Here is a 57671-nt window from a genome sequence, read left to right as displayed (position 1 = left end):
CGACATTCCGTATCGGGACTCTACCTTCAGGTATGCAATCAGATCGGAACTTCGATAACTACACAATTAGTGAACTGCGGCTGAAGAGTGAGATAGGAAAGAATGATAAGTGCATTAGCAAGTTGCTACTCGCATATTAACGGACGGCTACATTGAGGATTAGCTATTTGATGCCGCGTGGCTTGCCCTCGGAAAAACCTGAGCATCGAGCGCGGAAATGTGGGGCGACGGACTTCGCCGGCATGGTCGTAGATGTCGAAGCGGCGCCGCCATTTACGCAAACCAGCTTTACTGCGATATAATTGCGCATAGCCTGGGATTAACGCGCGCCAACTGGCGCGGCGCTGACGATTACCAATACCGGGATTTGGGCATCCGTACAGACTTGGAGATGAGTGATTAATGCCGAACAAGCCGCAAATGCTGGAAGGCTACCGGGTTCTGGACTTCACGCAGTTCGTCGCGGGGCCGACCTGCACGCGAATCCTCGCCGAGATGGGCGCTGAAGTGATCAAGGTCGAACTCGCGCCGGCTGGAGATCGCGTCCGCGCCGACGGGCTCAAGTCGCGCGCGCCGGAATTCAAAAACTCGAGCCATGGCACCTACTATCTGCAGCACAACCACTCAAAGCTAAGTTTTGCGATCGATCTGAAGAAACCCGGAGCGCGCGAGATCGTGATGTCGATGATTCCGCAGATCGACGTGGTAGTCGAAAATTTCGCGCCGCGAGTGATCGACCGGCTCGGATTTGCATACAAGGACATCAAGGCGGTCAATCCGAAAATCATCATGTGCTCGATTTCGATGGCGGGGCAGACCGGACCGCTGTCGGTCAAGGCCGGTTACGATTTTATCGGCCAGGCCTATGCCGGGATTACTGACGGAATCGGGCAGACCGATGGGCCGCCGGCGCTGACGACGATGGCGATCGGCGACGTTTCAACCGGGGTCGCCGCGGCGATGGCGGTCGGCTTCGCGCTGTTGCATCGCGAGCGCACGGGAGAAGGCCAGTATCTCGACGCGTCGCTGCTGGATACCTACTTCCACATGCACGAGAAGAGCGTGCCTATCGTGTCGCTGCGCGGCGACAAGTTTCGTCCGACGCGAACCGGCTCATTGCATCCCGACGGCGGCGCCACCGGCATTTTTCATTTCCGGGGCGATCAATACATTCTGATTGTATCGACACCGCATCAATGGCCGCAGGTGGTGCGGGCGCTTAAGATGCCTGAATTGGCAACCGACCCGCGCTTCAAGGATGCGCGCGGACGACGCGACAACAAGGAGCAACTGAGAGACGTGATCGAGAAGTGGCTCACGCGCTTTTCGACCCGCGACGACGCGATCGCCGCGCTGGATGCTGAACGCGTGCCGTGCGCTCCGGTGCTGACGGTCAACGAAGCCGTAAAGCATCCGCATCTCAACGAGCGCAAGACGGTTCGCTGGGTCAAGGATCCAATTTTGGGCACGGTCGCGATTCCGGGTGTGCCGGTGAAGTTTTCGGCATGGCCAGACAGGACGGAAGTGCGTTCGTCGAGACTGGGCGAGGACAACGAGCGCATACTGCGCGAGCTGCTTAAGATGCCGGCGGAGCGGATTGCCAAGCTCTACGCCGATGGAATCCTGGTGCGAGATCCGACGCTCGAAAGGCAGAGGTGACCGCAGGGGTGACCCCTGCACGCAGTATTAAGGCCGCGCTCCGTTGTCGCGCGCAGCATGAAGGAAGAATCACCTGCGCGGTGGGCGGCAGGGGTGACCCCTGCACCCAATGTTAAGGCCGCGCCCGCCGTTGGCGGGCGCGGCCCGTGCATCTTAGCGTGCAGGCATGTCGGTCAGCAGCCCGCATTCGAGCGGCGGCGTAAGGATAGTTGCGGCGCGCTGGAAAGCCCCTTGCACTCAAAACCGGGCTCGCACTTCGTATTTGCAGAACGCCCGGTGCCGGTGCTAATCCGATTCAAGGTTGAAAATGGAAATTCCGGATGAATCAAGGTCAGAGACTTATCCGGGCGAACTGCGGGTAGCTGTTAGCGCGTCAAGCAGCGCCGCTGGACCGACGCGGCGTTGAGTAGAACGATACTCGTGAAAGGACCATACGCGCCGTGATTGAAACGCAAGGCCTCACGCATATCAACCTGTTGGTCGCCGATATCCACCGGGCAAAGGCCTTTTACGAGAAGGTGTTCGGCTTGCAGGAAATATTCTGGGACGGTCCCGGCCTGGTCTTTCTGAGGCCGCCCGGCACCCATGACACGATCACCCTTCAGCAAAGCCCGGACGCGGCTCGCGGCGCCGGCAATATCGACCATTTCGGCTTCCGCCTGGCTGACCGAGGCCAACTGGACCGCGCGATTGAGGAAGTGATCGCCGCCGGCGGCGCGCTGGTTGAGCGCGGAGAGCATCAGCCCGGAAGCCCCTACGCCTATGTCACCGACCCTGACGGGCACGTGATCGAACTGTAGCCATGTTTGTCATCGATACAATTCCCCATAAAATGATTCATCCAACCCCGCCACATTGGGTCAGCGAAGTAGGTTAATGCCCGCGAAGGATCGCGTCGGGACCGATGCGGCGTTGAGCAGGACGACATTGGTGAAAGGACCGTACTCGCCATGACAGCGATCGCGAGCGCATACACACCGTCGCCAGAGTGGAGCGCGTTTCGCGACTACCCCGGCAATCCGCTCATCGAACCGCACTGGCCCGAGTGGATCATCGCGGACCCCACGGTGCTTGCCCCGGAGTTGGCGCCGGACGGGCGCTGGCACCTCTTCGCGAACGGGCTTAGGGGGATCTACCACTTCACGAGCGCGGACGGCTTGGCCTGGACGCGCGGGAGTCACGTTCTGTTCGGGGGGATGCGGCCATGCGTACGGCGCATCGGCGACCGCTTTCTGCTCTTCTACGAGCACTACTTGAGCTTGCGCCGTTCGGTCGTGGAGCTGCGCACGTCGAGCGACCTCGTCTCCTGGAGCGCGCCCCGCATCGTTCTCGAGCCCTCGATGGCGTGGGAGGGCCGATTGCCGGCGGTGACCGGCAACCCGTGCCTCGTCGAGGGGCGATCGGGCTTCCTCCTCTACTACAGCGCCGCTTCAGTCTTCCTCAGGGATTGCCTGTTCATCGAACCGCGTTACATCGGCGTGGCCGAGGGGGACTCGCCGGAGGGCCCGTTCCGCAAGCGCGCGCAGCCGATCCTGTCGCCCTCGCGCGACGATCCGTATCGCAACCTCGGGGCGGGCGCGATCAAGGTTTTCCGCGACGGCGACGGCTTCGTCGGCCTGCAGAACGGGATCTACCGGGACGCGGCGGGCGCGACCGGCTCGGCGATCCTGATGCTGGCGTCGACGGACGGCTTCGCATGGACGCAGGTGGATCCTGGGCCGATCATCAGGCCGGAAGGGAGCGGGTGGAAGCGCGCGTTCGTCTATCAGCTCGACGTCGCGCGCAGCGGCCGAGAGCTACGCATCTACTACAACGCCCGGAGCGGCTGGTTCCTCGGCGCCGAGAGGATCGGCGTGGCGATCGCGTCGACGTAGTGCCGCTGCCCGGTCGCAGTCCGAAGCCGCGATCGGACCGCATCGCGCAGGTAGGAGCTATGCGCAACGAGTCCTGGTCCGGGATCCGACGCGCGCAAGCAACGGGGCGTAGCTCAGAAGAATCGTGGGCGTAGGCGGTGCTATAAACGGACTTCGAGGAGGCCGCGGACGGAATTGCCGAGAAAAATCCGATCGGCCGAGCTTAAGTCCGCCACCGTCAACACGCATTCACGCGTGGGAATCACTTGGCTATCGAGCATCCATCTCCGCAGCGTGCCGTCCAGCAGCCCGCATTCGAGCGGCGGCGTAAGGATAGCCGCGCCACGCTGGATGAACACGTTGGTGCGCGCGCCTTCGGTAACTTCGGCGCGTTCGTTGACGAAGATGACGTCGAAGCATCCCGTTCGAGCCGACCAGATCCTAAGCTCGGCGTCGTACAAGGCGCGCCGGGTCGTCTTATGGCGGATGATAGGGTCCGCACTGGAAACCGCGATGGTGGAAATCACCGCGCGTGGGATAGGTTCCTTGTGAGTAGGTAGTTCGATTGGGGCGGCGGATACCGATAGCGTGCCGTCCCGCGCCAGCATCAATCGAATTTTCCAGAACGGCTCGGCGGACAGGTTAGCAGCAGAGCCTTGCAGGATGCGGGCGACCTCGCCCAAGTCGCAGACAAAGCCCAAGCATTCCGCCGACGACGCCAGGCGCCGCAGATGGTATTGCAGGAGCACATAGCCGGACGACCGCGTCCAGAGGATGCTTTCAATCAGGCTGAATTCCGGTTCAGCAGCCACAAGTTGATTATATGCGGAACCCACCGTGGGTTCCGCACCTCCTTGGGCAGGGGCTGCGGCCCCTGCCCCCGCAGCGGGAAGACGCGAAAATCTGCGCAGCGCATCTTTTCGCGACTACGCGATGGCCGGGGTGAGCCTGAGACCCAGAGTTAAGGCCGCGCTCCGTTGTCGCGCGCCAGAGGTGAGCCCTGCACCCAGGGTTAAGAAGGAATGGAAGATCTCTTTCACTCGGAGGTCAGCGCGATTGCGCGCAGCGGCGCCTCGGCTTTCAGCATCGCCTCCTCGAGCTCGCGCGCGGGTTGCGAGCCGATCACGACGGCGCCGCCGACGCCGATCGAAATCGCGCCGTCGGCGACAACGATGGTGCGTATGACGATTGAAAAATCCGCCGCGCCGGAAATCGAAAGGAACCCCAGGGCGCCGGAATAAATTCCCCGCGCATTGTTCTCGAGGCGATCGATGATCTCCATGGTGCGAAGTTTCGGCGCGCCGGTCATGGAACCACCCGGGAACGCGGCCCTCAAGCAATCGATCGCGGTCACTCCCGGCCGCAGGCATCCGCGCACCGTGCTCACCAACTGATGAACGGTGGCGTAGCTCTCGAGTTCCATCAGGCGGGGCACCTCGACCGTGCCGATCTTGCAGACGCGGCCGAGATCGTTGCGGATCAAGTCCAAGATCATGAGGTTCTCGGCGCGCTCCTTTTCGCTGGATTGCAGGGCGTGGCGCAGGTGCTCGTCGTCGGCGGGGGTGCGCCCGCGCGGCGCGGTGCCCTTTATCGGCCGCGACTCGACATTACCGGCGCAATCGATTTTGATAAAGCGCTCGGGCGACGCGCTCAGGATCGACAGGCCCGGAAAAGTGAGCAAGGCCGCGTACGGCGCGGGGTTGATCGCGCGCAGAACGTTGTAAGTGGCCAGTGGCTCGACTCGCGCCTGCGGAAATATCTTATTGGTCAGGCAGATTTCGTAGGATTCGCCGCAGCGCAACTCGTGCAGGCATCGTTCGATCAGCTGGAGGTATTCCGGTGGCGAATGCTGATAGCGCGTCGGGATCGCGATCTCCGGGCGGGCGGGCGCGGGCGCGGCAGGACTGGCCGGGAGGCGGCGCAGATGCGCCTCGATCGCGTCGAACCATCGCTCGCTTTCATCGGCACTATCTCCGGCGGGCGCCAGGCAGACCAGATAGGTGACGGCGGCCAGGTGGTCGATTGCGATCAGCCGGTCGGCGAATAGGAAGTAAGCATCCGGCGTAGCCGACTTGTAGGCAAAGCCGGCGCCGCATTCACGCTTCAGTTCATAGCCAAGGTAACCTACAAAACCGCAGGTAAAATCAAAGGGCAAATCGGCAGGAGCAATGCGCACCTGCTCGATAAATTCCCGCAGGTACTCAAACACACTCTGCTCGATCGGGCGGGCGCCTGATGAATCGGCGATGGTAAGTGTACCACTGTGAGTATCGTATAGGACTCTGAAACTGTAAGGACCAGAACCATCGCCCATGAAGGAGAAGCGCGACAGGCCGGGAACTACCAGGCTGCTATCGAGCCAGAATGCGCTTGGCGAACGGCCATAGGATGCGCGGTACACGGCTTGCGCGTCGGGGCAGATGTCGAGACGTCGCGATCGCAGCTGAAACTTCGGATGGCGATCGGCAGTCGGCTCGGCGGCTGGTTGGAGGGAGGGCGTTGCCGGCGGAAGAGACGGCTGGGGACGGCGTTGGTGGGTCTGTATGAAGGAATGGGACAGGTCGCGAAAATTCGCCAATATCCGATGGCCATAGTCGCTGCAGATCGATTCGGGATGAAATTGAATGCCCCAGATCGGCCGATCCCCGTGGCGGAGGCCCATGACCACGCCGTCGGCGGTCCATGCGATTGCCGTCAAGGGGGCAGGGATAGGAGGCACGACGCATAGCGAATGATAGCGAACGGCGGAAAAGGGGGAAGGCACGCCCGCGAAAAGAGGATCGCCATGATGATAGACCTGGGCGACCCGGCCGTGCATCGGCACCGGCGCAAGCGCGACGGTGGCGCCGAAGGCATCGCCGATTCCCTGATGACCAATGCAGACGCCGAGGATCGGCACCGGGGCGAACAGGATCGCGTCGCGGGAGACGGCAAAGTCGCGGTGATTTTGAGGGTGTCCGGGCCCGGGCGAAATAACGATGTTGTCGAAGCGGTGATTTTTCAGATCATCCCAGGCAAGCTGATCATTTTTTATGACGATGGGTTCATTCCCGTTAACCTGCGCGATGAGCTGAAACAGGTTGAACGTGAAAGAGTCGTAATTGTCGATCAGAAGAGTTTGAATCATTTCGCGCCGCGCTGATCCAACCGTCATCGTCCCACCTTACAGGGACGCCTGCCAGCAATCCGCTCCCGCCGATAGTGAAAGCATCGATCGCGAAGCGGCGAGAGGCAAGGCATCGATCGGCGTTGTGGACGGCGGCTGGGGCTAATCAATGCGGACTGAACCGGTTTGCGGCTTGCCGAGGGAGGCCATTCGGTCTACAAGGATCAGAGAGGCGGGGGAATCGCAGGTTCTTGCTTTTTGGCTGACGTCGATCAGGAAACAATCTAGCACTTGTCCTTCAGGAGGAAGACATGAAACCAGGACTACGCATCGCGGTTGCTGTTGCCAGTATGCTCTTTTTGAGTTGTTGGTCATTGACGGCGCACGCCGAGGGCGGCAAGTACACCGTCAAGACAGGCTATCTGACTTGTCACGAAGCGTCGGGATGGGGATTTGTGTTCGGATCCTCGCGCGACCTCAAATGCTCATACGGTTCCAATGGCGGAAGAGTCGAATATTACAGTGGAAGCGTCTCGAAGTTCGGCGCAGATATCGGCTATCTCAAATCATCGGTGATTTTGTGGGCGGTCGCCGCGCCAACCAAGGATCTCAAGCCCGGGGCGCTGGAGGGGCACTACGGCGGTGTGACCGCGAGCGTCACGCTCGGTGCAGGTGCGGGCGCAAACGTCCTGGTCGGAGGCTTCGATCAATCGATCGCGCTTCAGCCGGTATCAATCGAAGGGCAGAACGGAGTGAACGTCGCGGCCGGGGTCGCGGAGCTCACGCTCAAGTACCGCGGCGAGAAACCACCGCGCTGAATAATTCCGCCAACGCATGCGACATCAATCGGGGCTCCGGCGAAATCCGGCGCCCCGATTATCGTCCGCTCGATACCGGGCCATGTCTGCAACTGCTATTGGGCCGTTCGCGTCGGCTGTGCTTAGCGTTTCTTAGCCGCGACTACGTGACCGCGTCCATCACGCGCTTCATTTCCTTTGAAGTTGGCAACCTTATCGGGACGCTTTGACGGCTCAGGTTTCTCACCAACCTTTGGGGCTGGGCCTTTATAGCCGCGCTGAGGATCGTAACTGTTATTTACGTAGCCCTGGAAGTGGTCAGGGCCGTGATACCACGGGCCAGCGCCAATGAACACACCACCCGTGAACCATTCCGGGCCGTAGTAGCCCCAAGGAGCACAAGTATAAGGCGAGTAGTCATAGTAACCGTAAGGGCATTCAGGGGGGACTCCAATGTTGATGGTGACCTGAGCCTCCATTTTGGGAGCAGTCACTGCGAAGCAGATTCCAACCACGGCAAATATTGCGAGATATTTGAATCTGTTCATAAGTTATCCTCAGTTATCGTAAGCGCCGTCGTCTACCTATCTGTACCTTATTCACTGTATGGAACCCATACGGTGTAAGCACGCGATCATCATACTGTATTCCGAGGCAGCAGGGCAAAGGCAACGATGGCTCCCGGCATCGACACTCGGCGCCAAGGCTACACGTCTTAGGGCCAGCCGGACCACGCATTTCGTTCTTTTGATTCGACCGCGGCTGGGGACGTGACGGGCGCGCGCCCATTGGACGCGCGCCCGTTTTCGATTGTTCCGAAGACCTAGAAAGAATGAAGCGGCTCTCCCGTGGAAGGATCCAGCAAGAGCGGGGGGGTCCACTGGGGATGCTCGAAGTCCAGCATCGAGTCGATCGAGTTGGTGATCGCGTCGAAGGAGCCCTGGATCCGTTGTCCGCCGAGCCAGTTATCCTCGATGAAGCGGATGGCAGAGACCTGGGCGGTCAGCGTGTGATCCACGAAGTTGGGCCGTGAGAACGGCGAGATCACCAGGAACGGCAGGCGCGGCCCGTAGCCGCAGCGGCCTTGCGCATGAGGGAGCGCGGGATTGACGCCCGGCAGGGCGGCGTCGCCGGTGCCGCAAGCACCCGGGCCGGTCAACGCGTCGGCGCTGCTCGCCGACTGGTTGAGGATCGGCGACATCACGTGATCGTACCATCCGTCCGAATCGTCCCACGAGATCACTACCGCGGTGGAACTCCATTGGGGCGACTGTTGGAGCGCGTTGAGCACCGTCACGAGAAAGGCCTGCTCGTCAAGCGGGTCGGAGTAGCCCGGATGACCCTCTTCGAAGCCGGGCGGCTTGATGAAGCTGACCGCAGGCAGGTTGTTCGCGGCAAGCGCGGCGAAGAAGTCGTCGGTGTCGTACTGATGATTGGACGTGGTGTCGGCGCTGGTACCGTAAAGTCTCGGCGGAACGTTGGGACGCGCGTGAGTCAGGTTCTGCGTGCTCGCGTAGTACTGGAACGCTGCATGATGCGGGATGTAGTCGACTTTCGTTTCGCCCGTAACCGCCGAGGTGGTGCTACGCTTGCATCCGGTGGTTCCGTTGGGATTGGTCAGAGACAGATTGAATCCACCGTGGAACCATCCCCAGCTGATGCCCGCGGCGTTGAGCAGATCACCGATGTTCTTCCCGGTCATAGCGACCGGGTTGCTCGACGTGGAGCACACATCGCCGGTCGGATCAGAGTCGCTGATCAGGGTGTACGAGCCGTCGGCGTTCGGCCCGACCAGCAGCTGGTCGGCGACCCCGCTGCCGGGGTTTTTGGCCACGGCGCCGTTGGTCTGTCCGGAAACGAGGTTGATCGCCCCGGGCGTCGATGGGCCGAACGTCGTATCGTAGGAATTGTCACTCATGGCAAAGTGTTGCGCGTAGTTCCACAGCGCGGTGACGGTGTTGCCGTCGTAATAGCCCATCGTGACGCCATCGGTCGTAACTGCCGCCGGCGGTGGACCGGCCACGCCGACATTGAGGGGGAACAGGTCCATCAGGCCCAGGTCGGCCGCAGCCTGTTCGGGGCCGTAGTCGTGGTTCTGGTCCGAGGTCGCGGCTTGGCTGCGATCGAGGCGAAACGGATTGAGCGCCGCGCCCGAGCCACCACCGGTGTTGGAGGTGGAGTTGTTGAGAGAGTTCAGGAAGTTCGGGTTGTTTGTCAGCAGCGCGCCGCTGAGCCCATTGACGTTCGGCGTCCAGGACTGCGCCTGGAACGGTGGCTCACCGGCTGGGTTGGCTGCGACCGGATAGGTGCCGAAGTAATGATCGAAGGAAATATTTTCCGGGAAGATCACTACCAGGTGCTTGATGGGCGTGGCGGTGGGCGGCCCTTCCGGCGGAGGGCCGAATGCAGCCCCCGAACCCTGCTGGATGAGCAGGCCCACGAGGCCCATTGCAACGGACCGCGCGATTTTTTTTCGCATTCTCTTGTTCCTCCTCGTTCGATTGATGCGGCCGATAGGAATTTCGGCAGCGTCGGGAGGATAGGGAATGTTGATTACCCGGTGATTAGAATGAAATTAATTCCCGCGAGTTTCACGTGAAGCCGCGATTAAGGTTTTGAGATCGGGAAATCGCGCAGTCATTAAGACTTGGCGATCCGAACCTTTCATCCGGCGCCGCTTCGTACCAGGCTTTTGCGCGGCTGCACACGCGAAGCGCCGCCGAGTCACCGGGCCGGCGTTTCCGTGTTTCGGGCTCACGCATCGCAAAGCAAGAATATAGTTCGCGAGATTGGCTGAGCCGCGGCCAATCGTCCCGTTTGGTTATGTCAGTAACTATGATCGACGACCCAAAGATACATTCGCTGGCTAGTACTGATATGGTAACCCTCGAAGAGTAGGTGCGGAAAATCACTATCGCACGAACATCAAGAAAGGCTTCGATGAGGAATCAGGAGTAATCACTATGAAGAGGCAGCTAGGCAGTGCGGCGGCGTTGATTGGAATCGCATTCCTGCTCGGTACCGCGGTCGTCGGATGCGAAAAAGAAACTACGACGACAGTCCCCGTAGCCGGCGAACAAGGACCACCAGGAGCACCGGGCGCTCCCGGCGCCGCTGCTCCGGCGCAGGGCTCCGAGAAAACCTCGCAGTCATCGACCACGACTACGAGCGATCAGAATCCGGGTGGCTCTACCACGACCACCGACAAAAGCTCGAGTCAAAAGACAAACTAATCGCTTCGGAACAATCGGGGGCGGCTCGGTATCGGGCCGCCCTCATCTTGCCCGCCTGTTCGAGTAATTCACGCTATCACTCATGCGCCGTTTGCGTGCGATACGACCGGCGTTGTAATGAATCAATTACATTTGCCCGCACGGATTGCGCATAATTGCGCATATAAGGAGATTTGTAATGCCCGGATACACCATGACCATCGACGGCCAGTCGGTGAAGGGATCGAAGTCCACCGGCGTGATCAATCCCGCCACCGGAAAAGTCTTCGCCGAGGTTCCCGATTGCACCAAGGCCGAACTCGATCAGGCGATGTCCGCCGCGCAGCGTGCGTTTCCCGCCTGGAGCCGCGACATCAACGCGCGGCGCAAAGTCCTCCAGGAATGCGCGGCCGCATTGCAACAACCGCCCGAAGGGCTGGCGCGGACTCTAACCAAGGAGCAGGGCAAGCCGCTGGACAAGGCGGGGCAGGAAATCATGGGCACCTCGATGTGGTGCGCATACACGTCGATGCTCGATTTGCCCAGCGAGGTACTTCAGGACACGCCGCAGGGCAAAATTGAAATAAAGCGCAAACCGCTCGGCGTCATCGCCGCGATCACGCCGTGGAATTACCCGCTGATGCTCGGGATGTGGAAGATCGCGCCGGCCCTGCTCGCCGGCAACACCGTCGTGCTGAAGCCCTCGCCGTTCACGCCGATCACCACGCTGATGCTTGGCGAGATTCTGCGCGACATTGTTCCGCCCGGAGTCCTCAACGTGGTATCGGGCGGCGACGAGCTCGGTGCGTGGATGACCAGTCATCCGGCGCCGAGAAAGATTTCATTCACCGGCTCGGTTGAGACCGGCAAGAAGGTTGCGGCGGCAGCCGCGCCGGATCTGAAGCGGGTTACGCTCGAGCTCGGCGGCAACGACGCCGCGATCATTTTGTCGGATGTGGATCCGGCGGCGGTGGCGCCGAAGATTTTCTGGGGCGCGTTCGAGAACTCCGGGCAGATCTGCAGCGCGATCAAGCGGGTCTACGTTCCGGAAAAGATGTACGCCGCGTTGCTCGAGAAGCTTGGCGAGCTCGCGCGCGGCGTCAAGGTGGGAGACGGGCTCGAGGCCGGAACCCAGCTCGGTCCAATCAACAACAAGCCCCAATTCGAGCGAGTGACCGAGCTGGTCGAGGACGCCAAGAAGCACGGCGCGAAGATTGTCTCCGGCGGTGCGCGCGTGGGCAAGGAAGGTTATTTCTTCGCCCCCACGATCGTCGGAAATATTTCCGATGGCGTGCGGCTCGTCGATGAAGAACAGTTCGGCCCCGCGCTTCCGGTCATTCCCTACAAGGATGTCGATGATGCGGTCCGCCGTGCGAACGCGACCCACTTCGGACTGAGCGGTTCCGTGTGGTCCAACGATTCGGCACGCGGTGCGGAGGTGGCATCGCAACTGGAATGCGGTTCGGCCTGGGTCAATCAGCATGTCGCGATCGCACCGAATCTTCCGTTCGGCGGAGCCAAGTGGTCCGGGATCGGCGTGGAGAACGGCCCTTGGGGTCTGCTCGGCTTTACGGAAATCCAGGTGGTCAACTCGGTCAAGCTGTGAGGCGTGCGAATCGAAGACATCCTATAATGTGGTAATAACTGTCACCTCCGCGGTATCGTGAAGTTCGAGCGATACCCCGGGGGGCGGCGTTTTTTTGAAATGGGACACTACGACGAATACAAGCGGCGAGTCCTGCGCATCACCCAGCGGCTTTCCGCCGACGGTTACTTCGGATCGAAGTCCGGCAGCGCGGGCAACGTCTCGATGCTCGTCGAGGACGAGGACGCCATCGTCATCACGCCGACGCACCTTCAATACAACCTGATGACGATCGAGGACATCTGCGTCGTGGACTTCGACCTCGCGCGAATCGAGGGCGAGCGCAAACCGTCGATCGAAACTCCGATGCACGTAGCGACGTACAAAATACGCGCCGACGTCAGCGCCGTCATTCATACCCATCAGATGGCTGCGAGCGCGCTCAGCGTGCTGAATCAGCCGATCCCGCCACTGTTCGACGAAGTCACGCTGGCGATAGGCAAGAGCGTCGAGGTCGTGCCCTACGCCCTGTCAGGCTCGCGCGAACTGCACGACAATGTCGCGCGCAAGCTCGCCAATCGATGCCATTGCTACATAATTCAGAACCACGGCGCGCTTTGCATCGGTACCGATCTCGACGAGGCTTTCACTCTTGTGGAGTTGCTGGAGAAGTCCGCCACGATCTACATGCAAGCGCTGGCGACCGGTAAGCCGGTGACCGTTCTTCCTGAAAAGACCGTCGCGCAGCTTCACTCGGCGGTGATCGCGCGCCAGGATCGCGAAATCGCGCGCAAGCAAGCACACCATATCGCGCGGATGAAAGTCGCCCCCGAAGCGGAATCGAGTCACTAATGAGCGGCCCGGCGGTTACGCTCGGTGCACACGTCCTCGACATCCTCGGCCGCTACGTTACTCATATCCCCGATGGGCAAGGCAGCGTGTTACTCGACGAGATTCGGCTCGCACCGGCTGGGTCTGCGGCGGGCACAGCAGTTGGCCTGGCGAAATTGGGACTGGCGGTTGCAACGGTGGGCGCCGTCGGCGACGATGCCCTGGGAGACGTACTTATCCGCGCGTTGAACAGCTTCGGCGTCGACACCAGCCAGGTTATTCGCAAGCCCGGCGTCCAGACCTCAGCCAGCATCCTGCCGATCAGGCCGAACGGAGACCGGCCTGCGCTTCATGTGATCGGAGCCAACGCCGTCTACTCGATCGACGACGTACCCTGGCCGTTGATCGAGCGCGCGGCGCATCTGCATCTCGGCGGCAGCGATTCGATGCGCGGACTGGGGCGCGATGGAGCCGCACAGATACTCCGGCGCGCACGCGACAGCGGCGCCACCACGAGCATGGACATCCTGAGCGAAGGCTCGCCCAAGCTCCTCGCGATCCTGAAGCCCTGTCTGCCGTTCGTTGATTGGTTCATGCCCAACGCCGATCAAGCTTGCAAGCTCACGCAATCACAGGCACCCGAAGACGCAGCCCGGCAGCTGCTCGACCTCGGCGTGCGCGGAGTTGTGCTCACGATGGGCGGCGATGGCAGCCTGCTAACGACTGCGCGCGAGATGGTGCATCTGGCGGCGCACGATATCGCGGTAGTTGACACGTCGGGATGCGGCGACGCGTATTGCGCCGGCTTCATTCGCGCGATCGGGCTGGGTTGGCCGCCGTCGGAATGCATGAAGCTCGGCAATGCCGCGGCAGCGATGGTGGCGCAAGGCCTGGGCTCAGACGCCGGCATCCGCGATTTGGACGATACCGTCCGCTTCATGCGCGAAACTCCCTTGCGTTCCAGCTGACGGTCTTGCTGAAATTGAGAAGCAGACGACCGGCCTGACTTTATCCGGGGAACAAGACGGGGAAGCAAAGATGGATCGAGCGGACGACGCAGGGGTCAAGCGGCCTGCATCGCAAACTCAACTCTCGCGCCGCGCATTCGTGGTGGGAAGTCTCGCGGCCGGCTTCGCGCTGGCGGTGATGCCGGTGTCGGCCGATACGATTACGACCGATAGCAACGGATTGGTTGCCGGTGAGGTCAAGATTCCGGTCGAAGGCGGCGAGATTCCTGCGTATCGCGCGATGCCGGCGAGCGGAGGGCCTTTTCCGACGGTGCTGGTGGTTCACGAGATTTTTGGCGTGCACGAACATATCAAGGACATCTGTCGGCGCCTGGCCAAACTGGGTTACTTTGCGGTGGCGCCGTTGCTCTATGCGCGCGAAGGCGACGTCACGAGCATGAGTGACGTTAAGCAGATCATCGCCAACGTCGTCGCCAAAGTGCCCGACCAACAGGTTGCCTCCGATCTCGACGCGACCGTGGCATGGGCGAAAAGCACGGGTAAGGCTGATACCGCGAAACTCGGCATCACCGGGTTCTGTTGGGGCGGCCGGCAGGTCTGGCTCTATGCCGCCCACAACCGCTCTGTGAAAGCCGGGGTCGCGTGGTACGGGCCGCTGCAGCCTGCGGCGGCTGCCATCAGGCCGAAGAATCCGATCGATTTGGTGGATCAGATCAACGCGCCGATTCTCGGCCTCTACGGCGGCGCCGACATGGGAATCCCGGTTGCGCAGATCGAGCAGATGCGCGCCGCGCTGAAGGCGGCGGGCAAGCCGTCAGAAATCGTGATCTATCCCGATACCCCGCACGGCTTTAACGCCGACTATCGTCCCAGCTACAGGCCGGAAGCCGCGAAGGATGGATGGAAGCGGATGCAGGCCTGGTTCAAGGCACACGGCGTAGCCTGAAATGTATATTTACGACTGACTATTGGAGTGGCTAATCAGTTCGGATATGGATAGCCATTCGCGAGCGTCCTGACCAGCGACGCATCATAGCCATATATGTCGTCGAAGAAGCGGACTTCGCCATCCGGCTCGACTACTGCGGTACTATAGAGAATTAGTACCGGAATAGGCTTGTCGAGATTGACCTGTACAGTGGTATCGCCGTTCATCGTGGCGCGAATTTTGTCCACCGTCCATTCGGGCTTGTCGCGCAGCACCCACGCTGCCAGAGCGACCGGATCTTCGAGCCGGATGCATCCGTGACTGAAGTCGCGGCGGGAACGCGCGAACAGTTCCTGCTCCGGCGTACCGTGCATGTAAACGTTGTATTGATTGGGGAAGATGAACTTGACCAGGCCGAGCGCATTCTTGGGTCCGGGCAGCTGCCGAATACTCAGTGCGCCGGAACGAAGTCCGCTTATGACCTCGTCCGTCGGCGGAGACGACGGAACGACGTTGCCGCTTCCATCCACTACTTCGAATCCATGATCGGCCAGATAATCGGGATCGCGGCGCGTCTTTGGGACCAGCTCCGCGCGCTGGATCGACGGCGGAACAAGCCAATACGGGCGGAAGATTACATACCGCATTTCATTGGCGAACACGGGCGTCTGCGTACGCATCGCCCTGCCGACGACTACTTTCATCGTCAGGTAGTTGGCCGGTTGACGGCGCATCGTGCGTAGCCGAAATTCGGGAATGTTGACGATGATTGGCGGCTCGGGGAAGTCCGGCGGTATCCAGCGATATCGTTCCAGCGTGAGTTGGAGCTGTTGCACGCGGGTTTTGAGCGGCACGTTCAATTCGGTCACCGTGCCCTTACCCAACACACCGTCGGCATCGAGGCCATGGCGACCCTGGAAATGTTTCACGGCGCCGACCACGGCACGGTCGTAAACGCTCGAATTGGCGGGCACCTCGCTGCTCGATGGAAGGTCGCCGAGTTGACGCAATCGCGCGACCAGCTGAGGCATCGACGCGAACGGATTTCCGGGGCGCACGCCTTTTTGCGGTACAGGTATCAGCGGAGCGTCAGCCGCGCTCGCCATCTTCGAGTAGGTGAGGAGCGCATCTTCGGCTCGCCGATAACCATCATAAGGCGGTTCAACTTTCGCGACGACCGCGGCAATGTCCGACGCCGGGAGCACCTGCGTTCTCAGCAATTCGGCCAAGTCCAACCGGTTGGGTCCGACGACCAGGCCGAACTTGAAGTGTTGAGGGTTCACCCTTCCAACATGCAGGGCGGAAATGTAGCGCATCGCGGAGACAGTCAGCGCCAGATCGATATGCGCAAGGTCGGTATCGGATGCCTTGGGCACCGACGGTTGCAGCCGGGTCAGTCGCGCGTCCCATCGCGATGCGTCGTAGTCGTCGGGGTTGAGGCCCTTCGAAGCAGCATTCTGAAGGAGCAGGATCATCGAGAGGGCTTGAGGGCTGGCCTTGCCATTCTGGATCCAGGCAATCGAATTGCCGCCCGAGTCGTAGAATTTTTTTACGTCGTCGCGATAGTCAGTGAAATTGGGCCAGCGCAAATCCGCAAGTGTGCATCCGGCGATCAGAGCACCGAGATCACCCGGGCCTTGGGCTGCGGCAGCACTGGCAGGTGGGACAGCGTTGGGCGTCGGAGCGGGCGCGGGAGAGCCGGCGGCGAAGGCCAGGCTGGTCGTCGCGCCGCAGCACAGCGCTGCGATCAATGCCGCCAATGCGGATTTGTGGACCTTCATGTTTACCTGCCCCTCGCGATGACACTGTACATAGGTTGCGCGCCGATTCACCGCAAGAGCGGGGCGATGAACCTATCGACCGGTTGCGGGGCGCTTTCGCGCGGCGGGGTCATCATGCTTTAGATAGAAATTCAGGCGAAGGATCGAGCCGACTTGAAAAGAGACGGGAGAAATATGACTCCGAAGAGTCTTCTGATCGCCAATCGTGGTGAGATCGCCATTCGCATCATCCGTGCGGCCGCCGAGATGGGCATCCGCACCGTGACCGTTTTCCCGGACGACGATTCCACCTCGCTGCACACGCGCAAGGCCGACCTGGCCCGCCGTCTAAGCGGTGCGGGCGCGGCCGCGTACCTCGACGGCGAACAGATTATCGCGCTCGCCAAAGAGACGGGTTGCGATGCGATCCATCCGGGCTACGGCTTTCTCAGCGAGAACGCCGGCTTTGCGCGGCGATGCGCAATCGAGGGCATCACGTTCGTGGGACCGCGAGCCGAGATACTCGAACTCTTCGGCGACAAGCTGCAGGCGCGGCGGCTGGCCGAGCGATGCGGCGTGCCGATCCTGCGCGGCAGCTCGGGGGCGACGAGCCTCGATGAAGCGCGGCACTTTTTTTCGTCGTTGGGCAAGGGCGCGTCGATGATGATCAAAGCGGTGGCAGGCGGCGGCGGCCGCGGCATGCGCGCCGTCTCGCACCTCGAGGAAATCGAGAAAGCATACAAACGCTGTCAGTCCGAGGCGCGTGCGTCATTCGGCAACGGCGACGTGTACGTCGAGCAGTTGATGCCGCGCGCGCGTCATATAGAAGTGCAGATCATCGGGGATGGATCGGGCAACGTGAGCCATCTCTGGGAGCGCGAATGCAGCATCCAGCGCCGCAATCAGAAGATCGTGGAGATAGCGCCGAGCCCGGGACTGGCGCCGGCGCTTCGCGATCGGCTGACAGCGGCCGCGGTGCGGATGGCCAAGGAGGTGCGGTACGACAACCTCGGCACGTTCGAGTTTCTGGTCAACGACGACGGGTCCGCGAGCAACGGCGAGGCGGGCTTTGCGTTCATCGAGGCCAACCCGCGGCTCCAGGTCGAGCACACCGTCACAGAGGAGGTGACGGGAATCGATCTCGTCAAGCTGCAAATTCAACTGGCGGCAGGCCACTCGCTGGCGGAGCTCGGGATGCAACAAGCGGACATTCCCAAACCGCGCGGGATGGCGATGCAGGTGCGAATCAACATGGAATCGATGCGGGCCGATGGCAGCGCGAAACCGGCGGGTGGAACGATCACCGCGTTCGAGGCACCGTCGGGACCGCGCGTGCGGACCGATTCGTTCGCCTATGCGGGATACACGACGAGCCCGAACTTCGATTCGATCCTCGCCAAACTCATCGCGCACTCGCACTCGTCGGACTTCGCCGACGTGGTGGCGAAAACATATCGCGCGCTATGCGAATTCAGAATCGAGGGCGTGGCGACCAACATTGGATTCCTGCAGAGCATCCTGCAGCATCCCGAGTTCGTCGCGAATCGTGTGTACACGCGCTTCGTCGAGGACAATATCGCCGCGCTGGTCGGCGGTGCGCAATCCGGGCATCAGCGGCTGTTCTTCGAGCATTCAGCGCCGGCTCCCAGAGCCGGCACCGAGCATGCCGGGGCACGGCGCGCTGGAGCAAAGATCGACGCGAGCGATCCGCTGGCGGTGCTCCATCATGGCAAATCCGGCATTCAACCGCCGTCGCCATCGGCGGCTTCCACCACCGCCGCGGCAGCGCAATCGCACGACATCAGGGGGCCTGAGAACACGGTCGCGATCGAGGCGCCGATGCAGGGCACGATCGTTTCCGTCGATGTCAGCGAAGGCGACCGGGTACATCGCGGCCAGCAACTGTTCATCATGGAAGCGATGAAAATGGAGCACGTCATCGCGGCAGACAAGAGCGGGATCGTGCGGCGCATCACGGTGGCCAAGGGCGATGCAATCTTCGAAGGGCATCCACTGGCCTTTATCGAGGAGGCCGAGGTCGAAACGGCGCATTGCGACGCGGCCGAAGACGTGGACCTGGATCGCGTGCGTCCCGATCTCGCGGAAGTGATCGAGCGTCATGCGCTCGGACTCGACGCCGCGCGGCCCGACGCGGTCGCGCGCCGGCGCAAGACCGGGCAGCGCACCACTCGCGAAAATATCGACGACCTGTGCGACCCGGGCACCTTCGTCGAGTACGGTCCGCTGGTGATCGCGGCGCAGCGGCGGCGGCGCACGATCGAGGACCTGATCAAGAACACGCCGGCTGACGGAATGGTCGCCGGAATCGGACGCGTCAACGGCGACCTGTTCGACGAATCCAAGGCGCAATGCATCCTGATGTCGTACGATTACACCGTGCTGGCCGGCACGCAGGGCGCACAGAACCATCGCAAGAAAGACCGGATGTTCGAAATCGCGCAGAAGTCGCGCATCCCGGTGGTGTTCTTCACCGAGGGCGGCGGCGGGCGTCCGGGCGATACCGACGGGCTTGGCGTGGCAGGACTCGACTGCCTGGCGTTCAACTACTGGGGAAAGTTGAGCGGCCTGGTGCCGCTGGTAGGTATCAACTCCGGCCGGTGCTTCGCCGGCAATGCGGCATTGCTCGGATGCTGCGACGTAGTAATCGCCACGAGGGGATCCAACATCGGGATGGGCGGGCCTGCGATGATCGAAGGCGGCGGACTGGGTATTTTTCGACCGGAAGAAGTAGGACCGATGGACGTGCAAGTGGCTAATGGCGTGGTAGACATTCCAGTCGCCGACGAGGCCGAAGCAGTACTAGTGGCCAAGAAGTACCTATCCTACTTTCAGGGAGAGGTTCGCGACTGGGAATGCGCCGACCAGCGTTTGTTGCGCTCGATCATTCCCGAGAATCGGCTTCGCATCTACGATGTCCGATCGGTCATCGAGACCATGGCCGATACCGGATCGGTGCTCGAGATACGCCGGCAGTTCGGCCCCGGGATGGTGACGGCGTTGATCAGGATCGAAGGACGTCCGGTCGGACTGATCGCGAACAACCCGGTTTATCTGGCAGGCGCAATCGACAGCAACGGCGCCGACAAGGCCGCGCGGTTCATGCAGCTTTGCGACGCGTTCGACATTCCGCTGGTGTTCCTGTGCGACACTCCCGGGATCATGGTTGGTCCCGAGGTCGAGAAGACGGCGCTGGTGCGGCATGCGGCGCGGATGTTCGTGACCGGCGCAAACATCAGCGTGCCGTTTTTTACGATCGTGCTGCGCAAGGGCTACGGACTGGGCGCGCAGGCGATGGCGGGCGGCAGCTTCAACGCGCCATTTTTCACGGTCGCGTGGCCGACCGGAGAGTTCGGCGGCATGGGTCTGGAGGGAGCGGTGAAGCTCGGCTATCGCAACGAGCTCGCCGCGGTCGAGGAGCCCGGGAAGCGCAAAGAACTGTTCGACGAAATGGTGGAGCGGATGTATCGCCACGGGAAAGCGGTGAACACCGCGACGCACTTCGAGATCGACGACGTCATCGATCCGTTCGACTCGCGCAAATGGATCGCCGCGGGTCTGCGCGCGACGCCGCCAAACGCGCCGCGCACCGGCAAGAAGCGGCCCAACGTCGATACCTGGTGACAGGCGCCGCGCCGCATATGGGTACGATGCTTGCGCGATCGCGATCGATGTTAAATCATCGCGACATGAGCGTGACCGAAGCGGAATCAAAGACTGTTGCGCAGCGCCCGGCTGCGCTGCGCCGCCGCACGACCGAACGGGCGCGTGCGGGAGGATAAGCGCATCCCCGCGTTCGCCGCCGGTGAGGTCCCCAAGTCGCGCTCGCTCGCAGGCGCATTCGGCGCGTTCGTGGTCTATCAGGCGCTGTCAATTCTCTTCTATGGACGGGGGATGATTTTCCGATTGGCCGAGGTTCATGCGGGCAATCGGCGCGACCCGCAAATCTTCATCTGGTGTTTTCAATGGTGGCCGCAGGCGATCGCGCAGCGCCTCGACGCGTTCCATCCGCGAATCATCTGGGCGCCCGAGGGCGTTGATCTTGCGTGGGTCACCAGCGTGCCGCTGCCAAGCCTGATTGCCGCTCCATTGACGGCGCGCTATGGCGCGGTGGTCTCCTACAACCTCGCGACTCTGTTGATGCCGGCGCTGGCGGCGCTGACTGCGTTCCTGCTCATTCGGCGGATCGCAGGCTCGACGTGGCCCGCGATGCTGGGCGGGTACCTCTTCGGTTTCTCGCCCTACATGATCGGCCATCAAGCCGCAGGCCATTCGGTGTTGACCGCGGCATTTCTGGCGCCGGTGGTCGTTTATCTCGCGCTGCTAAGGTTGGATGAAAAAGTCGCGCGGCCATGGTTAGTGATCACACTGGCGACCGCGCTCACCTGCCAGTTCCTGATCAGCCTGGAAATTTTTGCGACGATCGTGATGTTCGGCGCAGCCGCACTAATCGTCGCATGGCTCACGATTCCCGCGATATCCGCGCGCATCCGCGACCTCGCGATACTTTCCGCGATGGCGCTCGCTGCGTCGATCGTCGTGCTGACGCCTTATTTGTACCGGGTCGTCGTCGCCAGCGGCCTTTCATCGCATCCGCTCTGGAACACGACTCCGTTCAGCACCGATTTGCTCGAGATGTTCATCCCAACGAGCACTCTGATGTTGGGTCACCTGCCGCCGCTCCACGCGATCTCGAGCCGCTACTCGCACAAGGTGATCGAGAACGGCGCATACATAGGCGTCCCGCTTGTCGTCATTGTGGTGTTGTTCCTCAAATCGCGATGGAAGCGGCCCGAGGCGCGCTTTGCGGCGATCATGCTCGCGATGCTTTATGTCGCATCGTATGGAGCGCGGCTTCACGTTGCGGGCTATGTGTTGTTCGCGATGCCGTGGAAGCTTCTGACGCGCGTGCCGCTCATCAACAGCGCGTTTCCGGATCGCTTTACGATGTATATCTTTCTGATCGTTGCCCCGATCGCGTCGCTCTGGATCGCGGAACTTCGCGCGAGCGCCGCCGCAAAAGCCGCGATCGTCGCCGCGGTAGTGTTGTTCATGCTTCCCGATCTGAACGCCGGGCGATTCGTGTATGAGCTCGACACGCCCGACTTCTTCAGGTCCGGCACCTACCGCAACTATCTCACCCAGGGCGAGACAATCCTCGCGCTGCCGTTCGGCGAGATGGGCAGCGCGATGTACTGGCAGGCAGCGGCGAAGATGAATTTCGGGATCGCTGAAGGACACTTCGGGCCGACGCCGACGTCATTTCTTGCGTGGCCGATCGTCGGCGCATTTCTCGACGGCGGCGAAATTCCCGATGCGCCCGCGCAGCTCAACGCCTTCATGGCGACGCACGGCGTGACCGCGGTCGTCTTTCGGCAGCAGGATCCGTCGGCGGCGCAGTGGCGCGCGATGCTCGAGTCGGGCGGAGCCAAACTTCAGGCGATCGATGACGTGGTGCTCGCGCGTCCCGACCCCGCTACGCTCGAGCGACTGCGCGGCGCGAGCGCCGTCGAGATGGAATGCCGGCTCGACGACGCTCGATTCGCGGCGCTGCTCGATGCGGCGGATCGATATCTCGCGGGCGGCCGGCCCCCCGCTGACCTCTCTCCCTTTCGGGCGCAACAACTGGGCCTGCTGCCGCCCGGATGGGTGCGCAATGACGACGGCGCGTATTCGTCGGAAGGTCTGTGGCTGTCGCCGGAGAACAAAGGGCGCGTGAGCGTCGGCGTGCGAGCCTCGTACGCATGCGCTCAGCGACTGGTCGCGAGTTATGGCGCGGGAGCCGCACAGACGTACTTTCCATATCCGCGCCCGCTCGAGTCTCACCCGAGAGGCGACCTCTTCCAGCGCAAACTCGTGATGGTCTTTACGCGCGAGGCGCTCGCGCATGCCGCCGCCGGCGCCCGCGTTGGCCTGAGATCGCCGTAAGCCACGCGCCGCGGGTGATTCCCACTTTTTCCAATCGCGTGTTTAGGTTCCTGACGGCACGCTCGCGATTTTTGCATTTCAAGCGCGGTACACTAAGCTGAAAACATGAACCGAATATCGACTCTGTTGATCGCAGTTGCGCTTCCAATCGCTTTCGCGGCTCCAGCGATCGCGCAGGAAGGAAATACGCTGGGCACCGTCGTCAACGGAAATACCACGACTACATTCAAGGCCGCCGACACTCGCGATATCGACACGCGAAAGCTCAAGACCTGGAACGCTTTCGCGGCCGAGCATCCGAAGGTCGCAAGCGAACTCGCCCACAATCCCGCGCTGATCAATGACGACGCCTATGCGAAGAAGCATAAGCAGCTCGGCGCGTTCTTCGCGGCGAATCCGGATATTCGCCAGGCAATGGCGGCGAATCCCGGCAACTACGTTGCGATTCCGCCGCGTCCCGGCGAATAGCCGCGCGCGCTGCGCAGTCTGATTCGATCGGCCAGCCTGAGGGTGTCAGCCGCAGGCAGTTCACGATCTGACGAAGGCCGCATTGTTTTCTTACGCCGCACCGCGAAATACGGATTCGCGATGCGCCCGCGAGAATGTCAAGTACCTGTTCGGAGTTGGATCAGAAAAACGAAAGCGTTGGACGCAGACGTCGGGTCACTCGCCGGTCCTTTCGCGTACCGTGCGGCGGGCGAAGCCTTTGGAGCGGCGCTTCTTGACCTTGGTCGCTTCCGTCTGTCGCGTCTCAGCGAAATCTATCATCGCCTGCTGGCAGGCCGGGGCGGCGTCCGCGGCAGTGGTCCTGACGTAGGTGCCGTCGGCCTGCATTTCCCACTGGCATCGATTGGGCCGCAACTGCAGGTCGAGCACGATGCGCAGCTCCTTGCGCAGTTGAGGGTCCTCGACTGGCGCGACGACTTCGACGCGACTTTCAAGATTGCGCTTCATGCAATCGGCGGAGCCGATGAAAAACTCCTCCGCTCCGCCATTGCGAAAATAAAAGATGCGGCCGTGTTCGAGGAACCGGCCAACAATGCTCACCACGCGCACGTTCTCCGACAGTCCCTGGATTCCCGGGCGCAGCCTGCAGGTGTCGCGGACAATCAGGTCAACCTTCACGCCCGCCTGCGAGGCGCGATAAAGCGCCCGCGTGATGTCCACGTCCTCGAGCGCGTTCATCTTGAACTGAATCAGTCCGGGTGATGCGGCCGAATTGAGCTTGATTTCGCGCTCTATTCGCGCCAACAGCGCGCGCTTGAGCACGGTCGGAGCCGGCAGAATCTTGCGATAGGGACGATCCGGCATATAGCCGGTCGTCAGGTAGTTGAACAGCTCGGTCAGGTCTTCGCCGATAGTGCCGTCGCAAGTCAGCAGTCCGTAGTCGGCATAAAATCTCGCCGTCCCGGGATGATAGTTGCCGGTGCCAATGTGTGCGTAACGGCGCAGACCGTTGTAGTCCTGGCGAACAACCAGGATCACCTTGCTGTGAGTCTTCAGACCCACGACGCCGTAGGTTACGTGAATTCCGAATTCCTCGAGCCTGGTCGCAAACTGGATGTTCGCAGCTTCGTCGAAGCGCGCCTTCAACTCGACCACCACCGCCACCTGCTTGCCGTTGCGCGCCGCGTCGCACAGGTAGCTGATGATTTTCGAGTCGGGCGAGGTACGATACAGCGTCATCTTGATCGCGCGGACCTTCGGGTCGTCCGCGGCTTCGCGCAAAAACCGTTCCACCGACGTCGAGAACGACTCGTAGGGATGCAGCAGCAGGAACGAACCGGCGTCGCGAATGACGTGGAAGATACTGCGCCCGACGGTGAGGCGCGGATGATCCACCGGATGATGCGGCGGATCGTGCAGCGCAGGCGCGTCGATCGCCGCAAGCTCTCCCAAGTCGCGCATCGAGAGCATCTCATCCACTTCGAACACGTCGGCGCGTTCGTCCAGTCCAAGTTCAGCTGCCAGCATTCCGCGATGAACGGGATTAATTCCGGACAGCACTTCGAGCCGCACGATTGGCGCGAAACGGCGATCGCGCAGCTCGGATTCGATCAGAGCCAGCAAGTCGTCGGCCTCGTCCTCGTCGCGCTCCGTGTTGGCGTTGCGCGTCACCCGAAAAAGCTCGTACGAGTCGATCAGCATCGAGGGAAACAGCAGATCGAGATTGTTCGCGACGACGTCCTCGAGCCGGACAAAATCACTTTGATTGCCGACCCGCAGAAAGCGCGGGATTCCGAACCCGATCGGCACTTTCACCCGCGCCATCAGCGGGTCGGAGTCGTTCTGGTAACGCGCCGTGACCAGCAGGTTGAGCGACAGATTCGAGACGAACGGGAACGGATGCGCAGGATCCATCGCCTGCGGCGTCACCAGCGGGAAAATGTTCTTGTAGTAATACTCGCGAATCGACTTGCGCTCGTCGGCCGAGAGGCTGGCGTACAGACGCACGCGGATGCCGTAGTTCTCGAGCTGGCTGAGAATTCGCGGACCAAGCTCGCGCTGTCGCTGCTCGAGTTCGCGCACCACCAGGTAACACTCCGCGATCTGTTGTTGCGGCGTGCGCCCGTCAACGGTCAGCTCGTGCATCCCCGCGACGACCTGCTGCTTGAGGCCGCCGATGCGCTTCATGAAGAACTCGTCGAGGTTCGACGCTGTAATCGCGAGAAACTTGAGCCGCTCGAGCAGCGGATTTCGTTCGTCTTCCGCTTCATGCAGAACGCGCCGATTGAACGCGAGCCACGTGAGTTCGCGATTGAGAAACAGGTCGGGCGACGTAAGGTCCTTGTCGATTCGCGGCGCCGGCGCCTTCTCGGCCGCCGAAACCGACCCGTCAACAACAGTCAGCACTGCCGACGGATCGACCACTCCTCCATTTTGAGGCGCCGGCACATCCGGAGCGCTCGTTGCGGCAACTATCGCGGGGCTATCCGCCTGGTTCGCCATATGCTCATCTGGTCCCATCCTGCCCCAAGCATTCTAGCCGCCCGCGCGGTCTATTGCCTATCCCGGCCCCCGGGCGAGAAATTTGTGAGTATTTCCGCGGTGTTATAGGATGTTGATTTGTTATCGACGGGCCGATTGTGCGATTCTTCTGACTGGTTTTTCATCCCGGTGGCAGCATGAATGATTATTTGTATGAAGTCGGACGCCGGCTGGTCGCGTTCGACACGGTCAGCGCAAAAAGCGATCTCGACGCGATGGAATACATCGCAGCCGAGCTCGGACCGCGGGGATTCAAAACCGCGCTTCAACCGTTCGAGTTGTTCGGAGTCTCGCAGGCCAACCTGGTCGCATGGGTCGGGCCGCCGCGCGCCGACGGCCTGATAATTTCAGGACACGTGGACACCGTCCCCTACGACGGACAGCCAGGATGGGAGCGGGAGCCGCTCAAACTCGAACCCGCGGGCGAGCGGATTTACGGCCGCGGCACCACCGACATGAAAGGATTCATCGCGCAATGCCTCGACGCGGCGCGCACCCTCGATTCAGCCAGGCTCAATCGCCCCGTGGTATTCGTATTCACCGCGAGCGAGGAAGTCGGTTGTCTCGGCGCGCATAGCGTCGCGCCGGCGCTCAAACAAATTTTAGGCGACACTCCCGTCCCGCGGCTGGCGTGGATCGGCGAGCCGACCTCGTACGCAGTATGTCACGCGCACAAGAGCATCGTTGCGTTCGAGGTAAGCGTCCGCGGCATCGGAGGCCATAGCGGCGCACCGGCGATGGGCGTCAACGCGATTGCGGTGATGGCGCGCGTGATCGACACGATCGGCCGTTTTCAGCAGGAACTCGCGGCGCGCCAAAGTGCTGACTATTCGGCGATTTTTCCCGACGCGCCGTACGACGTGCTGAATTTTGGAACCGTGCAGGGCGGAATCGCACTCAACATGATCGCCGAGCAATGCAAGCTGCGCATCAGCTATCGCACGCTGCCCAACGCCGATCCGCTCGACGTCTACCGGGAGATCGGGCGCCGGGTCGACGCACTCGACGGCCACGACTATGCGGGCCGCGAGCATCGCGCGAAAATTGAAGTCGGGCTTTTGAACGTCGTGCCGAGTCTCGACTCGCCGCGCGGGACGGCTCTGGAAGCCGCGCTGTTCGACGCAACCGGCGCGAACACTTCCGGCGGCGCGGTCTACGCCACCGACGGCGGATGGTTCACCGGCTCGGGCATCACCTCGCTCATCTGTGGGCCCGGCGATCTCGAGCAGGCGCATCAGCCCAACGAGCACATCCGCCGCGACGCCTTCGAACGCGGCCCCGCGATGATTCGCAAAGTGATCGAACGCCTGTGCTGCGCCGCGTGATCCTTCGCTTTGCTCAGGATTGCACAAAAAAAGCACGCGCCCACCCGTGTCATTCTAGAGCGAAAGCTGCTGGAGCGAAGAATCCCGCATCCGGGTTCCGTCGCTGCGCTCAGGATGACACAAAGAGCAGCCGCATCTTTTCTCTTCCCCCCGCCCCCTCTTGTTTATCTTCTGAAGAGCGGCACGAGTGTCCGATGGTTATGGCTCTGGCGGCAGGCCCTCGCCCTTTCTGATGCGGCGAATCTCATCACCAAAGGGGTCGGATAAATCGATGCCCCATTTTTCACACCACGCGTTGGCCTGCTCCGACAACTGCTCGGGCGAGCTGCCGTGCTTGTTCCAAACCCGCTCAATAAGCGCGTCCATCTGCTCTCGCGTGCCCACACGTTGCCCGTAGTTAAGTTGAGAGCCGCTCATTACCGAGTTGAGGCCGAGGTTGAAGCCCTGCTTGTATTCGCGCTTCGACATTCCCGCGTCACGTGCTTCGGCAACGGTCTCGACGAACGTCGCGAGGTCGGCGCAGCGTTTGTCGTCTTGCGCTCGTGTCGGGTTAGGGATAATTGCGCTGGCGAGCGCGAGCACTGTTAGTGCGGCAAGAGCTTCAAGCGCCTGGCGGCGTCTTTCGGGGCTTGGCATTGAAGCTTATCCTCCCGGCACCGCTTATCCCAAGAAGCGACCCGCAGGGCAAGAGGGGGCCCCGCGAGCCCGCGCCCCCAGTTTGTCAACGGCAACGCGCTTCGTACTCAGCGCATGCGTCGGGGTCAGGACCCTCGAAGCCTGGGTTGTGACAAGCGTCGTAAAAGTCGTAGCAATCCGGGCGCGTGGCCACGTTGAAGTCTTCGAGGGTGGCCTCGTGGACCTTGAGCTTCTTACCGCTCAGCACCTGGCGCTCGGATTCGCGACGCTCCTTGCCTGGTACGCTGCTCTCCGCTGACTCGCAGAGTATCCTGGAGCCAATATGAATGATGATCACGGCGCCGCCGCTCGGTCCGACGAAGTTGGTCTCTAGGGCCTTCTTGCCTTTAAGCTCCGGCGGCGGTTTCCAACCTTGACAATCAGGGTAGGTAGTCGCTAGCAGCGGGCTTGCACTGGCGACCGCAACTAGCGCGGCGAACGCCGGCTTCATCACTGTGTTGAGTTTCATATGGACCTCCTCCCTGCAAGCCGCACAGGGTCTTGGCTTGGTGGACTCAGGGACGTTGCTTGCCCGCTTCGTCGCACTCAATATCAGGCCCAGATCGCCACGCCGCTACGCCAAGGTGAGCGCTCTGATCCGCATGACACCACCAAGTCCCGTGACAGGCTGGACAGGAACCCGTGAAGTGATAGATACCGGGGCGAACCGTCTGCATCGAGACGCGGAGCGTTCGCCTTCGACAACCGGGACACGTTGCGCTGGTAGCCATCGCCAAGAGGCCTTTTAACCCCAAAACCTAAAATTTTCTAGCTACACCAGCAAGGGCCGCGCGCGACAACGGAGCGCGGCCTTAACATTGGGTGCAGGGGTCACCCCTGCTACTGAACTGAAATCGGTATTCGAACTTCGAACGACGATTCGATCGAGACCCCGGCGTTATTGCACCGCGATGGGAATCCGGAGGTCGAATTCGGACGCCACCGGAATGCCATCGCGGGTGGCGGGGAAGAATTTCCAGGTTCGCAGGCTGGCGAGGATGACCTGGTTCAGGCGCGGATTTGAAGTCGGTTGCACCAGCGTGACCTGAACCTGACCTTCACGGTCGACGACGAAGTGGGCGATCGCGAGCGCCGAAAAAATGTTCTCGCGAAGATCGTCGGGGATCTGCGGAGTCGGCGCATACAGGGCGCGCGCGCCGATGCTCTCGGAGGCGCTACCTTCGGGCGAGCCGCCGCCTGCGCCGCTTGGTTCGCTCTCACTGGGAACAGTGGCTCGCCCGAGGGAGATTCCTCCCACGGTGGAAGCGGGAAGCGCGTCTGGTTGGGGATTCAGCGCCTGCGCCGGGGCAGGCGCGGCCAGATTGCGCGGCTTGATCGACGCGAATTTCTTGCGTGGCGCGGGATGGAGTATCGGCGCGATGGGTACCGGCTTGGCCGGCTCCGCCGGCGGCGGCTCGACGAGGATAGCTTCGACCGCCGTCGTGCGCGGCGGCGCGATGGGGCGCTGCGAGATAAGTATCTCGCCAAATCCCGCGAGCATCAGGGCGCACGACAACACGGATGTGACAATGGAGACAGCAAATTGGCGCCAGTGGTTCTGGAAGACCAGACGATCGTCGTCATCCCAAACCACGAGATCATTTTGGTTAATGTCGAACTGTTGCACGAGTTTCATCGGCTAGATGCCGGACCGGCAAGCAGATCCGATCGCAGGCCGCGATAAAGGGCTCGGCGCGGCCCGAGTTCGTTCAACCGCTTCTCGAGCTCGACCCACGAAAACCCGAACGTCTCGAGTAGCTCCGCCAGTGCCGCCGGCAGGCGCAGGCATCGCGCATAGAGCACGGCCCGGTCGATGATAATCGCGATTGCGAGAACGCCAAGCGCCAGCAGCGGATAGACCATCGCGCCGCCGAACTTGATCGCGTTCCACGCTACAAATAATTCCTGCATTAATCAGTTCTCTTCACGATCTGACACCGGGCGCCCGAGCTGCGTTTCATGGCGCCTGCACGCTGGCGGGTTTTGTGAATGGAAGCTCCCATTTTATTCCGCCGTACAACGCTCGACGAGGGCCGTATTGATCGGCGAATACGCCGATACCAGTGCCGTTTCGAACCAGGTAAGTGCGATCGGCGAGATTCACGATCGCGGTGCGAAATTCGAGCACGCCTCGATTGTTGGGCAGCGGTACGCGCCTGGCGATGCCCGCATCGACCTGGATATAGAACGGCAGGTTGCCGGTATTCGCGAATCCGCTTCTAAGTCCGCTTCCGTAAATCCCGTCGATGCTGAACGTGAATCCGCGCCAGTTGTAAACGGCGCCGGCGGAATTGGTGAATGTCTGGTCGTGATCCAGAAAGACATAGTGACTATTGATGTAGCTAAGCTCGGCGGGCGTGAAGTTGAATTGCCCGGATTCCACCTGCGTGCCCTGCGCGACGCTATAGGCGAAGTTATTGTAGGCGTAAAAATTTTCGTGAGTGTATGAACCCGTGAACTCGACTCCCCAAACGCGCCCCTTTGCGTAGTTGAATGTTTCGAAGATCAGCGCCGGCCCAAACTGCCCCTCGTCGATAAGATCGGCGGCCTTCTTGTAATAGGAATCGATGCCGATGTTCAGTCCGGGAACGATCTCTTGCGTAGCTCCCACATCAAACAAATGGTCGCGCTCCACGGTCGGCGTGCTGTTGCCGGTAGAAAGCGGCGCGCCGGTGGTGTCCCTGACTTTCGCGATTGCACTCACTGATACGAGTTCGGTTGGCGGCGGCGTGAATTGACGCGCATAGCCAGCGTGCAGCGTCGTGCCCTTGAACGGAGTGTACACCAGCGCGGCGCGCGGACTGGCCTGGTCGGCTCGCACCAGCCCGTCGTACAGGTCGAAGCGGACTCCATAATTGAACGTCAGTTGTTTTGTCAGCTTCCATTCGTCCTGGAGGTAGCCGCTGTAAATCCAGGTCTGCAGCGCCAGGTCATCAACGAACGAAATGGGGATAGGTGACGATTGCACGCCGCCAACTGCCGGGAACGTCGACTCATGATTGTCGATCTCGGCGCGCTCGGCGTCGAAATACCCGCCGAGCCGAAACGTATGATCGGCAACTCCATGGTAAGCCGTGTCGATCTGAAAACCGTTGGCCCAGTCGCTGCGAAAAACCCTGGACGCGGCGCCATTGTAAATCAGGTCGCCGGTGTGGTCCGGATTGAAAGTGACCGCCGAGTAACGGCTGAAGGGCGCGATCTGGTAATCGAAATCCTCTCCGACGGTGCCCTGCAGCGCCAGCACGTTGAAGTAGTTTTGCTCGAACTGGTTGTCGCGGACTTTCGCCGACGGATAGACCGGCACGTCTTCCAGCACGAACAACTGCGGCTGATTGGGGTTCGCGGGAATCTGAAAGTGATTGATCGCAGTTCCCGTGATCAAGCTCAGCCGCGTCGTGGGACTCAGCAAATACGAAAAGTACCCGAACCCAGATCCCTGGTTGCTGGTATCGTGAATCGCCGTGGGCCCGGACGTCGGCGGCTCCAGTCCTCGATCGGTGCCGAGGTATTGCCCCGTCACGAAGTAGCTGAAGCTGCCCTTCGAGCCGCCGTACTCGAAGCTCGGCTGCGTCGTTCCGCGCTGCCCGCCGTAAAAATCAACGTCGGCCAGGTTGTCCAACTGCCCGTCCTTGGTCTTGATATCGACGATGCCGGCGGTGCGCAGGCCGTATTCGGCCGGCAGCGCACCTGTCAGCAGGCTGATCGATTGGGCAAAGCGCGGACTGAGCGCCTGTCCGAAGCCGGTGATGCCTTCGGGAAGCTGGATGCCGTTTATCCGGTACTGCAAATCGGCATGGTCTCCGCGCACGTGGATCTGTCCATACGAATCCTGCGCGACGCCCGGCGCCTGCAGTATCACCTGGTTCAAAGGCGTGTTCGCGCCCTGGGGCAATTGCTGGATCGCCTTGTCGGTGAACGTGTATTTGCTCCCGCCGGTGTCCGGCGACAAAGAATTGCGCGACTTGTCCAGCCGCTTCGCCGCGACCGCGAGGCTGACCGATTGCTCCGCTTCCATCGCGAGCACCAATGGCGCGGCGCCCTTCGTCGAGACTGTCACGATCGCCGTAGCCGTCTTGAATCCATTCCTGGTCGCCACGACCGCATAGGTGCCGCGCCCGACCGCGATAAACGAGAATTCACCCGCGTCGTTGCTCGAAGAACGAGCCACAGCCCGCCCGTTGGAGGCCTGCAGCCGAAGCGCCGCTTGCTTGATCGGTCTGCCGAGAGCGTCCTTCACAACGCCCGTGATTCGATACTTCGTGGTCGTCGAAGTCTTCACATTCGCCGCTATAGCGGCCGTGCAAAACGCCAGTTGGATCAAGATCCCGGCAAGCAAGATCTTCAAAAGCAAATTCCTTCGCATCGCAAGCTCCCGTACCGTTCAAGGTTCCCCCGCGCCTTCGGGACGCGAGTGGCGCCGCGCGAACCGATCGCGCGCGCCAGAACAATTCGGATGTGTCGAAAAGGGGGCTTAGAGCGATACGGGCGGCGCACGCACGCGCGCGGCCGAGAGGACCGGCGACTCGGATCGGATCGGCGCGGCGATGAATATCGTCCCGGCTATCGCCGGTCCACGCGCGGCGGTCGCCGTCGATGCAACCGAGCCCGGCGAATGCAACGCGAGTTGACAAACCGGACAGAACCCCGGGTCGGCGCTGAACTCGGCGACCGCAACCCCGTTGCGCGAAGCCGCGCCCGCATGAAAATGAGCCGAGCCAATCGCCTGCGACACGAGTATCAGCGCCGCGCCGAAGATCGCGATCGCGCGCGCCGCCACTGTGCCGGATTTGTGAAACCTGGATAGCATCAGATCTTGCCCGGCACGGATGACCGCCGCCGGACTCTATCTCCGATCAAGCGTGCCGTCTGACAACCTGATATGTCAAGCGGCCCCCGGCTAATCTCGTGGTTCCCCTTGATACTCAGTTCCGTCACATTATCATTCGGCGCCGAGAGCGAATCGTTGGCGAGGAAAACGCCTCGCCTGGACATTCCATGTTTGGCGAATCTCCAGAAATCCGGCTAAGTTAGCCGCGAGACGGGAGGATCGGTATGAACCAGTTCAAAGTCGGCGACGTCAAAATAACCCGGATCATCGAAAGCGAGGCGCCATGGCCGGGCACCTTCATCTTGCCCAACGCCACCGGCGAGAATGTCCTGAAAGAAGCCGACTGGCTCTACCCCACCTTCTCCGACGAAAAGGGCAAGCTCCGCATGAGCATCCACGCGCTGGTGGTCGAATCGCAGGGCAAGCGGATCATCGTCGATACCTGCATCGGCAACGAGAAGGTTCGTTCGAACCCGGCGTGGAGCAATCTGAAGCTGCCGTTTCTGAGCGACCTGGGAAAAGCGGGTCACACGCGCGACCAGATCGATCGCGTCATCTGCACGCATCTGCACGTGGACCATGTCGGGTGGAACACCATGCTCAAGGACGGCAAGTGGGTGCCGACGTTCCCCAACGCCCGCTACCTGATAGGCGACACCGAGTGGGATTACTGGTCGAAGTTCGACCTCAAGGACATGCGCGATCCGGTCGAGGATTCGGTGCGTCCGATTGTTGATATCGGGATGGCCGATCTGATCGACTCGAACTTTCGCGTCACCGACGAAGTATGGCTCGAGCCGACGCCCGGCCACACTCCCGGACATCACAGCGTGAGGATTTCGTCGAAAGGGAATGAAGCGGTGATCACCGGCGACCTGATGCATCATCCGATTCAATGCCGATATCCCGAATGGGACGACGGATTCGATTCCGACGGCGCGATGGCGAAGAAGACCCGGCGCGCGTTCTGCGAGAAGTACGCTGACACCAACGTCGTCGTTTTCGGGACGCATTTTGCCACGCCATCGGCTGGAAAAATCGTGAAGAAGGGCGACTCGTTCAGATTCACGGCCTAAGCCGGGCGTGCAGCGCGACGATTCAATTCCAAATCCAGAGCCGTCCCGCGTGAGCGCGGCGCCGCGCGAGTTGACGTTGCGTGGTATCGCGCTCGGCATCGCGCTGGCGCTGATCCTCGGCGCGGCAAACGCCTATCTCGGCCTGTACGCGGGCTTGACCGTATCCGCGAGCATCCCGGCCGCCGTCATCTCGATGGCAATTCTGCGGATTCTCGGCGGCTCGACGATCCTCGAGAACAACGTGGTGCAAACGATCGCATCGGCGGGCGAGGCGGTCGCCGCCGGCGCGATCTTCACGTTTCCGGCGCTGGTCATTCTGGGCGGCGTCAGGACGATCCCGTACGTCGAGGTGACGGCACTGTGCGTCGTTGGCGCGACGATGGGCGCGCTGATGGTGGTCTTCCTGCGCCGCGCGTACATCGTCGAGGAGCGGCTGCCGTTTCCCGAAGGGGTAGCGTGCGCGCAGGTGCTTCGCGCCGGCGATGCACAGGCAAATGTTCGCCCGCTCGTAATCGGGGGGCTCATCTCGGCGGCTCTCAAAGCCCTCCAGGACATCGCCGGAATTATTCCCGGCGCGGTCTCGGGCGCGCGATGGGTCGGCAGCGCCGCGGTGGCCGGGTCGCTCGATATTTCGGCGGCGCTGCTCGGCGTCGGCTACATAATAGGAATCAGGATCGCAGCGCTGGTATTCGCCGGCGGAGCATTCGCGTGGCTGGTCGCGATTCCCGTGCTCACGGCGTTTCATCCCGGATACCCAACGGGCGACGCCGCCACGACCGCGTCGCAACTGTGGAGCAGCCAGGTGCGCTATCTCGGGGTCGGCGCGATGCTCACCGGCGGAGTCGTGACGCTATGGCGATTGCGCACCCGCATCGCATCGGCGATCGCCGACAGCATTCGCATCGTGCGCTCGACGCAAGCCGTCGCGACGGCCCGCGAGGATACCGATCTTGCGGCGCGCGCGGTGCTGACCGCGGTGGCGCTTTGCGTTCCGGTAATCTTCGCCATCTGCCTGGGGCTGAGCGGGCAAGTCGCGCTCAGCGTGGCGCTGGCAGTTATCCTGACGGTGATCTGTTTTTTCGCGACGGCGATCGCCGGCTATCTGACCGGAATAGTCGGCGCGTCGAACAATCCGGTCTCGGGCGTCACGGTGATTGTATTGCTCGCCGTGGCGCTGTTTCTCAAATTGGCCGGCGTGTCGCAAAGCGTCGGACCGCAACTGGCGATTCTTGCGGGCGCGATCGTGTGCACGGCGGCTGCGATGGCGGGTGATTCCATGCACGACCTCGCGACCGGTTATCACGTCGGCGCGACGCCGCGCTCGCTCGAAATTGGCGTGCTGGTCGGCGCGATCGCATCGTCATTCCTGATGGCGCCGATTCTGAACCTGCTGATCGCCGGCTACGGAATAGCGGGCACTGCGACCGCGCGAGCCGGCGCGCTTGCCGCTCCGCAAGCGTTTCTGATGGCGAAAGTGACGCAGGGAGTTTTTCACGGCGGATTGCCGCTGGGAACGATCGCGACCGGCGCCGCACTCGCGGCGATGCTCGGCTTCAGCGATCGCTACCTGGAACGCCGCGGATCGAAGTGGCGCACGCCGATCATGCCCGCCGCTATCGGGTTGTATCTTCCGTTCGGCCTCAGCTTGGCGATTTTTATCGGCGCGCTTGCGCACTCGCTTTTCGGATCCGAAGAAGAGGCGGAGAGCGGGCCTGGCATTCTGCTCGCGGCCGGTCTGGTGGCGGGCGAGGCGCTGATGGGCGTTGCGAGCGGCGCGATGGTCACGGCGGGAGTCCGGCTGCCGATTTTCTGATCCGACAGGAGATCTGCATGCGGCAGGTCGTCAGTTCTTTACGAAAGATTACAAAGGATAAATCACCTTATTAAATGTGAAACCCGCCGTGGGTTTCACACTTCCCTGGGCAGGGGTGACCCCTGCACCCAACGTCAGGACGAGGATGCGGGACTTCGTCCCTGTCAGAACTTGTCAGGCGGGAGAGGCGGACAGCCGCAACGCGACGGGTGGGGGGCGCTATTTGCGCATTTGGCGCAATTGCCGATGGGTCAGCATCCAGCGCAGCTCGCCGCCGCCGCGTTCGAAGCGCGGGGGCAGGTCAATCGCGATACATCCCCCGGTCTTCAACCTCAGATGAGTGACGTCGGCTGCGCCGGCCAGCAGAATCGACGCGATGGCGCTCAGTTGCGGCTCGTGTCCGACGATCATCACCTCGCCATGCTTTGCAAATGCGCGCAGCGCGGTCACCGCGTCGGCGGCTGCCACACCGGTGGCGAGCGCGGGCAACACCTGCGGCGGCGGAGTATTTTCGTAGGCGGCTGAGACGATCTCGGCGGTTTCGGCGGCGCGCGCGAGCGGGCTGGTCAGAATCGCATCAAACTTCAGACCCATCGCGCGCAGACCGGCGGCGGCTGCGCGCATTTTTTCCTTGGAACGTTCGGTGAGCTTGCGCGCGCCGTCGTCGCCGCTCGATGCGGCCTCTTCGGCGGTCGCGTGACGCAGAATATAGAGCATCATTGGATTTATTCCGTGGGGATTGCTTCCGTGGCGGATTGCGAGTTCATCGAATTGTGATTGGACTGCGGTGGGTCTTCGAGCTCGCGGCGCGCGATTTGCGACCGATTCGGCAGATCAGATCCGCTTGCATCCGCAGCCGCAGTGGGCGCGCTCACCGGCATCAGCGCCAATCTACCGGCGCGTCGAATTTCCTCGAGCGTATCGCGAATCGCGTCGGAGCGCTCGAACCGACGCCACGCTCTGACGCATCGCCGGCGCAGTTTGTTTTCGCGGCTATCCAATGACTGAATCATCGCGCCGGCCGCGAGCATGGTCCTGGGCGGCGCGGCGGATGTCTCGGCATACGACAACAGCCAGGCGGATGCCACCGTGACGTCGTGATAAAGCCCGAGCAGCTCCTGGAGCGCCTCGAGCCGCGCCAGGGTTTTCTTATGGCGCTTACCACCCAGCGGCGCGACCATCTCGAGCTCGTAGCGCAGCCGCTTGATTCGAACGCGGAGCTTGTGGAAAACCAGCGTCGGGGCGTCACGGTCAAGTTTTTTGCCAAGACGCGCCGCACCGTGCGTAGCCGGCCTGATCAACTGGGCGGCGACGCCGCCGAGCACCCGGTCGGCGCCGATTTTTTTGATCGCCGGCCGCGACAGTTTCGCGATCAGGTTCCGATAGCGCTTCGACGCGAGCAGCTCATAGAGCCTGGCGTGCTCGGACTTGCGCCGTTGGTCGAGCGCCTCGACCATCGGAGCGATCGCGGCTTTCAGATCGGGATCGATTTTGGCGGCGCGAGCGCCGATCAACGCCGCCGTCACGTCACATTCGCGGACGGCGCCGGCCTGAGCGCCGATCCACGGAATGTCGCGCCGGTAGAGCTTGAGCTGCGCGGCGTAGATGAGATTCGAGAACAGTTCGATCGACGCGCGCAGGCGCCGCGCCGAGACGCGAAGTTGATGCAGCGGCTCCTCATCGCCGGACTCGGCCGCGTCCTGATGCCACAACAGCGATTGAGCGCCGAACGCGATCGCTTTGCGCGCGGCGTCGGCGACGGTTTCGCCGGGGGAGAGCGTCAGCCTGCGCGGCGGCGCATCGGAGCGCGAGGCTTCCACCACCGTGCTATTCCTTGCGCGTCGATGCGCGGCTGTCGGCCAAATCGCGACGCGACCTGTCGTTGGCACCCGACAAATATTCGGCGATGTGTTTTCTAAGCTCGCCCTGCAGCTCCTCGATCGGAAGACGCGCATCGACCGAGACGAAACCGAACTCACCGGACAAGCGCCGGTACTCGTCGATCAGGCGGCCCTGGTAGCGCTCGAATGAATCGAACAAGTCGATGCCGAGCGCGAGATGCATCCCGGATTCCCAGTAGTCCATCCCCTTGCCCATGATCACGCGGGGGATGAGAGATTCGACGTCGATGTCGAGGTAGAGGACCAGGTCGGGCACCAGCGCCATCCCGAACACCTCGCGGGTCCAGTTTGGATCGGCGCCCATCACGGAGTTGCGGGCGAAGGCGGTGTACATGTAGCGATCGGCGATCACGATAAAGCCCGCCTGCAACGCCGGCAGGATTTCGTGCTCGAGACGATCGGCAAAATCCGCGGCGTAGAGCAGCGAGAAGGTCGTGACCGTCAGCCGATGGCCGGCCTTGGCCTCGTTGATGGTCTCGGAGAGCAGCGGAGAGCGCGTCCATCCGGTGTTGCTGACGGCGTAGCCTTCGAGTTCGAGCCACGGCCGGAGCAGTTCAATCTGCGCGGAGCGGCCGACGCCGTCGGTTCCTTCGATCGCGATCAAGTGGCCGGGCAGCCGTTTTTTCGCGAGGTACGGCATACCGTGGCCGTACCAGCTCTTAGCGCGAGTGGGATGTGACGCCATTTTTTCCGTTCGCTCGATTGCGGTCGTAGTTGTGAAGAATTTCCTGGACCATCGTGCGTATGACTCTCTGTTGATCGGGGATCTCGGCGGTCGCGTCAATCGGACGCATCCCGAACTCGAGCGTCAGTTGATCGTAAATTTCGAGCACGCGGCTCTGAAATATGCGGAAGCTCTCGACCGGATCGGCCGAGAGGCCGACATCCATTCCGGCCTCGTGGTACTTGAGCTTGGCGCGGCCCGCCAGCAGCCGCTCGAGCGAAATGTCGATCGGCACGCGAAAGTAGAGCGTCAAATCGGGGCGCAGCGCCGGGCTGTAAACCGCGCGGACCCACTCGGGATGGACGCCGCGCGCCACGTCGCGCGCGAAGGCGGTGTACACGTAGCGATCGGCGAGCACGATCATGCCGGCCTTGAGCGGGGGAAGGATCTGATAGGTCAGCCGATCGGCGAAATCGACGGCGTGCAGCAGCGAAAAAGTGGTCGGCGTCAGCAGATTTTTTTTCTTGCCGCGTTGCATCGAACGCCGCACCAGCCGCGACGAATTCCACTCGGTGAAATGCACCGGGTAGCCGCGCGACCGCAGCCATCGCTCGAGCAGCAGCAGTTGCGTCGATTTGCCCGAGCCGTCGATTCCCTCGACGCAGATCAATCGTCCGCGATACGGATGCGGCGTTTCGAGCAGGGTCTTGGGCGCGGTCCCGGGCGCAGGCTTACGTCCGGTTGCGGACGGACCAGCGTCGCCGTTGGTGGAAGGTACAGCGGCAAGCAACTCCGGCGCTGCAGGATCACCTGGCGATCCAGCAGTCTCGACAACAAGTCGGTCCTTCTCTGGCATGTCCATAGCTCGAGGTCGGCCTTCTCGCGCTTCGAATCAACTCCAACGATTAAACGGCCCGGTGAGTATCTGACCTCGATGTTTTTAACCACACCGAAGTGGCTTCGGTCCAGCGCGTCCGCGACCCGCAAAATCGCGGCGAGGCCTCTGATCACACGGCGCTTGGCGGGGCTAAGCGGCTTCAAATCCGGCGAATCGAGCTTGGGGGCTTGCTTGCGATGCCCGCGAGCCACCTGTGCGATGACCTCGATTTCGTCAGTGTCGAAGCCGAACAACTCCGCGTTTTTAATCAGGTAGTAAGAATGGCGATTATGCCGGTCATGATCAATCGCGTGGCCGATATCGTGTAATAACGCCCCGAATTCAAGCAGTTCCCGCGAGGACCTGGGCAGCCCCAGAACCGGCGCCGTCGCGTCGAACAGCTTGAGCGCAAGCCGCGCGACCTGGCGATGAACGCCCAATGTCGAAAATGTTTTCGCTGTATCATCGCAAATCCATCGGGATTAATCTGAGCCGGACACGCCGCACGGACGTATTTGCTTGGCAGCCCCAGCCTCATCCGCGATTGGAACCGACTATCCCGAGTACGGGTCCTCCAGCCACAAGTGGCTGATCGCGCTGGCCGTGATGCTGGGGACGACGCTCGAGGTGCTCGACACGTCGATCGTCAACGTCGCGCTGCCGCATATGCAAGGCAGCTTCTCGGCGAGCGTCGACGAGATCGCGTGGGTGCTCACCAGTTACCTGGTCGCCAACGGGATCATGATTCCCATGACGGGATGGATCTCGTCGCGCTTCGGCCGCAAGCGCTACTTCATGATGTCCGTCGCCGTGTTCGTCGCCGCCTCGGGCCTGTGCGGCGCCGCTCGATCACTCGATCAGATGGTCATCTTTCGATTGATACAGGGCGCGGCGGGCGCGGCGATGGTGCCGTCGTCGCAGGCGATCCTGATGGAGACATTCCCGCCCAACGAACAGCAACTCGCGATGGCGACGTGGGGGATGGGCCTGATGGTCGCGCCGATCATGGGTCCGACGCTCGGCGGATGGATCACCGACAATTGGAACTGGCGCTGGAATTTTTATATCAACCTGCCGGTTGGGGCCGCCGCGTTCCTGATGGTTTGGACGTTCGTTCACGACCCCGCGTACTTGCGGACCCGCCGCGTCAAGGGCGGCAAGACCGACTACACCGGAATCATCCTGCTCGTCGTCGGGCTCGGCCTGGGGCAGCTCGTGCTCGATCGCGGCCAGCGCGCCGATTGGTTCAGCTCGCCGTGGGTCGTTTGGGGTACAATTTTTTCCGCGATCTGCCTGGTGGGACTCACGATCAACGAATTGCGCACCACCGAACCGATTCTGGATCTTTCAATCCTCGGGATTCCCGTTTTCTCGATCTCCGTGATGCTGATGGTGGCGATGAGCTTCGCGCTGTTCGGCACCGGACTGTTGAATCCCATTTTTCTGCAGGAGCTGATGGGTTACAGCGCGTGGAAGGCGGGTCTGGTGCTCGCGCCGCGCGGACTTGGCACGATGGCGGCGATGCTGATCGTCGGACAGCTTGGGCGCTACCGCTACGATACGCGTCCGTTGATCGGGGTTGGCTTCACCATAATGGCTATCGCCTTGTGGACGATGGCGGGATGGGACACTCAAGTGAGCACGTGGGCGGTGACCTGGCCCAGCCTCGTCATGGGAGTCGGGCTGGGCATGATTTTCCCTACGCTGTCCGCCACTACGCTCTCGTGCGTCAGCCGCGAGCGCGTCGGTTACGCCGCGAGCCTCTACAACATGATGCGCAACACCGGCGCTGCGATCGGCATCTCATACATGACGACCGTGCTCGTGGATCATGAGCAGACGCATCAGTCTTACCTGGTCGAGCATTTCACCGCCTTCGACGCGTGGAAAATGAGCGCGGCGGCGCGCCTCACTCCCGGCGCGCGCAGCTTTGACTATATGCCGCAAATACTCACTGGCCAGAAGCAGGGACTTGGCATGGTGTACGGGATGATCCAGCGCCAGGCGATGATGCTGTCGTTCAATGACATCTACCGCACATTGGCTATTACAGTGATATTTCTGATTCCTACCTTCCTGTTGCTGCGCCGCACTCAACCCAGCAGCGCTACGGCCGCCCACTAGTCCTTCATCGCCGCGAGCACTCGCTCGAAGACCTCCAGCGAGGGGCGATCGAACAGCACAAATTCCACACGCTCGAGCGTCGTCGAACCGCCGAGATGCGCGCGCACTTCCTCGAGCATCACCCGCGCGCATCGCTCGATTGGAAACCCCGCGATGCCGGTGCCGATCGCCGGAAATGCGATCGACTTGAGCGAGTTCTCATTGGCGCGCATCAGCGAGTTGCGCGTCGCCGCGCGCAGATTCGCCTGCGACGTCGATTCTCCCAGCCGCATGCTCGCCGCGTGAATTACGTGCCGCGCACGCAGCCGTCCCGCGCCCGTAATCGCCGCCTCGCCCAGTGCAATCGGCCCAATCCGGTCGCATTCCTGCGCAATCTCCGGCCCGCCCTTGACGCGAATCGCGCCCGCGACGCCGCCGCCGAGCATCAGGTCGTTGTTCGCGGCATTCACAATCGCATCAACATCCGCGTCCGTGAGGTCGCCCTGGGACAGCCCAATCTTTGCGCGCCAATCCTTGCTCATCGTCACCTCGTACGCGGTGATGTGCGAAAGTCTCGCGTTGATTCTGTTATTATCGCGCCAATCGGGAATAACCCGAAACGGCGTGCTCACCGTGTGGATCAGCGAAAACACTGCTCGGCTGCGATTGGCAGCGCAGATTGCGGCGGCGCTCGTCGCGCTCGCGGGCTGCGGCCACTATCGCGCCGATCGTTCGCCCGGGACGATCCAGGTCGATATCGAAACCTCGCCGGCCTCGACCGACCCGCGCTTTGCGACCGATGCGACCTCGTCGCGTATCAACGAACTTATTTTCGATTCGCTGGTGAAGACCGATCGCAACGGCCAATTCGTCGGCCATCTCGCCGACCGCATCGAGCGTCCCTCGCCAACGGAAATTGTCTTTCATCTTAAGCACGGGGTACGCTTCAGCGACGGCCGCGAACTGACGGCGCGCGACATAATATTCACTTACGATTCGATTCGCGCGCCAGAGTCGATGTCGGCGAAACGGGCCGGCCTCGAGGAGTTGAAGTCAATCGACGCGCCCGACGATTACACCGTCGTCATGACCACCGCGCATCCCTACGCGCCCGCCCTTGAGTTGGCGACGGAGGGTATCGTGCCCGCAGGCACTCCGCTGCCCTCGAAAGGAACCGCAGCCGCTCCCATCGGCAGCGGCCCGTTTCAGATGGCTGGTTACGCGCGCGATGAAGCCGCGTGGCTCGAGCGCAATCCCTATTCTTCTTATCCGCCAGGCGCGCCACGATCGATCCTGCTCAAGATCGTTCCCGACCCTACCGTGCGCGCGCTCGAACTGGCAGAGGGCGTTTGCGATTTCTCGGGAAACAATATCGAGTACGACGTGTTGCCGTGGCTCGGATCGCACCGGTTTCTGGAGGTCAGCAGAACTCCCGGTACTACCTACAAGTACCTGTCCTTCAACTTTCGCGATCCCCGGCTGCGCGATTTACGCGTGCGTCGCGCAATTGCCTATGCGATCGACCGCAATACAATAGTCAGTACCATCTTGCGTGGTACCGGGCGGGTAGCTACTGGTATGCTCTCACCCGAGAATTGGGCATACGAGGGCAACGTCACTGCCTATTCCTACGATCCATCAAAAGCGCGTCAACTGCTGGATCAGGCCGGCTATGCGGCCGGAAGCAACGGGATGCGCGGGCTCCGATTCGAATACAAGACAACTCCGGAAGGCGCGCGCCTGGGCGAGGTCTTTCAGGCGATGCTTCAGCGAGTGGGTATCGAGCTGACAATCCGGACGCTCGACTTCGCCACCTATTATGCCGACATCCAAGCCGGAAGTTTCGACCTGACCTCGCTGCAATGGGTCGGAATCAACGATCCGAATAGCTATTACATGGTATTCGATTCGCAGAAGACGCCACCCCATGGACAGAATCGGGGTTACTATTCGAACCCTGCGATGGATCGCCTGGTCGAATCGGGAATGAGTACTGTCGATCCGGCAGCGAGGAAGAAAATATACGGTCAGGTGCAGCAACTCGCCGCCGAGGAACTGCCGTACGTTTCGCTGTGGTGGGTGGACAATGTGGCCGTGATGAATCGGCGGCTGGTCGGCTTCGATGCGTATCCCAATGGCAGCTTCCGCTCACTCGCGACGGTGACGCTCAGAGGCCCCGGCGGCGGCGGAGAACCGTCGGATTGATCCAGTGATAAACTACCTGGTCCGGCGCTTGCTCGCACTCGTGCCCGTCACGCTCGGCGTGGCGACGCTGACGTTCGCGATTATTCATCTGGTGCCGGGTGATCCGGTGGTTGCGATGCTTGGCGAGACGGCTGCGCCCGCCGACATTGTCGGGATGCGGCATCAGCTGGGCCTCGACCGTCCGCTGCTGGTCCAGTACGCGGCATATCTCGGCGGACTCGCCGTCGGCGATCTGGGTGAATCGATTGCATATCGCAAGCCGGTTTCGCGTCTCATTGCCGAACGGTTCCCGGCCACCATCGAGCTCGCTGCGGCGGGGATGCTGGTCGCCGTGCTGTTGGCATTCCCGCTGGGAATAATAGCGGGGGCGAATCCCGGCGGCGCCGGCGATCTGGGCGCGATGGGATTTGCAATTGTCGGCATTTCGATTCCGCACATCTACCTCGGCCCGTTGCTCATGATTTTGTTTTCACTGGACCTGCGCTGGTTGCCGCTCACCGGCCGCGGGGGTCTTTTGCATCTGGTTCTGCCCGCTGTGACGCTTGGCACCGCGCTTGCCGCGATCCTTGCGCGGATGCTGCGCCAGAGCCTGATTCGCGTGCGCGAAAGCGACTATATGCGCACCGCGCTCAGCAAGGGGTTGAGCGCGCGTGCCGCTCTTGTTCGCCACGGCCTCAAAAACGCGCTCACATCCGTCGTGACCGTCATCGGACTCCAGATGGGCGGGCTGCTGAGCGGCACGCTCATCACCGAAATAATTTTTTCGTGGCCGGGTATCGGCCGCCTGCTGATCAGCGCGATAGGGGCGCGCGATTATCCGGTAGTCGAGGGATGCGTACTCACGTTCGCGATGACTTACGTGATCGTGAACATGGCGACCGATTTCGTTTATGCGATCGTGGACCCGCGGGTGAGAATCTCATGATCGTACGAGTCCGCAATCCGTCACTGGCTATTGGAGTGACTATCGTTGCCGCGATCGCCGTCGCTGCGATCCTGGGCCCGATGCTGCTGCGCACCGATCCTTTGTCGATCGATCTTGCCAGCACGCTCGCCGGGCCTAGCCGCGCGCATCCGTTTGGTTGCGACGCGCTCGGCCGTGACGTGCTCGCCCGGGTCCTTTCCGGCGCGCGGCTTTCGCTCTCGATTTCCACCGTCGTCGTTGCGATTTCGCTGGTCGTTGGCAGCCTGGTTGGCGCAACCGCCGCGCTGTCGGGCGGGCGAATCGACAACCTGATAATGCGCGGCGTGGATATCGTCCTCGCCTTTCCGGGAATCCTGCTTGCGATCGCGCTGGCGGCGATCCTCGGACCGGGTCTGATCGATCTTGCGATCGCGCTGACTGCGATGGGATGGACCGGCTACGCGCGCATCGTGCGCGGCGAAGTGCTGACCTTGCGCGAGCGCGACTACGTTCTCGCCGCCGAGAGCCTGGGCGCCAGTCGGTCGCGCCTGCTGATGCGCCATCTGATCCCCGGCGTCGTTGGACCGCTCGCCGTGCAGGCGACGTTCGGAATCGGCGGAATTATCGGCGCCGAAGCCGCGCTTTCATTTCTGGGTTTGGGCGCGCTGCCACCCACGCCCAGCTGGGGCAACATGCTTGATGCCGGCCGCGCGTTCCTGCTCGTCGCCCCGCATCTTACGACCGCGCCCGGACTCGCGATCGGGCTTTCGATTCTCGGCTTCAACCTGCTCGGTGATGGGATTGCGCAGAAAGCGGGACATCGCGCCTGACAGTCGAGCGGGTCAGTCGCTCGGTATGCGCAGCGGGGAAATATCGTGATACTCATTACTGGTTCGGGAGTGAGTGCGCGCCATGGAGAAAATGGAACCCGGCGAAATGATTCGGCGGCTGACCGGCTTCATCCGCCGCGAGGGCCGTTTCGACAGCGTTGCGATCGAGAATCTTCGCAAGATGCCTGGCGGCGCGTCGCGCGAGATCTGGTCGTTCGAATGCGCGATGGAGCGCGGCGGCGAAACGAGTCGGCGCGCGATGGTGCTGCGGCGCGACCCCGGCGCCCACAATATCTCCAGCAACCGCCGTCACGAGTTCATGGTGATCCGCGCCGCCTTCGAAGAACGCATCCCGGTTCCCGAGGTGTTCTGGGTTTCGGAAGACCCGGCCGTTCTCGGTTCCGCATTTTTCATCATGGAGCGGATCGATGGGGAAACTTTGGCGCGTCGCCTGCTCCGCGACGACACTTACGCCCGCGCGCGCGAAGTGATGCCCGCGCAACTCGCTGAAATTCTCGCAAAGATTCATCGAATCGATCCCGTCAAGCACAAGCTCGACTTCCTGGAGGAGCCGGGCGACAACGCGGCGCTGACCGAGGTCAGACGCTACCAGGAAAACTTTCGAGTCCTGGCGCTCGAGCCGCATCCCGCATTCGAATTGGCATTCCGATGGCTCCTGAAGCGCGTTCCAAAAATGGCGCGCAAGACGCTCGTGCATGGCGACTATCGAATCGGCAATGTGGTCTTTGGTCCCGAAGGCGTGCGATCGATCCTCGATTGGGAGTTGGCGCATCTCGGCGATCCCATGGAGGATGTCGGCTGGATGTGCGTGCGGGCGTGGCGCTTCGGCAATGATCAAAAGCCGGTCGGAGGGCTTGGCTCCCGCGAGGATTTCTTCCATGCCTACGAAAAAGCCAGTGGCACCGCCGTTGATCCCGAAGCGGCCCGATTCTGGGAGGTCTTCGGCAATCTGCGTTGGGGCATAATCACCATCGGTCAGGCCCGCACCCATATCGACGGATTCCTGAAAAGCGTCGAATTGGCCAGTATCGGACGGCGGACTGCTGAGACCGAGCTCGAACTGTTGAATCTGATCGAATAGCAACATGGTAATTCGCGCCAATGGCCATCTCACCAATTAGTCAATCGTAAAGTGAGTAATCAATATGCAGGACCGCCCGACTTCAGTTGAATTGCTCGAAGCGGCCGCCGACTTTGTCGATCGCGAACTGGTTCCCGCAACCGAAGGCGCGCGCCAGTTCCAGGCGCGAGTGGTTGCCAACGTGATGCGAATCGTCGCGCGCGAAATAAAAATGGAAGATCCGCTGGTTCGCAGCGAGGTGAAGGCGTTGGCGCGGCTGCTCGGGCACGATGCGCCGCATCTGCACAGCCTCGACGATCTGCGCGCGGCCGCTGCCGGTATGGGCGAAGAGCTGACCGCGAAGATTCGCGCGGGCGAGGCGGACGACGGTGGGTGGCGCGGGGAAGTACTTGCGGTCGTGCGCCAGAGCGTCGAGGACAAACTGCGTATCGCAAATCCGCGCTACCTCGAGAGCGACATCGCCATTCGCAACGCCGCCAAACCGCAAAAGGAGATCTGACTAATGTCTGAGATCAAAGTGGTATTACTCGAACAAGACGACCTGATGCATCCAAACACCGGCGAGTCTAATTTCAACGAAAGTGCATACTATAATTTCTTCGATCGCGGTCAGCGCCTCGGCGGTTTCATCAGACTAGGTAATCGCGCGAACGAAGGTTACGCCGAAATGACGGTGTGCCTGTACCTTCCGGACGGAACCGTCGGCTTCATGTTTCAGCGGCCCGGGATCAAGGACAACAACGCTCACGACGCCGGCGGTGCAAGGTTCGAAGTCGTCAAACCGTTCGAACGCCATCGCGTTAGCTACAATGGCAAAGTCTGCATGCTGAAGAATCCGCTCGAGATGGCCGATCCGGCCAAGGCGTTCAAAAGTAATCCATACTCGCAAGCGGCGCTCGAAATTGACTATCTGGCTGTTTCTCCCGGATGGGGCGGTGAAGTACGCGAAAAAGTTGGAGACCAATGGGTCTCGCCGAAGCCATTCGGCAAGCCCGAAGCTCAATTCGCCAAGGGGCACCTGGAACAGCTTGGACACGCAACGGGAAACCTGGTGTTGACGACCGACGGCGTTGATCGCGAGTTCAAAATCGACGGGCTCGGCCTGCGCGATCATAGCTGGGGACCGCGCTATTGGCAGGCGCCCAAGTTCTACCGATGGCTCACGATGAACTTCGATGAGGGTCTTGGCGCGATGGCCACAATTACGGTGAATCGCGACGGCAGCGAACTCCCGGGAGGATTCATTGCGCGAAAGGGCCAACCGATTCTCAGTATCGTGAAGGTCGATATTCAGACCGAATTCATCGGCGAGCAACAGCTGCACGACAAGATCAGGGTGAACTGTGAGACCGCTGACGGTGGAGCGCCAATAGTCATTACCGGTAAAGTGCTATCGATGATTCCGCTGCGCAACCGGCGCGCCGGTATAGTCACTCGAATCGCAGAAGGTATGACCGAGTGGAACTGGGACGGAAAAATTGGCTATGGACTTTCCGAGTATCTCGATCAATTTGATGAGTAGGCTGCGCGTCGCTCGAGCCGGGTAACCGGATCATCGTCCAAGTTTCAGCGCGCGCAAACTCTGCGTGTACGGCGGGTACGCGACGCCGCGCTCGGTGATGATCGCGGTCACCAGCTCGGCCGGGGTGACATCGAAGGCGGGGTTGAACGTGCTGACGCCCTTCGGCGCGATCCGCTTGCCGCCGAACTCGGTGAGCTCGCGGCCCGAGCGCTCTTCGATCGGAATCGCCGCGCCGTCGGGGCAGTCCAGGTCGATCGACGAGAGCGGCGCCGCAACGTAAAATGGCACGCCGTGGCGCCGGGCCATCACCGCCAGCGGGTAGGTGCCGATTTTGTTTGCGACGTCGCCGTTCGCTGCGGTGCGATCTGTTCCCACCACCACACAATCGATCTTGTTCTGCGAGAGCACCGTCGCCGCCATGTTGTCAGCGATCACGGTCACCGGTATCCGATCTTTGTGGAGTTCCCACGCGGTGAGGCGCGAGCCCTGCAAAAATGGCCGCGTCTCGTCGGCGAACACCTGGATCTTTTTGCCCGCGTCGCGTGCGGCGCGCACCACTCCGAGCGCCGTCCCATATCCTGCCGTCGCCAGCGCACCGGCGTTGCAATGCGTCAACACTGTGGCCGGGTTTCCGATGAGTTCGGCGCCGAACCGGCCCAGCGCGCGATTCGCCGCCAGGTCTTCCCGGTAAATCGCGATCGCCTCCGCGCGCATGCGGCGAAACAATTCTGCCGCGTCGAGTGAAATGCTGTCGTCGAGCGCGCGGCCCATTCGATCCACCGCCCACGCCAGATTTACCGCGGTTGGCCGCGTGGCCTTGAGTGCTCTGGCGACCACCGCGAAGCGCTTTCGGGCCTTGGGGCCAGCGGTGCCCTTGATGCCGAGCGCGACACCCATTGCCGCCGCGACGCCAATTGCGGGTGCGCCGCGAATCACCATCGTGCGGATAGCTCGTGCTACGCCACGGTAGTCGCGGTAGGTTCGAATTACCTCGCGCGCGGGAAGCAGGCGCTGATCAATCATACGGACGGTGTCCGCCCGCCATTCAATCGTCATCACGGCCATGTAGTCTGACTCTTTTGCACGCCAATGCGGTTTCGAAAAAAAGATTATAGCAACCCTGCGTCGCTGTCATTCTTCGCGGCGCGGAGTTTATTCGCAGCGCAATTGGAATGCACAACGACGCTGCGAAACTTCAGATGAATCGGGCAATAGAAAACGGCGCAGCTTATGATTCGCGGCGCCGCTCAACTCTGCTCTGATTGCGCGACACCGCATTGCGGCCGGCGCGCGCGAAGCCCCGGTTAGACTCGTTCGTATACTCCGCGTGCCCTTCGCCTTGCAGCTCCCGCATCGATCCATCGCGTGATCGCCGCAAATATTTCAGACGGCCGCTTCTGCTTGAGTCCCCGCACGTTGCGCACGTCGGCGGCCTTGAACTGCTTGGGAAGCGCCGAAAGCACGCTGCGCCAATTGACCCGGCCGCGTGGCCCGCCGCTGACCGCTTTCGCCCCACCGCTCCCACGACCGATCAACGATCCCAGCCGCGCTTCCTCTTCTTTGAGTTTACTCAGTAGCGACTCTTTCGAGCGGATGTCTTTGCGCAGATTCATGAGCAGAGTGCGCGCTTGCCGCTGTACTTGTTGGAATGCCGATGTGGCTCCGCGCGAGGTTTTCTGTCGAGGCATTTAGTAATCTCCTTTCGGGGAATTGGTCAGTACTAATCAACTTTGAATATACACAAGCAAATTTAATCCTACAAGTATCAAAGTCATTTTGTCCATTATCAACATCAGTCAATTGGATATAGCGTCGGTGTTCTCAATGGCTCTTCTGTTTTAGTCTTTCGGCGCCAATGACAAGTGAAAAAGTGAAGATCGCGCACCCGACTTGATCGGTTTGCCATTGACCAGCGATCTGCAAATACTCGTTGCTGGCCCACGACGGCGTCGGACTACTCCACGCAGCGCTAAAAGTTATTTGGCAGATAGTCAGATCGACTCGCCGATATTTCAGGTAGTCCCTGAGACGCCGTTGCCCGCGAACCACGGTTCGCGTCCCGGAAAAGGAACTTGATCTCGTCGCGGTCCGGCCGAACGTTGCGGACGCTTCGCCGATCGGCTCAAGCGTCTATAACCGTCGCGATTGCCATCCTCGCCGACTTGCGCGCCAGCCGGCGCGCTTTCGGGGAATGATGGCCGGCCGGCGACCTCGTGCGATATAGCGATTTTAAAATCAATCAGGAATCATAATGCATACATTACCATCCATAGGCATTCGGTCGATTCGGTAGTCATAACTGCTATCGGCCAGCAGACCCTCACGCTATCAGGTTGTCAACTGCTTCTCGAAGCTGGCAGGCTCAGCGCCTAATTTCTGGTCACCGATAGGCGGATTTCGGACGGGTATCGCCCTACGCGCGAGCAGCTGGCAATTGGGGCAAGTGAAGAAATAAAGCTCGGGAATTGGATAGGAAGAGTACCGAGTACTATGTTTGCGATTGGCACGATGCTATAAGCATTCCGGAATTGGGACTAGATGCGCGCCGTAGGTATCGCCCCGCCACTTGGCTGTCTGTACCACCGATCGGGCTTCCGAATGCCTATAGATACAGACGGAGTACTTCGCGGAGCAGCCAGGTCGCGCGCAAGGAGAGTGTAATGGGCCGCAGACTGTATGTTGGGAATCTGGCTTGGACTGTGACCGACCAGGATCTGCTCGACGTGTTTTCAGAAGCAGGAAAGGTGGACAGCTCGCAAGTCATCATCGACCGCGCCACCAACCGCTCACGGGGATTCGGCTTCGTCGAGATGGCGACCGATGAGGGAGCCGAAGGTGCAATCAAAAAGCTGAACGGCCGCGACATCAAGGGCCGGCCGATTCGCGTCAACGAAGCGCAGGCGCGCAGCGGCGGAGCTGGCGGCGGTGGCGGCGGCGGCGGCGGTGGCGAACGCCGCGGTGGACGCGACCACTAGTCAGTTCCGGCATTTCCAGCGAGCGCGCGATTGTAGTTCGCCGTTTCATCGCGCCGCACAATGTACCTACCCCGCTTGAGGGGGCACCCGATTCTCGGGCCGAACTCTTGCGGCTGAACTCTCCTCGGATTGAACCATCACCGTGGAACTCATAACGCTTGAAGCATATAGCGAGCGCGCCGTGATTGTGCCCGACGCCGGATGCCAATGCCTGGGCTACCGCGCCGGCACGCTCGAGGTCATCGCGGGCCCTGCCAATCCCGACGCATGGCGCGAGCATCCGCATCGCGGCGGCATTCCGATTCTCTTTCCGTGGCCAGGCCGCGTAGCCGGCGCACGCTTCACGTTCAAGGGCCGCGAATATCGGCTGCCGGTGAATGAGCCCGCACGCGGACACTCGATCCATGGTCTTGCGTGCGAACGCGCCTTTCACGTGACGCGGCGCGGACCGCACTTCGTCACCGCGATGCTCGATTCGTCGGACTATTCGGATCTCAATTCGATCTGGCCGTGGCCGTTCGTGCTCGAGATAGACTACGAAGTTGGTAATGGACTGAGATTGAAGGCCCGCATTACCAACACGGGCGACGCAGTGATGCCGTTCGGATTCGGCGCGCATCCTTACTTTCACGCCCCGCTCAATCCCAAAGGCCTGCGCGATGCGATGCTGATTCAGCTCGACGCCGACGCTCGATGGCCGCTCGACACGCGCCTGATACCCACCGGCGCCGCCGAGGGGTTGGCGGGCAAGTACGACCTTCGCGCGCCTCGTCGGCTTGGAGCTGACACTTACGACGACGCGTTCCGCATGGCGCCGATCGCGGATCGAACAGTGAATAACGATGGATCTGCGCCGCGCGCGCGGCTTATCGATCCGTCGCTGAAAATCGCGCTCGAGATTCGCGCCGATCCCGCGTTCGGCGACTTCGTCGTCTATGCTCCCGAAGATAATCCAGTCGTCGCGCTCGAGCCGTACACCTGCGCGCCCGACGCCTTCAATCTCGCGGCCCGTGCGATCGCGGCGGGGATGCGCGAACTCGCGCCCGGCGATACCTTCGAGGCCGGCTTCGAGATTCGCCTCACCGCCCCTTGAAGCGCGGCTCGCGCCGCTGCGCCAGCGCTGCCGCGCCCTCGCGAAAATCTTCGGTGCCGATCAGCGAGCTCTGCGCCAGCAGCTCGAGCTCCTGAAACGTCATCTTGTCCAGGCCGTGGCCTTTGTCGATGATCCGCTTCGCCAGCCCCACCGCGATTGGCGCGTTGCGCGCCATCTCGCGCGCAAGCTCTTCGGCCGCCGCCAGATGCGTACCTTCGGCGACGACGCGATTCACCAGCCCAATCCGTTCCGCCTCCGACGCCTCGATCATCCGCGCCGTCATGATCAGCTCCTTCGAGCGTGCATAACCGACCGTCCGCGTAAGCCGGGTGGTGCCGCCCACGTCGGGCACCAGCCCGATTCGCACCTCCGGCATCCCAAGCCGCGCGCCGGCAGCCGCCACCCTGGCATCGCATGCGAGCGCCAGTTCGAGCCCGAGTCCGCCGACGAAGCCATGCAACGCGCCGATCACCGGCTTCTCGATACTCTCAATCCGGTTCAGCGAGGCCTGCGACTCCGCCACAAAGCGCCGAAAGCGCTGCATGTCGGGGCCGCCGCCCTGACCCCCCTGCGCGCCAGTGTCGTTGGCGAGCGAGGTAAAATCGATGCCCGCCGAGAACGCCTGTCCCTCGCCGTAGATGATAATCGCGCGAACCTCGGGACGATCGACCTCGTCGATCGCCTCAGGAATCGCGCGGAGCATCGCCTGGTTAATCGCGTTGCGCTTTTCGGGACGGTTGAGCGCGATATACGCGAGCTCACCCTCGACTCGAATTTTGATTATGCTTTCCGCCATCGCTGACACCTCAATTGCTATTGAACCGCATGCGGCCGCAGCCCGCCAGAAGCGAAACCAGCTATTCCGCACCTCCCGGCGCCAGTGGAAAGGCCGTGGACCAACCCCGGCCCGGAACGTTGCACAGGGAGGCCGCCGGGTCTATAGCGGAAGGGAATCGGAGACTCAAAACGGAACTCGCGGTTAAGATCGCTGACGAAATCGCACGTCTCAGTGAAACAGCCGAGTGGATGTCCGGGGATCGTGACGCCGTAAGCCTGGTAAAGGACGATGCGTTAAATGTCCTGCCCAATGGTGCTCAAGAAGGGCGCCTCCGTCTCAATCACTAACGAACAAATGGGAGTCACCCATGGATGAGGTCGAGATTCTCTCGCCGTGGTGGCGGCGTTCCGCGGTTGTTATGATCGTAGCGTGCTTCTGTGTACTCGGATGGCTCACGAAGCTGACCTATTCCGGCGCGCCGCCGATTCCCGAACGCGTCGTTGGCCCGGACGGGGCTGTACTATTCACCGAGCGCGATATCACGGCCGGCCAACAGGTCTTTCTCCGCTACGGCCTGATGGAGAACGGCACGCTCTGGGGACACGGCGCGTATATCGGACCCGACTTCTCCGCTGACTATCTGCACACGCTCGCGCTCGACGCTGAAGAGACCGTCGCAGAGCGCCACGGCTTCGTCATGCAGGCGGCGCTGCAGCCCAGCCAGCGATTGATCGTTGACGCGGAAGTCGCGCGACTACTCAAGCAGAATCGCTACGACCCGGCCTCGAAGACTCTCACCTTCACGGAGGCCGAGGCTGCGTCCTTCCGGCGGCAGATTGGCCTATGGACGGAATACTTCAAGGATCCTGAAAACAATGGCGGCCTTCCGCACAACTACATCGGGGACTCTGCGCAACTTCGCGAACTGACGTCATTCTTCGCATGGGCGGCGTGGGCCTCGGTCACGGATCGGCCCGGGCGCAACTACTCGTACACGAACAATTTCCCCTACGATCCCGCGGCCGGCAACGTACCGACGAGCGGCGCCGTGCTATGGAGCGCACTGAGCTTGATCACGCTGCTCGGGGCGACGGCCGCAGTGCTGTTCGCGTTCGGGCGGTTCGACTTCCTCGGATGGCGCCGGCGGCGCGGGCATGTGCATCCGAAGATGCTCCCCGGCGTGGCGACGCCCAGCCAGCGGGCGACGATCAAGTACTTCACCGTCGTCGCACTGCTCTTCCTGGCGCAGGCGCTGGTCGGTGGCGGCACAGCGCATTACCGCGCCAGCGCCGGCAGCTTTTACGGAATCGATCTCAGCGCGATTCTGCCGAGCCAGATCCTGCGCACGTGGCATCTGCAGCTCGCAATTTTCTGGATCGCCGCATCGTACGTCGCGGGCGGACTATTCCTGGCGCCAGCGATTGGAGAAAATGAGCCGCGCGCGCAGACCCGGTGGGTAAACGTGCTATTTGTCGCGCTCGTGCTGATCGTCGTTGGGAGCCTGCTTGGCGAATTCGCCGGAGTTCATCAGTGGATGGGGCGGCTGTGGAGCTGGTTCGGCGACCAGGGATGGGAATACCTGGACCTCGGACGCGCGTGGCAGATGATGCTCGCGGCCGGTCTGGTGCTGTGGGTCGTGCTCCTGTACCGCGCGATCGCGCCGCGGCTGCGCGGCCACGAATCGAGCGAACTCTCTGCGCTGTTCATGGCCGCCGCGGTGGCGATTCCGGTCTTTTACGTGCCCGCGTTCTTTTACAACACCGCGTCGAACTTCACCGTCGTCGACCTCTGGCGATTCTGGGTCATCCATCTCTGGGTGGAGAACTTTCTCGAGCTGTTCGTGACCTGCGCGGTCGCGATCATCTTCTACCAGCTGGGGATCGTCTCCACCGCAACGGCGTCACGCGTCGTCTATCTTGACGCGCTGCTCTACCTCGGCAGCGGGATCATCGGCACCGGACATCATTGGTACTTCACCGGCCAGGCGCAGCTCACGATGTCGCTCAGCGCCGTCTTCTCAGCGATGGAGGTGGTGCCGCTAACGCTGCTTACGCTCGACGCGTGGGATTTCGTCGCGCTGACGCGGGGCCGATGCGATATCTGCGGCAAGGATATTTCCGTGCCGCATCGATGGACGTTTTACTTCCTGATGGCGGTGGGAGTCTGGAATTTCGTCGGCGCCGGGGTGTTCGGCTTCCTCATCAATATGCCGATCGTGAGCTACTTCGAGATCGGGACGATGCTCACGCCCAATCATGCGCACGCAGCGTTCATGGGCGTATTCGGGATGCTTGCGATTGCGCTCATGGTCTTCGCCTTCCGGCAGGTGACGCCCGATGAGCGATGGCATGATACGGAAAAGTACATCCGCGTCTCGTTCTGGGGGCTGAACGTCGGGCTGGCGATGATGGTCGTGAGCAATCTTTTCCCGGGCGGCGTTCTCCAGCTTTATGACGTGCTGCAAAACGGATACTGGCACGCGCGCAGCGCAGCGTTCGGACACAGCCCGCTGATGCATGCGCTTGAATGGGCGCGGCTTCCCGGCGATCTGGTCTTCATCTTTGTCGGTGTCGTCCCGCTCGTGATCGCCGCGCTCAAGACTTTTTTCGGTCTTTACAGAACGCCGGATATAACCCGGGCGCAGGACCTCGCGGGCGAAGCGGCATGAACGCCAGCTAGTCGCAATCCTCCCGGCGCCGGTGGAAAGGCCGTGGACCAACCGCGATCTCGAAGCTTGCGTTTGCAAACCGTCCGGCGTCCGTGCGAGTAAGAATCAGGAATCAGACTGGAAGCCCCGGCGAGCCGAAGAAATTTGCGCCCGTCGCGCCGGGGAGCAGATTGGAGATCGAGAGCCAAGTGAAAACGCCGGGCGTGTTCATGGATCACTGTGCCAGTTGAACGCGCGGCGCTCGAGCCGGCCGGGGCCATCTCGCGTTGGCGGAGCGAACCGTTCCGGCTGTTCTTTCCGCTCGGCGTCCTCTTCGCGTGGATCGCTGTAGGCCACTGGCTGCTGTACACCACCGGGGTCACTGGTACCTATTCATGCCGATTTCACGGCCTGGTGCAGATGCAGGCGTTCATGATGGCGTTTGCCGTGGGTTTTCTACTCACGGCGCTGCCGCGCCGAACGCAGACCCCGCCAGTTGGGCGAATGGAGATGGCGGCGTTGGTGGCAGCGCTGGTGGTCACTACCGGCGCCGCGATTATCGACTCGTGGGCCTTGGCCGAGATCGCGTACGCAACGCTGTTGGTGCTGGTCATCGCGTTTGCGCTGCGTCGATTTTTGGCTCGCGCTGCGGGCCGCCGCCCGCCGGCCGCCTTCGTGCTCTTGCCGATCGCCGCCGTACAGGGTCTGGCGGGAGCAGCCCTGATCGCCGCGGCCGACGCGAACGCCGTGGTTGCGTCGAGCGGCAAGCTTGGTGCGCTGCTGGTCGAGCAGGGAGTGTTTCTGTGCCTCGCGGTTGGCATCGGCAGCCTGGTCCTACCGCTCATGAGCGGCGCACCTCCACCCGCAGACCTGGGCTCCGCGCCTCGCGAAACCTGGAAGGCGCTAGCATACGCGGCAGCCGGGGTTGCGATCTTTGCGAGCTTGATCCTCGAGCAGCTTGGCTTTGAACGAAGCGGACCGCTGCTGCGCGCGATGGTAGTTGCGATCGGACTGGGGTTCGGCGGCGGGGCATTCCGCCTGCCCGGCAAGCCGGGCGCGCATCGCAAGCTGGTGTGGCTCGCGGTGTGGCTGATGCCGGTGGGATTGATCGCCTCGGCAATCTGGCCCGACTATCGCGTGCCGGCGCTGCACATTCTCTATATCGGCGGCTTTAGCCTGATGGCTTTTGGAGTAGCCACTCACGTCGCGATGAGCCATCTGAACATGGAGCAACTCGCGCTGGGGAGGCCACCCGCGGTGATCATACTGGGCGCGGCATTCGTGATCGCGCTGTGCGCGAGGCTGACGGCCGATGCCAGCGATACCTACTTCATTCACGTCGGATGGGCGGCGGCAGCGTGGATTGTGGGCTCGGCGGTTTGGTTGGCCTTCTTCGGCCCGAAGCTGCTTCGTTCCTGAAATCGCGATCGGGCGCGCGCGCTGAATTGCGTCGCGCGGCAGGGGTGAGCAGGGGTGACCCCTGCACCCAATGTTAAGGCCGCCCGCCGTTGGCGGGCGCGGCACCTTGCCAATGGCTTAATACTGCGCTGCCGTCGCGCGGCAGGGGTGAGGGGCGCGATTGTGACTGATAGAATCAAGCTGGAAAGGATGCAGAACGAAACCGGCCCGCAAACTTGCAGATGGAGGCCGCCGGGTCTATAGCGGAAGTCACTCCTGGAGTTCGGATGACAATCAGAATCGAGATCCCCGAGGACAATGCGTCGCTGACCGAATTCGTCGGGTTCCACGACCGCGTTTACGCCTATCGCAGCGCCCGCTGGCCCGCGTCGGCGGAGATCGAGCTGCCGCTGCTGATGGGCCAGAGTCCGTTCTGCGAGGGGCGGACGATACGCCCGATCGCGGCGCGCGACGGTGGCGAGTTGGTCGCACGGGCCGTAGCTGTTGTCGACGAGCGGTACTGCCGCCATTGGAACGAACGGCTGGGCCACGTCGTGATGTTCGAGGCAATGCCGGGCGCTCGCGACGCGGTCAAGTTGGTCATGGACGAAGCGTGCCGATGGCTCGAGTCGCGCGGCACCGTCGCCGCCCGGGTGGGCGATCTCTTCCCGCTCGATTTCCCCTTCGTGATCGATGAATACGAACTGCTGCCGCCCAACCTGCTCAGGCAAAATCCCGACTACTACCATTCGATGCTCAAGGATGCGGGCTGCGAGACCGAGAAGGGGATGGTCGATTACAAGATCGAAGTGACGCCCGAGCTGGTCGCACGCTACGAGAGCGCGCTCGAAGCGGCGCGGCGGGCAGGATTCGAAATCGTGCCGGCGAAAGAGATAGCGAACGACCGGCGAGTGACGGATTTCATCGACGTTATGAACGACGCGTTCAAACGGCATTGGGGTCACGTGCCGACTACGCTTGAGGAAGGCACGCTGTTCGATGCGATGCTCGCCTTCACCGGAGGGCACGAAACCTCGGTGATGGCGTACCGCGAGGGCGCGGCGGTGGGCGCACTGTTCGTCACGCCGGACGTTTCGTCGGCGGCGATCCTCGAATCGGGGCGTAAGATCGCACACTCGGAAAAGCTGAACACGCTCGGAATCGGGGTGCGCGAAGCGGCGCGCGGGCGCGGAGTGAATCTCGCGATGGCTTCGTACGCGTTTCTCCAGCTGATCCGCAAGGGCACGAAGTATCTGAGTTACACGCTGGTGCTCGACGACAACTGGCCGTCGCGGCGGACGGCGGAGAAGCTCGGCGCGAAG

Annotated in this window: 48 protein-coding genes; 27 read left to right on the top strand and 21 right to left on the bottom strand. The window is 61.8% G+C overall.

Features of this window, described 5'->3' with window-relative positions:
- Positions 1–402 precede the first annotated feature (402 nt).
- The 3 genes from ABSB13_RS03255 (at position 403) to ABSB13_RS03245 (ending at position 3533) form a co-directional block, all read left to right on the top strand.
- Positions 403–1659, top strand: coding sequence for a CaiB/BaiF CoA transferase family protein (locus tag ABSB13_RS03255; protein ID WP_428105471.1), 1257 nt, complete (start codon positions 403–405; stop codon positions 1657–1659).
- Between the two features lie 440 nt (positions 1660–2099).
- Positions 2100–2459, top strand: a complete 360-nt coding sequence (locus ABSB13_RS03250; protein WP_428105469.1) for a VOC family protein — start codon at positions 2100–2102, stop codon at positions 2457–2459.
- A 150-nt stretch (positions 2460–2609) separates the two neighbouring features.
- Positions 2610–3533 (top strand): glycoside hydrolase family protein, encoded by a 924-nt coding sequence (locus ABSB13_RS03245; RefSeq protein WP_428105468.1) that lies wholly within the window; start codon positions 2610–2612, stop codon positions 3531–3533.
- Positions 3534–3673: 140 nt separating this feature from the next.
- Here the strand turns inward: ABSB13_RS03245 and ABSB13_RS03240 are convergent, their stop codons facing one another.
- Positions 3674–4324, bottom strand: a complete 651-nt coding sequence (locus ABSB13_RS03240) for an aminotransferase class IV (protein ID WP_428105466.1) — start codon at positions 4322–4324, stop codon at positions 3674–3676.
- A gap of 224 nt (positions 4325–4548) precedes the next feature.
- Positions 4549–6639 (bottom strand): aminodeoxychorismate synthase component I, encoded by a 2091-nt coding sequence (pabB, locus tag ABSB13_RS03235; protein WP_428105496.1) that lies wholly within the window; start codon positions 6637–6639, stop codon positions 4549–4551.
- Between the two features lie 290 nt (positions 6640–6929).
- Between pabB and ABSB13_RS03230 the strand changes: the two genes are divergently transcribed.
- Positions 6930–7436: a DUF992 domain-containing protein gene (locus tag ABSB13_RS03230; RefSeq protein WP_428105465.1), complete on the top strand. Its 507-nt coding sequence runs from the start codon at positions 6930–6932 to the stop codon at positions 7434–7436.
- Between the two features lie 122 nt (positions 7437–7558).
- Here ABSB13_RS03230 and ABSB13_RS03225 read toward each other — a convergent pair whose 3' ends face one another.
- Positions 7559–7963, bottom strand: coding sequence for a hypothetical protein (locus ABSB13_RS03225; protein ID WP_428105464.1), 405 nt, complete (start codon positions 7961–7963; stop codon positions 7559–7561).
- 275 nt (positions 7964–8238) lie between these two features.
- The gene (locus ABSB13_RS03220) at positions 8239–9894 is read right to left on the bottom strand and encodes a phospholipase C (protein ID WP_428105462.1); all 1656 of its coding nucleotides are present in this window, start codon (positions 9892–9894) and stop codon (positions 8239–8241) included.
- Between the two features lie 484 nt (positions 9895–10378).
- On the opposite strand from ABSB13_RS03220, the gene ABSB13_RS03215 reads away from it, so the two are divergent.
- The 5 genes from ABSB13_RS03215 to ABSB13_RS03195 all read left to right on the top strand — a co-directional run bounded on the left by ABSB13_RS03215 (position 10379) and on the right by ABSB13_RS03195 (position 14957).
- Positions 10379–10648 (top strand): hypothetical protein, encoded by a 270-nt coding sequence (locus tag ABSB13_RS03215; RefSeq protein ID WP_428105461.1) that lies wholly within the window; start codon positions 10379–10381, stop codon positions 10646–10648.
- Between the two features lie 178 nt (positions 10649–10826).
- Positions 10827–12233, top strand: coding sequence for an aldehyde dehydrogenase family protein (locus ABSB13_RS03210; protein ID WP_428105459.1), 1407 nt, complete (start codon positions 10827–10829; stop codon positions 12231–12233).
- A gap of 99 nt (positions 12234–12332) precedes the next feature.
- Positions 12333–13064 carry a class II aldolase/adducin family protein gene (locus tag ABSB13_RS03205; protein WP_428105458.1) on the top strand — a complete coding sequence of 244 codons (732 nt, stop codon included), beginning with the start codon at positions 12333–12335 and terminating at the stop codon, positions 13062–13064.
- Positions 13064–14011: a carbohydrate kinase family protein gene (locus ABSB13_RS03200; RefSeq protein ID WP_428105457.1), complete on the top strand. Its 948-nt coding sequence runs from the start codon at positions 13064–13066 to the stop codon at positions 14009–14011. The genes ABSB13_RS03205 and ABSB13_RS03200 overlap by 1 nt, the downstream gene beginning before the upstream one ends.
- A 70-nt stretch (positions 14012–14081) precedes the next feature.
- Positions 14082–14957, top strand: coding sequence for a dienelactone hydrolase family protein (locus tag ABSB13_RS03195; protein WP_428105455.1), 876 nt, complete (start codon positions 14082–14084; stop codon positions 14955–14957).
- 35 nt (positions 14958–14992) lie between these two features.
- On the opposite strand, the gene ABSB13_RS03190 is transcribed toward ABSB13_RS03195, so the two are convergent.
- Entirely contained in the window at positions 14993–16720 is a 1728-nt protein-coding gene (locus ABSB13_RS03190; protein WP_428105454.1) for a L,D-transpeptidase family protein, read from the bottom strand.
- 174 nt (positions 16721–16894) lie between these two features.
- Between ABSB13_RS03190 and ABSB13_RS03185 the strand changes: the two genes are divergently transcribed.
- The 3 genes from ABSB13_RS03185 (at position 16895) to ABSB13_RS03175 (ending at position 23113) form a co-directional block, all read left to right on the top strand.
- Positions 16895–20341, top strand: a complete 3447-nt coding sequence (locus tag ABSB13_RS03185; protein WP_428105453.1) for a carboxyl transferase domain-containing protein — start codon at positions 16895–16897, stop codon at positions 20339–20341.
- 144 nt (positions 20342–20485) lie between these two features.
- Positions 20486–22645 carry a DUF6311 domain-containing protein gene (locus ABSB13_RS03180; protein ID WP_428105451.1) on the top strand — a complete coding sequence of 720 codons (2160 nt, stop codon included), beginning with the start codon at positions 20486–20488 and terminating at the stop codon, positions 22643–22645.
- 105 nt (positions 22646–22750) lie between these two features.
- A complete protein-coding gene (locus tag ABSB13_RS03175; protein ID WP_428105450.1) occupies positions 22751–23113 on the top strand; it encodes a hypothetical protein in 363 nt (120 codons plus the stop codon).
- Between the two features lie 195 nt (positions 23114–23308).
- Here the strand turns inward: ABSB13_RS03175 and ppk1 are convergent, their stop codons facing one another.
- A complete protein-coding gene (ppk1, locus tag ABSB13_RS03170; RefSeq protein ID WP_428105449.1) occupies positions 23309–25594 on the bottom strand; it encodes a polyphosphate kinase 1 in 2286 nt (761 codons plus the stop codon).
- A gap of 176 nt (positions 25595–25770) precedes the next feature.
- Between ppk1 and argE the strand changes: the two genes are divergently transcribed.
- Positions 25771–26958 carry an acetylornithine deacetylase gene (gene argE / locus ABSB13_RS03165; protein ID WP_428105447.1) on the top strand — a complete coding sequence of 396 codons (1188 nt, stop codon included), beginning with the start codon at positions 25771–25773 and terminating at the stop codon, positions 26956–26958.
- Positions 26959–27156: 198 nt separating this feature from the next.
- On the opposite strand, the gene ABSB13_RS03160 is transcribed toward argE, so the two are convergent.
- The 6 genes from ABSB13_RS03160 to ABSB13_RS03135 form a co-directional block, all read right to left on the bottom strand.
- Positions 27157–27594, bottom strand: a complete 438-nt coding sequence (locus ABSB13_RS03160) for a hypothetical protein (protein WP_428105446.1) — start codon at positions 27592–27594, stop codon at positions 27157–27159.
- Positions 27595–27679: 85 nt separating this feature from the next.
- Positions 27680–28102, bottom strand: coding sequence for a hypothetical protein (locus tag ABSB13_RS03155; RefSeq protein WP_428105445.1), 423 nt, complete (start codon positions 28100–28102; stop codon positions 27680–27682).
- A 429-nt stretch (positions 28103–28531) separates the two neighbouring features.
- A complete protein-coding gene (locus ABSB13_RS03150; protein ID WP_428105442.1) occupies positions 28532–29269 on the bottom strand; it encodes an energy transducer TonB in 738 nt (245 codons plus the stop codon).
- A complete protein-coding gene (locus tag ABSB13_RS03145) occupies positions 29266–29544 on the bottom strand; it encodes a hypothetical protein (RefSeq protein WP_428105441.1) in 279 nt (92 codons plus the stop codon). Before ABSB13_RS03145 ends, ABSB13_RS03150 begins: the two co-directional genes overlap by 4 nt.
- Before the next feature lie 46 nt (positions 29545–29590).
- Complete coding sequence (locus ABSB13_RS03140; RefSeq protein WP_428105439.1) at positions 29591–31912, bottom strand: TonB-dependent receptor; 2322 nt, start codon at positions 31910–31912, stop codon at positions 29591–29593.
- A 192-nt stretch (positions 31913–32104) separates the two neighbouring features.
- Complete coding sequence (locus tag ABSB13_RS03135; RefSeq protein ID WP_428105438.1) at positions 32105–32440, bottom strand: hypothetical protein; 336 nt, start codon at positions 32438–32440, stop codon at positions 32105–32107.
- A gap of 245 nt (positions 32441–32685) precedes the next feature.
- Here ABSB13_RS03135 and ABSB13_RS03130 point away from each other — a divergent pair, with 245 nt between their 5' ends.
- Positions 32686–33537 carry an MBL fold metallo-hydrolase gene (locus tag ABSB13_RS03130; protein WP_428105436.1) on the top strand — a complete coding sequence of 284 codons (852 nt, stop codon included), beginning with the start codon at positions 32686–32688 and terminating at the stop codon, positions 33535–33537.
- 49 nt (positions 33538–33586) lie between these two features.
- A complete protein-coding gene (locus ABSB13_RS03125; RefSeq protein WP_428105434.1) occupies positions 33587–35350 on the top strand; it encodes an OPT family oligopeptide transporter in 1764 nt (587 codons plus the stop codon).
- Positions 35351–35569: 219 nt separating this feature from the next.
- Here the strand turns inward: ABSB13_RS03125 and sixA are convergent, their stop codons facing one another.
- The 5 genes from sixA to ABSB13_RS03100 are packed head-to-tail and all read right to left on the bottom strand — an operon-like array spanning position 35570 to position 39232.
- Entirely contained in the window at positions 35570–36070 is a 501-nt protein-coding gene (gene sixA, locus ABSB13_RS03120; RefSeq protein ID WP_428105433.1) for a phosphohistidine phosphatase SixA, read from the bottom strand.
- 5 nt (positions 36071–36075) lie between these two features.
- Positions 36076–37173 (bottom strand): CHAD domain-containing protein, encoded by a 1098-nt coding sequence (locus ABSB13_RS03115; RefSeq protein WP_428105431.1) that lies wholly within the window; start codon positions 37171–37173, stop codon positions 36076–36078.
- 4 nt (positions 37174–37177) lie between these two features.
- Positions 37178–37936 (bottom strand): dTMP kinase, encoded by a 759-nt coding sequence (locus ABSB13_RS03110; RefSeq protein WP_428105430.1) that lies wholly within the window; start codon positions 37934–37936, stop codon positions 37178–37180.
- Complete coding sequence (locus ABSB13_RS03105) at positions 37911–38585, bottom strand: dTMP kinase (RefSeq protein ID WP_428105494.1); 675 nt, start codon at positions 38583–38585, stop codon at positions 37911–37913. The genes ABSB13_RS03110 and ABSB13_RS03105 overlap by 26 nt, the downstream gene beginning before the upstream one ends.
- A complete protein-coding gene (locus tag ABSB13_RS03100) occupies positions 38582–39232 on the bottom strand; it encodes an HD domain-containing protein (RefSeq protein WP_428105429.1) in 651 nt (216 codons plus the stop codon). Before ABSB13_RS03100 ends, ABSB13_RS03105 begins: the two co-directional genes overlap by 4 nt.
- A gap of 79 nt (positions 39233–39311) precedes the next feature.
- Here ABSB13_RS03100 and ABSB13_RS03095 point away from each other — a divergent pair, with 79 nt between their 5' ends.
- Positions 39312–40916, top strand: coding sequence for a DHA2 family efflux MFS transporter permease subunit (locus tag ABSB13_RS03095; protein WP_428105427.1), 1605 nt, complete (start codon positions 39312–39314; stop codon positions 40914–40916).
- Here the strand turns inward: ABSB13_RS03095 and ABSB13_RS03090 are convergent.
- A complete protein-coding gene (locus tag ABSB13_RS03090; protein WP_428105426.1) occupies positions 40913–41437 on the bottom strand; it encodes a macro domain-containing protein in 525 nt (174 codons plus the stop codon). The two genes, ABSB13_RS03095 and ABSB13_RS03090, sit on opposite strands and share 4 nt — an antisense overlap.
- A 37-nt stretch (positions 41438–41474) precedes the next feature.
- Here ABSB13_RS03090 and ABSB13_RS03085 point away from each other — a divergent pair, with 37 nt between their 5' ends.
- The 6 genes from ABSB13_RS03085 (at position 41475) to ABSB13_RS03060 (ending at position 47458) form a co-directional block, all read left to right on the top strand.
- Positions 41475–43100 carry an ABC transporter substrate-binding protein gene (locus ABSB13_RS03085; RefSeq protein WP_428105425.1) on the top strand — a complete coding sequence of 542 codons (1626 nt, stop codon included), beginning with the start codon at positions 41475–41477 and terminating at the stop codon, positions 43098–43100.
- 4 nt (positions 43101–43104) lie between these two features.
- A complete protein-coding gene (locus ABSB13_RS03080; RefSeq protein WP_428105423.1) occupies positions 43105–44025 on the top strand; it encodes an ABC transporter permease in 921 nt (306 codons plus the stop codon).
- Positions 44022–44834 carry an ABC transporter permease gene (locus tag ABSB13_RS03075; protein WP_428105422.1) on the top strand — a complete coding sequence of 271 codons (813 nt, stop codon included), beginning with the start codon at positions 44022–44024 and terminating at the stop codon, positions 44832–44834. The genes ABSB13_RS03080 and ABSB13_RS03075 overlap by 4 nt, the downstream gene beginning before the upstream one ends.
- Positions 44835–44916: 82 nt before the next feature.
- Positions 44917–45936, top strand: coding sequence for a phosphotransferase family protein (locus ABSB13_RS03070; RefSeq protein ID WP_428105421.1), 1020 nt, complete (start codon positions 44917–44919; stop codon positions 45934–45936).
- 64 nt (positions 45937–46000) lie between these two features.
- Complete coding sequence (locus ABSB13_RS03065) at positions 46001–46435, top strand: DUF6285 domain-containing protein (RefSeq protein ID WP_428105419.1); 435 nt, start codon at positions 46001–46003, stop codon at positions 46433–46435.
- 3 nt (positions 46436–46438) lie between these two features.
- On the top strand, positions 46439–47458 hold the full coding sequence (locus tag ABSB13_RS03060; RefSeq protein ID WP_428105418.1) for a DUF7064 domain-containing protein: 1020 nt from the start codon (positions 46439–46441) through the stop codon (positions 47456–47458).
- Positions 47459–47488: 30 nt separating this feature from the next.
- On the opposite strand, the gene mtnA is transcribed toward ABSB13_RS03060, so the two are convergent.
- Both mtnA and ABSB13_RS03050 read right to left on the bottom strand, forming a co-directional pair.
- On the bottom strand, positions 47489–48523 hold the full coding sequence (gene mtnA / locus ABSB13_RS03055; RefSeq protein ID WP_428105416.1) for an S-methyl-5-thioribose-1-phosphate isomerase: 1035 nt from the start codon (positions 48521–48523) through the stop codon (positions 47489–47491).
- Between the two features lie 239 nt (positions 48524–48762).
- Positions 48763–49071: a hypothetical protein gene (locus ABSB13_RS03050; RefSeq protein WP_428105415.1), complete on the bottom strand. Its 309-nt coding sequence runs from the start codon at positions 49069–49071 to the stop codon at positions 48763–48765.
- 1047 nt (positions 49072–50118) lie between these two features.
- Here ABSB13_RS03050 and rbp point away from each other — a divergent pair.
- Together rbp and ABSB13_RS03040 are read left to right on the top strand one after the other, a co-directional pair.
- On the top strand, positions 50119–50433 hold the full coding sequence (gene rbp / locus ABSB13_RS03045) for an RNA-binding regulator (protein WP_428105413.1): 315 nt from the start codon (positions 50119–50121) through the stop codon (positions 50431–50433).
- 142 nt (positions 50434–50575) lie between these two features.
- Positions 50576–51526 (top strand): aldose 1-epimerase, encoded by a 951-nt coding sequence (locus ABSB13_RS03040; protein WP_428105411.1) that lies wholly within the window; start codon positions 50576–50578, stop codon positions 51524–51526.
- On the opposite strand, the gene ABSB13_RS03035 is transcribed toward ABSB13_RS03040, so the two are convergent.
- On the bottom strand, positions 51513–52322 hold the full coding sequence (locus ABSB13_RS03035) for an enoyl-CoA hydratase/isomerase family protein (RefSeq protein WP_428105410.1): 810 nt from the start codon (positions 52320–52322) through the stop codon (positions 51513–51515). The two genes, ABSB13_RS03040 and ABSB13_RS03035, sit on opposite strands and share 14 nt — an antisense overlap.
- Before the next feature lie 349 nt (positions 52323–52671).
- On the opposite strand from ABSB13_RS03035, the gene ABSB13_RS03030 reads away from it, so the two are divergent.
- The 3 genes from ABSB13_RS03030 to ABSB13_RS03020 all read left to right on the top strand — a co-directional run.
- On the top strand, positions 52672–54972 hold the full coding sequence (locus ABSB13_RS03030; RefSeq protein WP_428105408.1) for a nitric-oxide reductase large subunit: 2301 nt from the start codon (positions 52672–52674) through the stop codon (positions 54970–54972).
- Between the two features lie 219 nt (positions 54973–55191).
- Positions 55192–56370: an NnrS family protein gene (locus ABSB13_RS03025; protein ID WP_428105407.1), complete on the top strand. Its 1179-nt coding sequence runs from the start codon at positions 55192–55194 to the stop codon at positions 56368–56370.
- Positions 56371–56636: 266 nt separating this feature from the next.
- Positions 56637–57671: GNAT family N-acetyltransferase (locus tag ABSB13_RS03020; protein WP_428105405.1), on the top strand; the 1035-nt coding region annotated here is incomplete at its 3' end.

Source organism: Binatus sp. (SeqCode), assembly GCF_050013435.1.
GTDB lineage: Bacteria > Desulfobacterota > Binatia > Binatales > Binataceae > Binatus.
This window is presented reverse-complemented; position numbering and strand designations above follow the sequence as displayed.

Coding starts and splice junctions, on each gene's coding strand:
- ABSB13_RS03255 (WP_428105471.1), top strand. CDS start 403: ATGCCGAACAAGCCGCAAATGCTGGAAGGCTACCGGGTTCTGGACTTC.
- ABSB13_RS03245 (WP_428105468.1), top strand. CDS start 2,610: ATGACAGCGATCGCGAGCGCATACACACCGTCGCCAGAGTGGAGCGCG.
- pabB (WP_428105496.1), bottom strand. CDS start 6,639: ATGATTCAAACTCTTCTGATCGACAATTACGACTCTTTCACGTTCAAC.
- ABSB13_RS03230 (WP_428105465.1), top strand. CDS start 6,930: ATGAAACCAGGACTACGCATCGCGGTTGCTGTTGCCAGTATGCTCTTT.
- ABSB13_RS03225 (WP_428105464.1), bottom strand. CDS start 7,963: ATGAACAGATTCAAATATCTCGCAATATTTGCCGTGGTTGGAATCTGC.
- ABSB13_RS03220 (WP_428105462.1), bottom strand. CDS start 9,894: ATGCGAAAAAAAATCGCGCGGTCCGTTGCAATGGGCCTCGTGGGCCTG.
- ABSB13_RS03215 (WP_428105461.1), top strand. CDS start 10,379: ATGAAGAGGCAGCTAGGCAGTGCGGCGGCGTTGATTGGAATCGCATTC.
- ABSB13_RS03210 (WP_428105459.1), top strand. CDS start 10,827: ATGCCCGGATACACCATGACCATCGACGGCCAGTCGGTGAAGGGATCG.
- ABSB13_RS03205 (WP_428105458.1), top strand. CDS start 12,333: ATGGGACACTACGACGAATACAAGCGGCGAGTCCTGCGCATCACCCAG.
- ABSB13_RS03200 (WP_428105457.1), top strand. CDS start 13,064: ATGAGCGGCCCGGCGGTTACGCTCGGTGCACACGTCCTCGACATCCTC.
- ABSB13_RS03195 (WP_428105455.1), top strand. CDS start 14,082: ATGGATCGAGCGGACGACGCAGGGGTCAAGCGGCCTGCATCGCAAACT.
- ABSB13_RS03190 (WP_428105454.1), bottom strand. CDS start 16,720: ATGAAGGTCCACAAATCCGCATTGGCGGCATTGATCGCAGCGCTGTGC.
- ABSB13_RS03185 (WP_428105453.1), top strand. CDS start 16,895: ATGACTCCGAAGAGTCTTCTGATCGCCAATCGTGGTGAGATCGCCATT.
- ABSB13_RS03175 (WP_428105450.1), top strand. CDS start 22,751: ATGAACCGAATATCGACTCTGTTGATCGCAGTTGCGCTTCCAATCGCT.
- ppk1 (WP_428105449.1), bottom strand. CDS start 25,594: ATGGCGAACCAGGCGGATAGCCCCGCGATAGTTGCCGCAACGAGCGCT.
- argE (WP_428105447.1), top strand. CDS start 25,771: ATGAATGATTATTTGTATGAAGTCGGACGCCGGCTGGTCGCGTTCGAC.
- ABSB13_RS03160 (WP_428105446.1), bottom strand. CDS start 27,594: ATGCCAAGCCCCGAAAGACGCCGCCAGGCGCTTGAAGCTCTTGCCGCA.
- ABSB13_RS03155 (WP_428105445.1), bottom strand. CDS start 28,102: ATGAAACTCAACACAGTGATGAAGCCGGCGTTCGCCGCGCTAGTTGCG.
- ABSB13_RS03150 (WP_428105442.1), bottom strand. CDS start 29,269: ATGAAACTCGTGCAACAGTTCGACATTAACCAAAATGATCTCGTGGTT.
- ABSB13_RS03145 (WP_428105441.1), bottom strand. CDS start 29,544: ATGCAGGAATTATTTGTAGCGTGGAACGCGATCAAGTTCGGCGGCGCG.
- ABSB13_RS03135 (WP_428105438.1), bottom strand. CDS start 32,440: ATGCTATCCAGGTTTCACAAATCCGGCACAGTGGCGGCGCGCGCGATC.
- ABSB13_RS03130 (WP_428105436.1), top strand. CDS start 32,686: ATGAACCAGTTCAAAGTCGGCGACGTCAAAATAACCCGGATCATCGAA.
- sixA (WP_428105433.1), bottom strand. CDS start 36,070: ATGATGCTCTATATTCTGCGTCACGCGACCGCCGAAGAGGCCGCATCG.
- ABSB13_RS03110 (WP_428105430.1), bottom strand. CDS start 37,936: ATGGCGTCACATCCCACTCGCGCTAAGAGCTGGTACGGCCACGGTATG.
- ABSB13_RS03090 (WP_428105426.1), bottom strand. CDS start 41,437: ATGAGCAAGGATTGGCGCGCAAAGATTGGGCTGTCCCAGGGCGACCTC.
- ABSB13_RS03075 (WP_428105422.1), top strand. CDS start 44,022: ATGATCGTACGAGTCCGCAATCCGTCACTGGCTATTGGAGTGACTATC.
- ABSB13_RS03070 (WP_428105421.1), top strand. CDS start 44,917: ATGGAGAAAATGGAACCCGGCGAAATGATTCGGCGGCTGACCGGCTTC.
- ABSB13_RS03065 (WP_428105419.1), top strand. CDS start 46,001: ATGCAGGACCGCCCGACTTCAGTTGAATTGCTCGAAGCGGCCGCCGAC.
- ABSB13_RS03060 (WP_428105418.1), top strand. CDS start 46,439: ATGTCTGAGATCAAAGTGGTATTACTCGAACAAGACGACCTGATGCAT.
- mtnA (WP_428105416.1), bottom strand. CDS start 48,523: ATGGCCGTGATGACGATTGAATGGCGGGCGGACACCGTCCGTATGATT.
- ABSB13_RS03050 (WP_428105415.1), bottom strand. CDS start 49,071: ATGAATCTGCGCAAAGACATCCGCTCGAAAGAGTCGCTACTGAGTAAA.
- rbp (WP_428105413.1), top strand. CDS start 50,119: ATGGGCCGCAGACTGTATGTTGGGAATCTGGCTTGGACTGTGACCGAC.
- ABSB13_RS03035 (WP_428105410.1), bottom strand. CDS start 52,322: ATGGCGGAAAGCATAATCAAAATTCGAGTCGAGGGTGAGCTCGCGTAT.
- ABSB13_RS03030 (WP_428105408.1), top strand. CDS start 52,672: ATGGATGAGGTCGAGATTCTCTCGCCGTGGTGGCGGCGTTCCGCGGTT.